Origin of the sequence: Streptomyces sparsogenes subsp. cuspidosporus (assembly GCF_039532705.1) — a bacterium.
Lineage (GTDB): Bacteria > Actinomycetota > Actinomycetes > Streptomycetales > Streptomycetaceae > Streptomyces > Streptomyces sparsogenes.
Window position 1 is genome coordinate 1 of the sequence record NZ_BAAASD010000060.1, and the last position, 42,224, is coordinate 42,224.

Annotated in this window: 41 protein-coding genes and 2 pseudogenes; 26 read left to right on the forward strand and 17 right to left on the reverse strand. The window is 71.6% G+C overall.

Going from position 1 to position 42,224, the window contains the following annotated elements:
• The coding region (locus ABFY07_RS38955; protein WP_346179008.1) for a putative T7SS-secreted protein at positions 1 to 265 on the reverse strand (265 nt) is incomplete at its 3' end.
• Between the two features lie 109 nt (positions 266 to 374).
• Positions 375 to 1,706, reverse strand: a complete 1,332-nt coding sequence (locus tag ABFY07_RS38960; RefSeq protein WP_346179009.1) for an APC family permease — start codon at positions 1,704 to 1,706, stop codon at positions 375 to 377.
• 72 nt (positions 1,707 to 1,778) lie between these two features.
• On the opposite strand from ABFY07_RS38960, the gene ABFY07_RS38965 reads away from it, so the two are divergent.
• The 5 genes and pseudogenes from ABFY07_RS38965 to ABFY07_RS43320 form a co-directional block, all read left to right on the forward strand.
• Positions 1,779 to 3,044 (forward strand): GlxA family transcriptional regulator, encoded by a 1,266-nt coding sequence (locus ABFY07_RS38965; protein ID WP_346179010.1) that lies wholly within the window; start codon positions 1,779 to 1,781, stop codon positions 3,042 to 3,044.
• A 37-nt stretch (positions 3,045 to 3,081) separates the two neighbouring features.
• On the forward strand, positions 3,082 to 3,483 hold the full coding sequence (locus ABFY07_RS38970) for a DnaJ family domain-containing protein (RefSeq protein WP_346179011.1): 402 nt from the start codon (positions 3,082 to 3,084) through the stop codon (positions 3,481 to 3,483).
• A 286-nt stretch (positions 3,484 to 3,769) separates the two neighbouring features.
• Complete coding sequence (asnB, locus tag ABFY07_RS38975; protein ID WP_346179012.1) at positions 3,770 to 5,620, forward strand: asparagine synthase (glutamine-hydrolyzing); 1,851 nt, start codon at positions 3,770 to 3,772, stop codon at positions 5,618 to 5,620.
• A 178-nt stretch (positions 5,621 to 5,798) separates the two neighbouring features.
• Complete coding sequence (locus tag ABFY07_RS38980; RefSeq protein ID WP_346179013.1) at positions 5,799 to 7,589, forward strand: cellulose binding domain-containing protein; 1,791 nt, start codon at positions 5,799 to 5,801, stop codon at positions 7,587 to 7,589.
• A gap of 184 nt (positions 7,590 to 7,773) precedes the next feature.
• Positions 7,774 to 7,952 (forward strand): annotated as a pseudogene (locus ABFY07_RS43320) (IS982 family transposase); the annotation flags it as partial.
• Between the two features lie 106 nt (positions 7,953 to 8,058).
• Here the strand turns inward: ABFY07_RS43320 and ABFY07_RS38985 are convergent.
• Together ABFY07_RS38985 and ABFY07_RS38990 are read right to left on the reverse strand one after the other, a co-directional pair.
• Positions 8,059 to 8,664 carry a GNAT family N-acetyltransferase gene (locus ABFY07_RS38985; RefSeq protein WP_346179014.1) on the reverse strand — a complete coding sequence of 202 codons (606 nt, stop codon included), beginning with the start codon at positions 8,662 to 8,664 and terminating at the stop codon, positions 8,059 to 8,061.
• Positions 8,665 to 9,094: 430 nt separating this feature from the next.
• On the reverse strand, positions 9,095 to 9,883 hold the full coding sequence (locus ABFY07_RS38990) for an MBL fold metallo-hydrolase (RefSeq protein WP_346179015.1): 789 nt from the start codon (positions 9,881 to 9,883) through the stop codon (positions 9,095 to 9,097).
• A 273-nt stretch (positions 9,884 to 10,156) separates the two neighbouring features.
• Between ABFY07_RS38990 and ABFY07_RS38995 the strand changes: the two genes are divergently transcribed.
• The 4 genes from ABFY07_RS38995 (at position 10,157) to ABFY07_RS39010 (ending at position 12,898) form a co-directional block, all read left to right on the forward strand.
• Positions 10,157 to 11,326 (forward strand): Ppx/GppA phosphatase family protein, encoded by a 1,170-nt coding sequence (locus tag ABFY07_RS38995; RefSeq protein ID WP_346179016.1) that lies wholly within the window; start codon positions 10,157 to 10,159, stop codon positions 11,324 to 11,326.
• 28 nt (positions 11,327 to 11,354) lie between these two features.
• Positions 11,355 to 12,053: an HAD family hydrolase gene (locus ABFY07_RS39000; RefSeq protein WP_346179017.1), complete on the forward strand. Its 699-nt coding sequence runs from the start codon at positions 11,355 to 11,357 to the stop codon at positions 12,051 to 12,053.
• Between the two features lie 83 nt (positions 12,054 to 12,136).
• A complete protein-coding gene (locus ABFY07_RS39005) occupies positions 12,137 to 12,673 on the forward strand; it encodes a cysteine hydrolase family protein (RefSeq protein ID WP_346179018.1) in 537 nt (178 codons plus the stop codon).
• Between the two features lie 42 nt (positions 12,674 to 12,715).
• Entirely contained in the window at positions 12,716 to 12,898 is a 183-nt protein-coding gene (locus tag ABFY07_RS39010; protein WP_346179019.1) for a hypothetical protein, read from the forward strand.
• 120 nt (positions 12,899 to 13,018) lie between these two features.
• On the opposite strand, the gene ABFY07_RS39015 is transcribed toward ABFY07_RS39010, so the two are convergent.
• The 3 genes from ABFY07_RS39015 to ABFY07_RS39025 form a co-directional block, all read right to left on the reverse strand.
• A complete protein-coding gene (locus tag ABFY07_RS39015; RefSeq protein ID WP_346179020.1) occupies positions 13,019 to 13,957 on the reverse strand; it encodes an RNA polymerase sigma-70 factor in 939 nt (312 codons plus the stop codon).
• Positions 13,954 to 15,168 carry an NAD(P)/FAD-dependent oxidoreductase gene (locus ABFY07_RS39020; protein WP_346179021.1) on the reverse strand — a complete coding sequence of 405 codons (1,215 nt, stop codon included), beginning with the start codon at positions 15,166 to 15,168 and terminating at the stop codon, positions 13,954 to 13,956. The genes ABFY07_RS39015 and ABFY07_RS39020 overlap by 4 nt, the downstream gene beginning before the upstream one ends.
• A gap of 107 nt (positions 15,169 to 15,275) precedes the next feature.
• Positions 15,276 to 16,331, reverse strand: a complete 1,056-nt coding sequence (locus tag ABFY07_RS39025) for a cation diffusion facilitator family transporter (protein ID WP_346179022.1) — start codon at positions 16,329 to 16,331, stop codon at positions 15,276 to 15,278.
• 66 nt (positions 16,332 to 16,397) lie between these two features.
• Here ABFY07_RS39025 and ABFY07_RS39030 point away from each other — a divergent pair, with 66 nt between their 5' ends.
• The 7 genes from ABFY07_RS39030 (at position 16,398) to ABFY07_RS39060 (ending at position 21,571) form a co-directional block, all read left to right on the forward strand.
• Entirely contained in the window at positions 16,398 to 16,757 is a 360-nt protein-coding gene (locus ABFY07_RS39030; RefSeq protein ID WP_346179023.1) for an ArsR/SmtB family transcription factor, read from the forward strand.
• An 18-nt stretch (positions 16,758 to 16,775) separates the two neighbouring features.
• A complete protein-coding gene (locus tag ABFY07_RS39035; RefSeq protein ID WP_428837086.1) occupies positions 16,776 to 17,222 on the forward strand; it encodes a DUF6153 family protein in 447 nt (148 codons plus the stop codon).
• Between the two features lie 77 nt (positions 17,223 to 17,299).
• A complete protein-coding gene (locus ABFY07_RS39040; protein ID WP_346179025.1) occupies positions 17,300 to 17,986 on the forward strand; it encodes a DUF305 domain-containing protein in 687 nt (228 codons plus the stop codon).
• A 94-nt stretch (positions 17,987 to 18,080) separates the two neighbouring features.
• Positions 18,081 to 18,608, forward strand: coding sequence for a hypothetical protein (locus ABFY07_RS39045; protein ID WP_346179026.1), 528 nt, complete (start codon positions 18,081 to 18,083; stop codon positions 18,606 to 18,608).
• Positions 18,609 to 18,668: 60 nt separating this feature from the next.
• Positions 18,669 to 19,337 carry a DUF3105 domain-containing protein gene (locus tag ABFY07_RS39050; protein ID WP_346179027.1) on the forward strand — a complete coding sequence of 223 codons (669 nt, stop codon included), beginning with the start codon at positions 18,669 to 18,671 and terminating at the stop codon, positions 19,335 to 19,337.
• Positions 19,334 to 20,077 carry a DUF305 domain-containing protein gene (locus ABFY07_RS39055; RefSeq protein WP_346179028.1) on the forward strand — a complete coding sequence of 248 codons (744 nt, stop codon included), beginning with the start codon at positions 19,334 to 19,336 and terminating at the stop codon, positions 20,075 to 20,077. The genes ABFY07_RS39050 and ABFY07_RS39055 overlap by 4 nt, the downstream gene beginning before the upstream one ends.
• A 189-nt stretch (positions 20,078 to 20,266) precedes the next feature.
• Positions 20,267 to 21,571: a hypothetical protein gene (locus tag ABFY07_RS39060; protein WP_346179029.1), complete on the forward strand. Its 1,305-nt coding sequence runs from the start codon at positions 20,267 to 20,269 to the stop codon at positions 21,569 to 21,571.
• Positions 21,572 to 21,666: 95 nt separating this feature from the next.
• Here ABFY07_RS39060 and ABFY07_RS39065 read toward each other — a convergent pair whose 3' ends face one another.
• The 4 genes from ABFY07_RS39065 to ABFY07_RS39080 form a co-directional block, all read right to left on the reverse strand.
• The gene (locus tag ABFY07_RS39065) at positions 21,667 to 23,907 is read right to left on the reverse strand and encodes a tetratricopeptide repeat protein (protein ID WP_346179030.1); all 2,241 of its coding nucleotides are present in this window, start codon (positions 23,905 to 23,907) and stop codon (positions 21,667 to 21,669) included.
• A gap of 164 nt (positions 23,908 to 24,071) precedes the next feature.
• The gene (locus tag ABFY07_RS39070; protein ID WP_346179031.1) at positions 24,072 to 24,878 is read right to left on the reverse strand and encodes a phosphotransferase; all 807 of its coding nucleotides are present in this window, start codon (positions 24,876 to 24,878) and stop codon (positions 24,072 to 24,074) included.
• Positions 24,879 to 24,930: 52 nt separating this feature from the next.
• Entirely contained in the window at positions 24,931 to 25,884 is a 954-nt protein-coding gene (locus tag ABFY07_RS39075; RefSeq protein ID WP_346179032.1) for an FAD-dependent oxidoreductase, read from the reverse strand.
• A gap of 10 nt (positions 25,885 to 25,894) precedes the next feature.
• Entirely contained in the window at positions 25,895 to 27,340 is a 1,446-nt protein-coding gene (locus ABFY07_RS39080; RefSeq protein ID WP_346179033.1) for an NsdA family TPR-like regulatory protein, read from the reverse strand.
• A 222-nt stretch (positions 27,341 to 27,562) separates the two neighbouring features.
• Here ABFY07_RS39080 and ABFY07_RS39085 point away from each other — a divergent pair, with 222 nt between their 5' ends.
• Genes ABFY07_RS39085 through ABFY07_RS39125 form a run of 9 tightly spaced genes read left to right on the forward strand, consistent with a single transcriptional unit; the run spans position 27,563 to position 36,856 of the window.
• Positions 27,563 to 28,120, forward strand: coding sequence for an ATP-binding protein (locus tag ABFY07_RS39085; protein ID WP_346179034.1), 558 nt, complete (start codon positions 27,563 to 27,565; stop codon positions 28,118 to 28,120).
• Positions 28,117 to 29,412, forward strand: a complete 1,296-nt coding sequence (locus ABFY07_RS39090; RefSeq protein WP_346179035.1) for a glycosyltransferase family 4 protein — start codon at positions 28,117 to 28,119, stop codon at positions 29,410 to 29,412. The genes ABFY07_RS39085 and ABFY07_RS39090 overlap by 4 nt, the downstream gene beginning before the upstream one ends.
• Complete coding sequence (locus tag ABFY07_RS39095) at positions 29,409 to 30,407, forward strand: D-2-hydroxyacid dehydrogenase (protein ID WP_346179036.1); 999 nt, start codon at positions 29,409 to 29,411, stop codon at positions 30,405 to 30,407. The genes ABFY07_RS39090 and ABFY07_RS39095 overlap by 4 nt, the downstream gene beginning before the upstream one ends.
• Positions 30,408 to 30,412: 5 nt before the next feature.
• Positions 30,413 to 31,528 (forward strand): radical SAM protein, encoded by a 1,116-nt coding sequence (locus ABFY07_RS39100; protein WP_346179037.1) that lies wholly within the window; start codon positions 30,413 to 30,415, stop codon positions 31,526 to 31,528.
• On the forward strand, positions 31,525 to 32,652 hold the full coding sequence (locus tag ABFY07_RS39105) for a hypothetical protein (protein ID WP_346179038.1): 1,128 nt from the start codon (positions 31,525 to 31,527) through the stop codon (positions 32,650 to 32,652). Before ABFY07_RS39100 ends, ABFY07_RS39105 begins: the two co-directional genes overlap by 4 nt.
• Before the next feature lie 30 nt (positions 32,653 to 32,682).
• A complete protein-coding gene (locus ABFY07_RS39110; protein WP_346179039.1) occupies positions 32,683 to 33,492 on the forward strand; it encodes a radical SAM protein in 810 nt (269 codons plus the stop codon).
• Positions 33,493 to 33,508: 16 nt separating this feature from the next.
• Positions 33,509 to 35,239, forward strand: coding sequence for a carbamoyltransferase C-terminal domain-containing protein (locus tag ABFY07_RS39115; protein WP_346179040.1), 1,731 nt, complete (start codon positions 33,509 to 33,511; stop codon positions 35,237 to 35,239).
• A 10-nt stretch (positions 35,240 to 35,249) separates the two neighbouring features.
• Positions 35,250 to 35,870 carry an HD domain-containing protein gene (locus ABFY07_RS39120; RefSeq protein WP_346179041.1) on the forward strand — a complete coding sequence of 207 codons (621 nt, stop codon included), beginning with the start codon at positions 35,250 to 35,252 and terminating at the stop codon, positions 35,868 to 35,870.
• Positions 35,867 to 36,856, forward strand: coding sequence for a glycosyltransferase (locus tag ABFY07_RS39125; protein WP_346179042.1), 990 nt, complete (start codon positions 35,867 to 35,869; stop codon positions 36,854 to 36,856). The genes ABFY07_RS39120 and ABFY07_RS39125 overlap by 4 nt, the downstream gene beginning before the upstream one ends.
• Before the next feature lie 7 nt (positions 36,857 to 36,863).
• On the opposite strand, the gene gltX is transcribed toward ABFY07_RS39125, so the two are convergent.
• Positions 36,864 to 38,228, reverse strand: coding sequence for a glutamate--tRNA ligase (gltX, locus tag ABFY07_RS39130; protein ID WP_346179043.1), 1,365 nt, complete (start codon positions 38,226 to 38,228; stop codon positions 36,864 to 36,866).
• A gap of 177 nt (positions 38,229 to 38,405) precedes the next feature.
• On the opposite strand from gltX, the gene ABFY07_RS39135 reads away from it, so the two are divergent.
• Complete coding sequence (locus tag ABFY07_RS39135) at positions 38,406 to 39,149, forward strand: SAM-dependent methyltransferase (protein ID WP_346179044.1); 744 nt, start codon at positions 38,406 to 38,408, stop codon at positions 39,147 to 39,149.
• Between the two features lie 110 nt (positions 39,150 to 39,259).
• Here the strand turns inward: ABFY07_RS39135 and ABFY07_RS39140 are convergent, their stop codons facing one another.
• The 5 genes and pseudogenes from ABFY07_RS39140 to ABFY07_RS39160 all read right to left on the reverse strand — a co-directional run.
• The gene (locus ABFY07_RS39140) at positions 39,260 to 40,519 is read right to left on the reverse strand and encodes a cytochrome P450 family protein (protein ID WP_346179045.1); all 1,260 of its coding nucleotides are present in this window, start codon (positions 40,517 to 40,519) and stop codon (positions 39,260 to 39,262) included.
• Complete coding sequence (locus ABFY07_RS39145; RefSeq protein ID WP_346179046.1) at positions 40,516 to 41,133, reverse strand: GTP-binding protein; 618 nt, start codon at positions 41,131 to 41,133, stop codon at positions 40,516 to 40,518. The genes ABFY07_RS39140 and ABFY07_RS39145 overlap by 4 nt, the downstream gene beginning before the upstream one ends.
• Positions 41,114 to 41,476, reverse strand: a complete 363-nt coding sequence (locus ABFY07_RS39150) for a DUF742 domain-containing protein (RefSeq protein WP_065962244.1) — start codon at positions 41,474 to 41,476, stop codon at positions 41,114 to 41,116. The genes ABFY07_RS39145 and ABFY07_RS39150 overlap by 20 nt, the downstream gene beginning before the upstream one ends.
• A complete protein-coding gene (locus tag ABFY07_RS39155) occupies positions 41,473 to 41,892 on the reverse strand; it encodes a roadblock/LC7 domain-containing protein (RefSeq protein WP_065962243.1) in 420 nt (139 codons plus the stop codon). The genes ABFY07_RS39150 and ABFY07_RS39155 overlap by 4 nt, the downstream gene beginning before the upstream one ends.
• 14 nt (positions 41,893 to 41,906) lie before the next feature.
• Positions 41,907 to 42,224, reverse strand: a pseudogene (locus tag ABFY07_RS39160) (ATP-binding protein); the annotation flags it as partial.

The window sequence follows — 42,224 nt, forward strand, 5'->3', positions numbered from 1 at the left end:
TCGACCGCAGCTTGGACGGACTGCCATGGATCAGCTTCTTTGGATCCTCACTCTCCCCCAGCTGCATCTCATCGACGGCCGCCCCCAGCGCGTTCGCCGCCGAGTCGGACTTGTCCCGGACCCAGTCAGCACCGCTCTCCCAGCCGACGTCATCCAGCCGGTCCGCCGTCCAGTCCCCCGCGTCGTCGATCGCCCCACCGACATCCTCGACCCGGTCCTCGACCCAGTCCTCGACACCATCCGGAACGAAGTCGCCTATACCCACGCGCAGTTACCCCCGTGCAACGGTCGCAGCGGCCTGTATCCGGCCGATGGTCGGCACCGTACCCGCCGCCGGAGCGGGTCCTTCCAGGGGGCCTGTGGGCTGGGCGCGTTCAGCCCGTTTCGGCCGCTTCGAGCGGGGTGGCCGCTGCCTCGGGGGCCGGTCGTGCCCGCTTTCGGCCCCGCAGCCGCTGGTAGAGCAGGGCGGCCGCGGCCACGCCGAGCGGCCACAGCAGATACCGGCCCGACATCAGCAGCAGCCCGGCCACGGCCACCAGCGCCACCAGGGCCGCGGCGCGGATCGCTCCGCGCCGCGGCAGCAGGCGCAGCGCGGCGGCCACGCCGATCGCGTAGACCGTGACGAAGGAGCCCGTGGCGAGCAGCACCAGGGGGCGCGCGTCCGTATGGGCCGCGGTGACCGTGAGCAGGCTGAGGAAGGCCAGCGCCGAGACGGCCGCGAGGCTGCGGCGCGGCACCTCGCCCACGCTGCCGCCGCGGCCGAGCCAGCCCGGCAGCGCGCCGTCCCGGCCGAGGGCGGCGCCGAGTTTGGCGGCGCCGGCGTAGTAGGCGTTCATCGTGCCGAAGGTCAGCAGGAGAGCGGCCGCGGCGGCGAGCAGCCGGGCGTTGCCGCCCATGCCGCGGGCCATCAGCTCGCCGAGGGGGGCGTCGGCGTGGGCCGCGCCCGCGCCGAGCACCGCGATGACGGCGAACGCCACGGACAGGTACAGCACTCCGACGATCACGACGGCGCCCGCGGCGGCCCGGGGCAGGTCCCGGGACGGGTCGCGGAACTCGGCCGCCAGATGGGTGATCGCCTCCCAGCCCGCGAAGCTCCACACCAGCAGCGCCGCCGCCGGGCCGATCGCGGCCCAGCCGTGCGGGGCGAACGGCTCCAGGTGTTCCGTACGCGCCTGCGGCAGGGACAGCGCCACGGCGGCCAGCAGCAGTACGAGCAGCAACCCCGACAGGGCGAGCTGCAGCCGCCCGGTCACCCGCAGCCCGGCGGCGTTGGCGGCCGTGACGGCGGCCATCAGCGCCGCGGCGGTGACCGTGCGGGTCACCGTGCCGCCGCCCACGGCGGCCTCCGTGTAGGAGCCGGCGAACAGCGCGGCGGCGGTCGCGCCCGGGGGCACCGCCAGGTAGAAGCACCAGCCCACCACCGCCGCGGTCCGCTCGCCGAAGGCGAGCCGGGCGTACGTGGACACGCCCCCGGCGTCGGGGTAGCGGGCGCCGAGCGCGGCGAACACGGCGGCCAGTGGCGCGGACACCACGACGAGGGCCAGCCAGGCCAGCAGCGAGGCGGGGCCGGCGGTGTCGGCGGCGAGCGCGGGCAGGGCGATGACGCCCGTGCCCAGCACCGCCCCGACGTACAGGGCGGTGCCCTGGAGCGCGGTGAGCCGGCCGCCGGGCGCGGGGCGGTGGCGGGGTGCGGATGGTTCGGTCATGCGCGGCAGCCTCGCCGATGGGGGCCACCCGGGACCATCGGCGGAAATGCCATGGTGCGCTAAATTCCCGCCATGCGCCGAACCGCCGCGACACCCCCACCCGACGCGACACCCTCGCCCGAAGCGACACCCGGGCCCGAGGCGACACCGGGGCCCGCCGAACGCGCCGCGCCGCCCGGCCGCGTCGCCCCGGTCCGACGCGGGGACGGGGCCGCAGCCGGTCACAGCGCCGCGAGCCGAAACGCCGCGTCACCCGGGCCCGACGCCGCGCCCGCCGAACGCGCCGCGCCGCCCGGCCGCGCCGCGCCGCCCGGCCGCGTCGCCCCCCGCCCGCACGTCGTGGCCGTCGCGGTGACCGACGCCACCCCCGCCTTCGAGCTCGCCGTGCCGTGCGAGGTCTTCGGCATCGACCGGTCGGACCTCGTCGATCCCTGGTACGAGCTGCGCCTGTGCGCCGCGGAGCCCGGCCCGCTGCGCACCGCCGCCGGGCTCGGCGTCCCCACCACGTACGGTCTCGACGACCTCGTCGAGGCGGACACCGTGATCGTGGCCGCCTGCGCCCGGCCCGCCCAGCTGGCCCCGCCGCCCGGTCTGCTGGCCGCGGTGCGCAAGGCCCACGAGTCGGGCCGGCGGATCGTGTCCATCTGCAGCGGCGTGTACATCCTGGCGGCCGCCGGGCTGCTGTCGGGCCGCCGGGCGACCACCCACTGGATGAGCGCCGCCGACTTCGCCCACCGCTTCCCGGACGTCGACCTCGACCCCACGGCCCTCTACGTCGAGGAGGGCTCCATCCTCACCTCGGCCGGCACCGGCTCCGCCATCGACCTGTGCCTGCACCTGGTGCGCCGGGACCATGGCGCGGCGGTGGCCAACGAGGTGGCCCGCCGGATGGTCGTACCGCCGCACCGGGAGGGCGGGCAGACGCAGTACGCCAGGCTTCCGGCGCGGCCCCGGGCGGGCGGGAGCGGCGGTCTGGCGCCGGTGCTGCAGTGGGCGCGCGAGCGGCTGCACGAGCCGCTGACGGTGGCCGGGCTGGCCGCGGCGGCCCACATGAGCGAGCGGACGTTCGCCCGCCGCTTCCGCGACGAACTGGGGATCACGCCGTTGCAGTGGGTCCTCCAGGAGCGGGTGCGGCTGGCGCAGGAGCTGCTGGAGACCACCGACGACCCGGTCGAGAGCGTGGCGCGCCGGACCGGCTTCGGCACCGCGCCCAATCTGCGCCACCACTTCCGGCGGCTGACCAGCGTCTCGCCGCAGACCTACCGCCAGGTGTTCCGCTCCCGCGCGGTATCCCGCTCGGTACCGCCCGGGGCGCTCCCCACGGCACCATGGGAATGACCGCAGCGCATCCCATAAGCGGAGGGAGCACAACGCCGTGACCGAACGCAAGCCGCCCGGCATCAGCTTCGAGACATGGGCCGACCGGCAGATCCGCGAGGCGGAGGCGCGGGGCGACTTCGACGACCTGCCCGGCCGGGGCAAGCCGCTCCGGGGCCTGGGCAAGCCGTACGACCCGATGTGGTGGGTCAAGGAGAAGATGGCCCGCGAGGGCCTGTCCTTCCTGCCGCCCGCGCTGGTGCTGCGCAAGGAGGCGGAGGACGCGCTGGCCGCGGCGCGGGCGGCCGGGTCGGAGGTCGAGGCGCGGCGGATCCTGGCGGACATCAACGACAAGATCCGCGAGGCGCTGCGGCGGCCACCCGAGGGCCCGCCGCTGGATCTGATGCCGTTCGACGTGGAGGGAGTTCTGCGGGAGCGGCGGGAGAGCCGGGCCGACTAGCCCCGGGCCCAGCCCCGGCCACGCCCTGCCCCCGGGCTCAGCCCTGGCCACGCCCTGCCCCCGGGCCCAGCCCTGGCCACGCCCTGGCCTTGGGCCCAGCCCTGGCCCCGGCCGCGGGGCCCCGGCCGCGCCCTGGCCCTGGCCGGAAATAGTCGTTGCCTCAGGCTACCGGTGGTCGATGCAACCAGTCCGGGCGTACGGTGATCAGGACGCGCGTCACGCACCCCACAGGGCACCACCACGCCCCGGCCGCCGGGGCGACCCGACCGGAGGGAGCGCCACCGCGATGTGCGGCATCACCGGATGGATCTCGTACGACCAGGACCTGACCGCCGAGCGCGACACGCTGGACGCCATGACCGCGACCATGGCCTGCCGCGGCCCCGACGCGGCGGGCCTGTGGACGGACACCCACGCCGCCCTCGGCCACCGCCGGCTGGCCGTGATCGACATCGAGGGCGGCAAGCAGCCCATGTCCGTCGAGCGCGACGGCCGCACGGCACTGGTGACCACCTACAGCGGCGAGATCTACAACTACCGCGAGCTGCGCGCCGAGCTGACCGCCCGCGGCCACGCCTTCCGCACCAGCAGCGACACCGAGGTCGCCCTCCACGCCTACCTGGAGTGGGGCGAGGACTTCACCCACCGCCTCAACGGCATGTACGCCTTCGCCCTCTGGGACCCGCGCGAACAGCGGCTCCTGCTGGTCCGCGACCGCATGGGCATCAAGCCGCTCTACTACTACCCGACCCCCGACGGCGTGCTCTTCGGCTCCGAGCCCAAGGCCATCCTCGCCCACCCCGCCGTACGCCCCGCCGTCGACGCCGAGGGCCTCGCCGAGCTGCTGGCCTTCACCAAGACCCCCGGCCACGCCGTCTACAAGGGGATGTACGAGGTGCGCCCGGGACACCTCGTCCGGGTCGGCCGCCAGGGCCTGGCCGAACACCGCTACTGGGGGCTGGAAGCTCGCGAGCACACCGACGACACCGACACCACCGTCCGCAGGGTGCGGGAGCTGCTGGACGACATCGTGGCCCGCCAGCTCATCGCCGACGTGCCCCTGTGCACCCTGCTGTCCGGCGGGCTCGACTCCTCCGCGATCACGGCGCTGGCCGCCCGGGGCCTGTCCGACGCCGAGCGGGGGCCCGTGCGCTCGTTCGCGGTGGACTTCGTCGGCCAGACCGAGCACTTCAAGGCCGACGCGCTGCGCGCCACCCCCGACGGCCCGTACGCCCACGCCCTCGCCGAACACGTCGGCGCCGACCACCAGGACATCGTCCTGGACACCGCCGCCCTGATGGACCCGGCCCACCGCTACGCCACGCTGGCCGCCCGCGACCTGCCGTTCGGCTCGGGCGAGAGCGACACCTCCCTCTACCTGCTCTTCAAGTCGATCCGCGACCGCTCCACGGTGGCCCTGTCCGGCGAGTCGGCCGACGAGGTCTTCGGCGGCTACTCCTGGTTCCACGACCCCCGGGCGACGGGCGCCGACACCTTCCCCTGGATCGCGGTGTTCCGCGAGGTCGGCTTCACCGGCATCCGCAGCGGCGGCCGCGAGGCGCTGCTGCACCCGGAGGTGCTCGCCAAGGTGGACCTCGAGGCCTACCAGGCCGCCCGCTACCGCGAGGCGCTGTCCGAGGTCCCGCACCGCGAGGGCGACTCGGCCACGGAGCGGCGGATGCGGGAGATCTGCTATCTGCACCTGACCCGCTTCGTGCAGTTCCTGCTGGACCGCAAGGACCGCGCGAGCATGGCCGTGGGCCTGGAGGTGCGGGTGCCGTTCTGCGACCACCGGCTGGTCGAGTACGTGTTCAACACCCCGTGGTCGATGAAGACCTTCGACGGCCGCGAGAAGTCCCTGCTGCGCGCCGCCACCCGCGACCTCCTCCCCGACGCCGTCGCCCAGCGCGTCAAGAGCCCCTACCCCAGCACCCAGGACCGCCGGTACAACGAGGCCATCCAGGCCGAGCTGCGCGGCCTGCTGGCCGACGGGGACGCTCCGGTCCGCCCGCTGCTCGACACGGCCGCCGCCCGGCGCGCGGCGGACGGGGCGGCCGGGGACGCGCGGCAGCCGATCGAGATGGCCCTCGGCCTCGACGCCTGGCTGCGCCGGTACGGGGTCGAACTGACGCTCTGACAGCAGGTGACGACGTCTCTTGCCACTTGTGTGGAAACCGTGAAAGGCTCGGGCGGCCCCACAGCGGAACATCCCTCAACTCCGGGCGAACACAGGGACCTTGGCCAGCCGCAGCCCGGCCTGATAAGAGTGTTGCCCGGCGGGGGCGCCGTTGTTCGTGAGTGAGGAAACCACCTCCATGCTCCACCAGTCATCCCCTGACGCCATATCCGAGACCGCCCTGCTCTCCGAGTACTGGGACGCGGTGCTCGACTACGCGAACCTGTGCACCACCACCCCGCAGGACGGCATGCGGCTGGCCACCGAGGCGTTCCGGCGCGGCATCCGGGAGACCCGCAACTCGCGGACACGGGCCTGGGGGCCGCGCCTGCCGTGGCTCCCGCTGCTGCTGAGCTCCGTACGCAAAACGGCGGCCGACTGGCAGGCGCGGCAGGCCGGCGACCGGCTCGACCCGGCGCTGCGCATCTGGCTGACCTCCGACCGGGCCAGGCGCTACACCACGCCCCGCCGCCAACAGCCGCTCGCGCTGCGCGGATTATGGGACCTTCCGGAGGCGGACGCGGAGCTGCTGTGGTCCGTCGAGGTCGAGTCGCGGTCCCTCACGGCGGTGGCCAGGCAGCTCGGCTGGGACCCCGCCTACGCCGACGAGGAGATCGCCCGGGTCCGCGCCCGCTTCCGCGAGCTGTGCCAGCGCAACCACGTCGACACGCTCACCGACGAGGAGTGCCGCAGCTACGCCGGGCTGCTGGACGCCGCGACCCGCTCACCGGACGCCGCCGCGCCCGACGACCTGTGGCAGCACCTCGCCCGCTGCGCCCCCTGCAAGGAGGCGGCCGCCTGCCTGTATCTGCACGGCAGCGGGCTGCCCGGCGCCCTGGCCGGGGGCGTCCTCGGCTGGGGCGGGCTGCCCTACCTGGAGCGGCGGCGCAGGGTCGCGGCCGAGAACACGGGCGGACGGCGCCTGGGCACGCTCGCGCGCAGCGTGGGGCCGCCGCTGTGGGACCGCGTCAAGGGGATGCGGGGCGGGGGCGGGAGGCCCCGTGGGGGGCGTACCGCGGAGGCGGCTCCGGCGGCCCGTACGGCGGAGGCGGATCCGGCGGCCCGTACGGCCGAGGTGCCCCGTACGGAGGCGGCTCCGGCGGCCCGTACGGCCGAGATGCCTACGGCGGGGGCCTTCGGCGCGACCGCCGCGAGCGGGGTGGTCCGCGCGCGTGGCGGGTCGCGTCGGGCGCTGGGGGCCGGCGGGGGCAGGCGCCGCAGGCCGCGGAAGGGCGGGCGGACGCGGACCGCGGGGATCCTGGCGGCGGCCGCGGCGGTCTCCGTGATCGCCGTCATCGCGTACACCAACACGGACGGGGAATCGGACGACGGGCTGCCGCCCGAGGGGAGTTCGGGCCCCGGCGCGCTTCCGACGGTCGGCCCCACCGACCTCCCGCCGGCGGGCGGCCCCAGCCGGTCCCATGTCCCGCCCAGCTCCGGCACCAGTGCGGTCGGCCACCGGACCGGCCCGTCGAAGTCCCCGGCCGGGCCGTCGGGGCCGTCCGGGAAGCCCTCGTCGGGCGACGCGTCCTCGGACTCGTCCGAGTCGTCGGAATCCCCGGAGCCCTCGGGCAAACCGCCCGGGGAGCGGCCGGAGCACCCCGAGCCCGCCGGAGTCACCTGCACCGCCCGCTACAGCCTGGACAACGAGTGGCCCGACGGCTTCCAGGCGAAGGTGACCCTCACCCCCCGCAGGACGGTGCGGGACTGGCGGCTGAGCTGGCGGTTCGAGAACGGGCAGCGGGTCACGGAGATGTGGAACGGCGAATTCGTCCAGCGCGGGTCCACGGTGACCGTCACCCCGGCCGACTACAACGAGACCGCCCGGGGCGGGGAGCCCCTGGAGGTGGGCTTCCTCGGCACCTGGGACGCCGGCAACGCCGCGCCCACCGGCCTCGCGCTCAACGGCCGCCCCTGCGAGACCCGCTGAAGCACACACCCGCTGGCGCTCACGGCCGCTGAAGCACGCACCCGTCGGCGCTCGCGGCCGTGGGGCTCGGGGCCGCTGGCGCTCGCGGCCGCCTCCGCGACACCCCCTAGATGAATGAGTCCAATGTCCGTGCTGGTCGCGACCATGGCGAAGGGCGCCCGTTGGTCAGTGTGTAAAGACAAACCTGGACGCCCTTCTGGCGGCACTGTACGTGTTCATCGACGACCACGTGGCGCCTTGTCGCCGGATCGGGCGAGCCCGAAACTGACGGACGCCGAACTGCCGTGCCTGGCCGTCGCCCAGGTCCCCTTTTCCTCAGCCCGGCACTGGATCCGCTTCGCCCACGCACGCCTTGGCCACCTCCTCGGCGCCCACCTCGGCCGACCGGCAGGGGCGAGGCGGGGACCCGAGCCGCTGGGAATCAGCCACACCACCGGCCCGTCCGGGTCCGAGCGGGTAGGACAGGGGGCTACCCGCGGACGTCTCCGCGTGCCTCTCGCCACATCGACCAGAGCGTCGGACCGCCGCCGGGTACGTGGATCTCGTCCCGCACGGTGAACCCGAAGCGCTCGTAGAAGCCGATGTTGTCCTGCTTCGACGATTCCAGGTGTGTGGGCAGTCCGGCCGCGTCGGCCTTGGCCAGGCCCGAGAGCAGCAGGGCGGCGCCGTGGCCGTTGCCTTGGGTCGCCGGGTCGGCGCCGAGCACCGCCAGGTACCAGTGGGGTTCTTGGGGGGCTGCCGCGCCGACCAACTCCAGCATTTCCCCCAGCCGGGCCATCTGCTCGCCCAGCAGATCGCCGATGCGGGCCAGTGTCTCCTCGTCCGGGTGCTGCTCGACCGTGCCGGGCGGGGTCCAGAAGGCCGCTGCTCCGGTGGTGCGTTCACAGTGGCCAAGGGGGCCGTACTTGTGCGTGAGCATGACGTCGAACCACTGGGCGAGGCGGCCTTCACGCCCGTCTTCGTCAGGGAAGAGCCAGAGCATCATCGGGTCGTCCCCGAAAGCGCGGGCCAGGATGCGGGTGACGTCGAGAGCGTCGTCGGTCTCGATCGGCTTGGGTGTGTTCAGTGACTGCATGCGGCCAACGTAGGGTCCACGATCTTGTCGGCACATCGGTCGTTCTGCCGATACCCGGACTCCCCGGGTACGGACTGCCGCACAGCGCGGTGGGCATCCGGGGCTGCCGCGTGACCACGACGCGTGTGCGGTGCCCGCCGGTGTACACCACCACGTGCACAAAGGCTGCTGATCCTGCACGTGGACGACGAGCAGACCGGAGACCGGCCCGGAGTCATCGGCGTGGCAGCCGGTTCGGCTCCGGTGTGAGGGTGGCGTTCGCGGAGAGGGCGGCACCGGTGCCGTCTCCCTTCTCAGCCGCAGCCGCCGGCGGCTGCGGCACGCCCGGTTCGGGCAGGGTGGAACAGCAGCCCCGGCTCAGCATGGGCATCAGGGCGAGAGGCGCCAAGGCGCCCCGCAGGGACGTGGCGTCGGCGAGAGACTCATTCATCTAGAGCTCGACGCGCTCGCCGGGCTTCAGCAGGTGCAGCCGCTCGCCGAGGCCCGCCGCCTCGAAGGCCTCCACCAGCGTGTCGGCGCCCTGCGTGAAGTGCCCCCAGTGCTCGAAGTGCAGCGGGACGACCCGGCGCGCGCCGAGGATCCGCGCCGCCTCGGCCGCCTGCTCGCTCGGCAGGGTCAGGAAGCCGCCGGGGACCAGCGGGGTCGAGGCGGCGCCCGCGAACAGCAGGGCCACGTCCACCGGCCCGAACCGCTCGGCGATCGCGCGCACCACGTCCAGCGAGGCGTTGTCCCCGCTGACGTAGACCGTCGGCAGCCCGCCCCCCGACACCACGAAGCCGGTCACCTCGCCGACCAGGTGCTCGGTGCCGTCCGGGCCGTGCTGGGCCGGGACGCCGGTGATCCGCAGCGTGCCGCCGCCCGAGCGCGGCAGTTCGACGGACTCCCAGTTCGGCAGCGCCGTCACGGTGGCGCCCAGCCGCTCGCGCGCGGACGCGGTCGACAGCACCAGCTCCGCGTGGTCGAGGTAGGCGCGGCCGGCCCGGTCCAGGTTGTCCGGGTGCTGGTCGTGCGAGAGCAGCACCGCGTCGACGGGGCCGAGGCCCGACGGGGCGAGAGCCGGGCCCGCGGTCTTCACGAGCTTGCGCTCGCCGATGGGGTAGTCGCCGGGCGGGTCGAAGGTGGGGTCGGTGAGCAGCCGTACGCCACCGATGTCGAGGGTCGCCGTGGGTCCTCCCACATAGCGCACGGCCAGGGCGCCCGGGGAAATCGACTCGCTCATCGCTGTGTCTCGCTGCCTCTCACTGTCACGGTCGTGGGCGCGGCGGAGTCCGGCCCGGTCCCCCCATTGGTTCCGGGCGCGATTCCGTTGTCAACCAGTGTTGTCACCGGCGGTGTGTTCGGGTGGTGGGGCCAGATGGTGTGTTCGGGCGGTGGAAATATTCTCTTTTCTTCCGACCCGCACCACCCCCGGATCGGCGGGCGCATGGCCGGTAAGTTTCCGAAGGCAAAGCAACGAGGAGTGAAACTCCAGGGAACGGACACTCAACCAGATATGCGCCTCGGAGTCCTTGACGTCGGTTCCCAGTCGGCCCACCTCTGCATCGCCGACCTCGCGCCGGGCTGTGCCCCGGAGCCGGTCACCTCGTTCAAGCGGCCGGTGCGGCTCGCGGAGGCCACCGACCGGCATGGGGTCGTCGGGCCGGAGGCGATCAAGCGGGTGGTCGCCGCGGTCACCGAGGCCGTCGCGGTCGCCGAGGCCCACGGCATCGACGCCATGGTCCCGTTCGCCACCTCGGCGATCCGGGACGCGGCCAACCGGCCGGCCGTGCTCGCCGAGGTCGAGGACGCGACCGGGGTGCGGCTGACCTTCATGACCGGCGAGGAGGAGGCGCGGCTCACCTATCTCGCGGCGCGCGGCTGGTACGGCTGGTCGGCCGGGGAGATGCTGCTGCTGGACATCGGCGGCGGCTCCATGGAGATCGCCTGTGGCAGCCGTGCCGAGCCCGCCGTCGCCCTGTCGGTCCCCCTGGGCGCGGGCCGGCTCACCCGCCACCACCTGCCCGACATCACGCCGGTGAGAAAGCGTGACGTCAAGGCGCTGCGCCAGTTCGTACGGACCGTCATCAGCGAGACCGTCGAGGAGCTGCGCGACCGGCCGGAGCCGCTGACCCGCGTCGGCACCTCCAGAACCTTCGCCCAGCTGGCCCGGCTGACCGGGGCGCCGAAGGCCAAGGCCGGCCCGTACGCCGAGCGGTTCCTGGACCGGGAGCGGCTGCGGGCCTGGGTGCCCCGGCTGGCCGCGAGGAGCGACGCGGAGCGCGCCCGGCTGCGCGGCATCTCCGTCGCCCGCGCCCACCAGGCCCTGGCCGGTGCCGTGGTCGCGGAGACCGCGATGGAGGTCCTGGGCATCGAGCGGCTGCGGGTGTGCCCCTGGGCGCTGCGCGAGGGGGTTTTGCTGGACCGGCTCCGGGCACTCGAAGCGGACCTGGCCCCGGGCCGGGTGGACCGGCGGGACCGGAGCGGTGCGGAGCGGGGTGGTGCGGACCCGGGTGTGACCACGGCCTCGGCGAACGTGTCCGCCGGCGCTCCCGCCGGCGCGTCCGCGGGCGCGGCGGCGAGCGCGGCGGCGAACGCGGCGGCGAGCGCGTCCGTACGGGCGCTCCCGGCGGGCCGCGGCCGTCACGGGCCCGGGCGGCTCCACACTGTTCCCTGGACCAGCTGACACGTCATCACATGTACGAAAGGCCCCGATGAACCCCAGGGAGAACGGACACGGAGACGGCTCCGGCGCGCGCCGCGCCGCGCTGTTCGATGTGGACGGCACGCTCGTGGACACCAACTACCTGCACGCCGTGACCTGGTGGGAGGCCTTCCGCCAGACGGGCCACACGGTGCCCATGTGGCGGATCCACCACACCATCGGCATGAGTTCCGACCGGCTCGTCGACCATCTGCTGGGCGAGGACCGGGACAGGTCCCAGGACGACCGGATCCGCTCGACCCACACGGCCCTGTACGCGACGTACTTCACCAGGCTCCAGGCCCTGGAGGGCGCCGCTGACCTGCTGCGCGCGGTGGCCGACCGGGGCCGGCACATCGTCCTGGCCAGCTCCGCGAGCAAGGACGAGCTCGCGGCGATGCGGGCCGCGATCGGCGCCGACGAGCTGACCGCCGACGCGCTCAGCTCCGACGACGTCGGCACCGGCAAGCCCGCCCCCGACCTGGTCGCGCGGGCGCTGGAACGGGCGGGCGTGCCGCCCGAGGACGCGGTCTTCGTCGGCGACACCGTCTGGGACGTGAAGGCGGCCCGGAAGGCCGGGGTGCCCTGCGTGGCGCTGCTGAGCGGAGGGGTGCCCCACGAGGTGCTGGCCGACGCCGGGGCGGCGGAGATCTACCAGAGCCCCGCCGACCTCCTGGCGAACCTGGACCGCAGCGCGCTGGCCCGCTGACCGCCCCACCGCCCGCCCCAGCCGGCCCACCCGAGCCGGCCCCCACCGGCGGCCCGCCCGCCGCCCCGACCCCCGGCCCCGGTATGCCAGACACCGCACTGATCGTGATCGACATGATCAACACCTATGAGCACCAGGACGCCGACCAACTGGTGCCCTCCGTCCGCCGTGCCCTCCCCGCCATCACCCGCCTAATCTCCCGGGCCCGTGAGGCCGGCGTCGAGGTCATCTACGTCAACGACAACTTCGGCCGCTGGCGCTCCCACCACGACGAACTCCTCGACACCGCCCTGAGCGGCCCGCACGCCGACCTGGTCGAACCGGTCCGCCCGGACGCCGACTCCCTGTTCGTCGTCAAGGCCCGCCATTCGATCTTCTTCCAGACCCCGCTGGAGTACCTGCTCAGCCAGCAGGGCATCGACCGCGTCGTGCTGTGCGGGCAGGTCACCGAGCAGTGCGTGCTGTACTCCGCCCTCGACGCCCACATCCGCCATCTGCGCACCTCCGTCCCGTACGACGCGGTCGCCCACATCCACCCCGACCTGGCCGACGCCGCGCTGCGGATGATGGAGCGGAACATGGGGGCCGAGATCGGCGCCGCGGACGAGGTGCGGTTCTGAAGCCGGTCCCCAGGGCCGGGCCGGGGCTCAGGCGGGCTCCCGGTGGTCGGCGGTGGCGAGGGCGGTGGCGAGGGCGAGGGCCTCGGTCACCGCGGCGGGGATGTCGGTGACCGGGAAGAGCGTGTGCCGTACGGTGCGGTCGGGGCCGATGACGAGGATGAGCCGCTTGATGCGGTCGGCGCCAAGGGCTACGACGGCTTCACCCTCGCCCTCGTCACCGGCTGAGTGCTCGCGACCGGCTGAGTTCTCGTCACCGGATGAGTGCTCGTCACCGGCTGAGCCCTCGTCACCGGCTGAGCCACCGCCCGAGCCATCGACTGCTCCGCCGGCCCGGCGGCACGGGGCTCACGCCGTCCCGATGTCGTGAGCGGTGCCGCCGGCGACGGCCCGGAGCTTGTCCGGGTTGGCCACGTTGTGGATGGCGGTGATGCGGCCCTCGCCGTCGAAGTCGAAGGTGACCGTGGCGATCACCCGGCCCGCCCCGCTGAACACCACGCCCGGCCCGCCGTTGATCCGGGCGAGTTCGGCGTTCATGTCGGCGGGCTCGATGCCCTGGTAGGAGACGGTGCCGATGGCCGCGAACCAGGCGGCCACCGTGGCCGCGCCCACGACCGGCTTCAGGGCCTGGCGTACCTTGCCGCCGCCGTCGGTCCACAAGGTGACGTCCGGGGACAGCAGCTCCATCAGGGCGTTGACATCACCCCCGGTCGCGGCGGCGAAGAACCGCTCGGTGACCTCCCGCTGCCGCGACCGGTCCGCGGTGAACCTCGGCCGCCGGGCCCGTACATGCTCCCGCGCCCGGTGCGCGGCCTGCCGTACCGCGGCCTCCGAACGCTCCACCGCCTCCGCGATCTCGGCGTGGCTGAAGGCGAACACCTCCTTCAGCACGAACACCGCGCGCTCCAGCGGACTCAGCGTCTCCAGCACCACCAGCATGGCCATCGACACCGACTCGGCGCCCACCACGGTCTCGGCGGTGTCGGCGGTGTCGGCGGTGTCGGCAGTGGTGAGAATGGGCTCCGGCAGCCACGGCCCCACATACGTCTCCCGCTTGTGCCGGGTCGAACGCAGCCGCTCCAGCGCCAGATTCGACACGATCCGGGTCAGATACGCCTTGGGGTCGGCCACCTGCGCGCGGTCGGCGGCCGACCATTTGATCCAGGCGTCCTGGACCGCGTCCTCGGCGTCGGCCGCCGTGCCGAGGACCCGGTACGCCACCGAGAACAGCAGCGTGCGGTACTCGTTGAAGACCTGCTGGTCGCGGTCGGTGGAGGGGATGGTCACCGCGCCCCCCGGACCCGGGTGAAGCGACCGCCGCGCGGCCAGAACGCGCCCGAGGCGGGCATCTTCTTCATACGGCCGTACGTCGGCCAGGGCGAAGCGGTCACCGTCTCCTTATACCGGGCCGCCAGGCGGCCGGTCAGACACATCCGCCGGGGGCTGTCGTCGGGGTGGGTGAACTGCACCACCGCGTCGTCCCGGCCCAGGCTCACCGGCGTGTGGTAGTAACCGAAGCGGAACGGCTTGGGCCGCCTGCCCCGCAGCTCACGGAGGATCGACAGCGCCGCGTGCACCCCGGTCGGCATGCCGCCCTGGCAGGTGCCGTGCATCACGCCGTAGCCCTGCCGGATCGCCGCCGCGTCGCCCACCGCGTACACCTGAGGATGCGACACCGACCGCAGCGCGGCATCGGTGACGATCCGGCCGCGCCCGTCCACCTCCAGCCCGGCGGCGGCCGCCAGCGGCGACACCCGGGTGGCGCCGACCCACACCACCACATCGGCCGCGACGCTCTCCCCGCCCGCCAGCTCCACCGCGTCCGGCAGTACCTTGACCACCTCCACCCCGCCGCGCACCGCGACCCCCAGACGCCCGAGCGCGGCCCGCAGATACGCCCCGGCCTTCGCGTTCATGGCCGCGCCCGGCTCCTCGCGGCCCAGCAGCACCACGTCCAGCTCCGGATGGCGCTCGGCGATCTCCGCCGCCGCCTCCACGCCGGTCAGCCCGCTGCCGCCGACCACCACCGTGCCGCCGCCGAGCCGCGCCAGCCGGTCGGCCAGCACCTCCGCGTCCTGTGCGCTGTCCAGCGTGTACGCGTGGTCCGGCGCCCCCGGCACCGCCGCCGTGTCGGCCACGCTGCCCAGCCCGTACACCAGCGTGTCGTAGCGCAGCACCCGGTCGTCGTCGATCCGCACGGTCCGCGCCTCCGCGTCCACCGCCGTCACCCAGCCGCGCACAAACCGCGCCCCCGTGCCTTCCAGCAGCTCGGGGACGCTCAGCTCGGCGAGCCGCTGTCCCGTCGCCGTCATGTGCAGCCGCATACGCTCGGTGAACCGCTCCCGCGCGTTCACCACCGTCACCTCCACGCCGCCGCGCCGCTCGGCGCGCGCCGCGAGCTGGACGGCCGCCGACATGCCCGCGTACCCCGCTCCCAGGATCACCACGTGGTGCGCGCCCGCCGTGCCGGTTCCCCGCGTCCCCTGCTGTGCGCTCATCGTTCCGCCCTTCCGTGCCGGTCCACTTGCCGTTGACGACCAGCAGATGGAAGCTGCCCGGCCATCTGTGACACGGGGCGGATGTGACGTGGGACACACCCCGCCGGTCAGGCCGTGGCGTGGTGGGCCAGCCGGGCGTGGGGGTCGGCGGTGCCCGGGAGCGGGGGCGGGTCGGCGTGGATGAGGGCGGCGGTGAGCCGGGGCACCGCGTGCAGCAGGGCGTGTTCGGCGTCCACCGCCACCTGGTGGGCCTCCCGTACGGTCAGCTCCCCGCCGACCAGCACCGCCACCTCCGCCCGCAGCCGGTGGCCGATCCAGCGCAGCCGCAGCTCCCCGACGCCCCGCACGCCCGGGACGGCCAGCAGGGCCTGTTCGGCGGCGTCCACGAGGGACGGGTCGACGGCGTCCATGACCCGACGGAAGACCTCGCGGGCCGCGTCGCGCAGGACGAGCAGGATCGCGGCCGTGATGGCGAGGCCCACCAGCGGGTCGGCGAGCCGCCAGCCGAGCGCCGAGCCGCCCGCGCTCAGGAGGACGGCGAGCGAGGTGAGGGCGTCGGTACGGGCGTGCAGGCCGTCCGCGACGAGGGCGGCCGAGCCGATGTCGCGGCCGACGCGGATGCGGTAGCGGGCCACCCATTCGTTGCCGAGGAAGCCGACCACGGCGGCGGCGACGACGGCGGGCAGGTGGTCGACAGCCCGGGGGTCCAGCAGCCGGTCGACCGCCGTCCAGGCGGCGAAGGCGGCGGAGGCGGTGATGGTGAGCACGATCGCGAGCCCGGCCAGGTCCTCGGCCCGGCCGTAGCCGTAGGTGAAGCGGCGGGTGGCGGCGCGGCGGCCGAGCACGAAGGCGATGCCCAGCGGCACGGCGGTCAGCGCGTCGGCGGCGTTGTGGACGGTGTCGCCCAGCAGCGCGACCGACCCGGAGGCCACCACGACGACGGCCTGCGCCAGGGCCGTGGCCCCGAGCACGGCGAACGAGGTCCACAGCGCGCGCATGCCCCGCGCGGAGGACTCCAGGGCGCGGTCGGTGCGGTCGGCGGTCTCGTGCGAGTGGGGGCGGAGCACATGCGCCGCCTTGTGGCGCACGTGCGCCCAGGCGCTCGTACGGCCGTGGGGGTGGTCGTGGCCCTGGTGAGGGTGTTGGTGGTGCTGTGCGGTCACTGCGGGGTCCTTCCGGGAAGGGCATCTGCCTGGACTCGGGTACCGCCCACCCCTCATTATGTGCGTATGAGCGCACGCATGCACCTATCAACTGCACACGCTTCGCACCCGCGAGAGCCCAGCAGCGCGCAGCTGGCCCGCGCCGCCGAGGTGCTGGGGCTGCTCGCCGACCGCACCCGGCTGGCCCTGCTGCACACCCTGAGCGGGGGCGAGGCCGATGTGACCACCCTGACCGCCGCCTGCGGCGCCGCCCGGCCGGCCGTCAGCCAGCACCTCGCCAAGCTGCGCCTGGCCGGGCTGGTCACCTCCCGCAAGGACGGCCGCCGCGTCGTCTACACGCTGCAGGACGGGCACCTCGCCCGCCTCGTCGCCGAGGCCCTGGACCACGCGGACCACGAGCTGTCCGGCATCCCCCACCACGGCTGACCCGCCCGCCCTCGTAGCATGGGGCCCGTGCCGACCCCCGAGCAGAACCGCCCGTCGCCGCCCGCGCGGCGGTGGCGCGCGCTGCTCGTGCTCGGGCTCCTGGCCGGGCTGCTGGGCATGCACGCCCTCGGCCCCTCCGGCGCCCTGACGCCCCGGGCGCACGAGCGCCCCGCCGCGATGGAGACGATGACCCCGGCGGCCACGGCGACCCCGGCGGCCACGGCGGCCGTCGCCCACGGCGGCTGCCACGGGGACGGCGCGTGCGGCGGCTCGCATCTGCACCACGCCGATCCGTCCTGCGCCTCCCCCGCCCTGGGCGGGGGACCCTCGCTGTCCGCGCCCCCGGCGGCCCCCGTGGCCGTATGCGACCACGCCCTGGCGGAGACCCGGTCCGGCCCGCCCCCGTCCCCGGCCGACGGGCGCGCGCCGCCCACCCTGGCCGAACTCCAACTCCTGCGGATATAGGACACCGCCCACACCTCTGGCTGCGGTATGTCCCGAATCAATCCGATCAATCCGGAAAGTTCCTCAGGAGTTTCCTCATGCGTTTCCTCAACCGCCGTACGGCGCTGCTCGCGGCGGCCGCCACGGCAGCGCTGTCCCTGACCCTCACCGCCTGCGGCGGCGACGATGGCGACAGCGGCCGCTCCGGCCGCGCCTCCGACAAGGCCACCACCGGCGCGACCGCCTCGCCCGGCAAGCACAACGACGCCGACGTGGACTTCGCGCAGGGCATGATCCCCCACCACCGCCAGGCCGTGGAGATGGCCGACCTGGCCGCCACCCGGGCCTCCTCCGCCCAGGTCAAGAAACTCGCGGCCGGCATCAAGAAGGCCCAGGACCCCGAGATCCGCACGATGTCCGGGTGGCTCAGGGCCTGGGGCGAGGACGTCCCGGAGCCGATGCCCGGCATGGACCACTCCGAGCACGACACCATGCCCGGGATGATGGGTTCCAAGGAGATGGACCGGCTCGAGAAGGCGTCCGGCGCGGACTTCGACACCGCGTTCCTGAAGATGATGGTCGAGCACCACAAGGGCGCGGTGGAGATGGCCCGCGCCGAGAAGAAGAGCGGCGCGTACGGCCCGGCCAAGACGATGGCCGATGCCATCATCAAGACCCAGAACGAGGAGATCACCCAGATGAACAAGCTCCTCGGCAAGGAGGCCGGCGACGAGACCGGTCACGAGTCCGGCCACGGGTCCGGCAAGGGGAGCGACCAGGGCTGACCGGCGGTTCGTGAGCGAGGGGCAAGGGCCTCGGCACCCCGCCGGGCCCTTGCCCATTCAGCCACGGCAGGCCCAGTGGTTACGATCTGGCGCGATGAGTAGACAGCGCGACGCGGACCGCCCGGCGGGCCGCACAGCGGACCGAATACCGGGCGGCACGGTGCGAGCCACCGTGCTCTCGGTGCTCCGGTACGCCGTCCCGCTGCTCGCCGTCGCGCTCTGGCTGACGCCCGCGTTCCTCCACCCGGCCACGGGGCACATCTCCGCCGCGGCGCGCTGGCGGGCCGGCCCCGAAGAGGCCACACCGGCCGCGGCGCCCCCGACGGCGGCCGAGCGGGCCGCCGAGGCGGCCCGCGCCGCCGCGCTCGCCGGGCCGAGGTGCCCCGACCCCGCCCCCGTCCGGTATGTGACCGGGGCGAACGACACCGGCAACGCGGGCGACAACTGCGTGGCCGGCCCCCAGGGGGCGGCCCAGGCCCTGGTGCCCGCCCCCGTCGCACCCCCCGCGCTCACCGGGCTGCCGCCGCGCGACCGCCCGTACGACACGGACGCCACCCGGGCCCCGCCCGACCACGCCGTCCGGGCCCTCGACCTCCATCAGCTCCAAGTGCTTCGCAACTAGGCCCTCGGTATCCGCACTCCGCACAACCTCATTCCTCCAGTGCAAGGACAAGGACAAGCCATGGCTTCCAAGGGATCGAAGACGAAGAACGCGGCCGCCGCGCGCCGCGAGAAAATCGAGGAGTTGCGCCGCGCCGAGCGGGCCCGCGACCGCCGCTACCGCATCATCACGGTCGTCTCCTGCGTGGTGATCGTCGTCGGGCTGGTCGTCGGCGGCTACTTCATCGTCGACGCCACCAAGGACAAGGACGACAAGGCCAAGGCGGTGACGATGGCCACCGTCAAGACCGGGGAATTCAAGGGCATGAAGACCTGGAAGAACCTCGGCCGGACCCACGTCAACGGCACGGTGGACTACCCGATGTCGCCGCCGGTCGGCGGAAACCACAACCAGGTCTGGCAGAACTGCAACGGCGATGTGTACAAGAAGCCGATAACCAAGGAGAACGCGGTGCACTCCCTGGAGCACGGCGCCGTGTGGGTCACCTACACCGACAAGGCGTCCGCCAAGGACATAACCGCGCTCGAGAAGCGCGTGCAGCAGACCCCGTACTCCATGATCAGCCCCTACCAGGACCAGGACGCCCCGATCCTGCTCAACGCCTGGGGCCTCCAGCTGAAGGTCGACTCGGCGGACGACCCGCGCGTGGCGGACTTCTTCAAGGAGTACGTGCAGGGCAAGCAGACCCAGGAGCCGGGCGCCGCGTGCACCGGGGGTAAGGCGGCATGACGGACACCGGCCAACCGGCGGACACCCTCGGCCCGGGACGCCAGCCGCTGATAGCGGGCGTCGCCGCCGCGCTCGCCCTGCTGACCCTGGTGGCGGTGGGCGTGCTGTGGTTCACGGCGGACCGCTCCGACGGCACGACCGGGCCGTCGAAGCCGAACGACACCTCCGCGGAAGCCGGTTTCGCCCGGGACATGTCCATCCACCACCAGCAGGCGGTGGAGATGTCGTTCATCGTGCGCGAGGACACGAAGGACGAGGACGTGGACCGCCTCGCGTACGACATCATCAACACCCAGGCCAATCAGCGCGGGATGATGCTCGGCTGGCTGGACTTGTGGGGGCTCCCCAAGACCTCGGAGGACCCCCCGATGACCTGGATGAAGGACCTCGCCTCGGGGCAGTCGGGCGACTCCATGGACCACGACTCGATGGACTCGATGGACTCGATGGGGCACGACGGCACCTACAAGCCGCACGACGGGTCCCTGATGCCCGGCATGGCCACCAACACCCAGCTCGACGCGTTGCGCAAGGCCAGGGGCCGGGCCGCCGAGGTGATGTTCCTGCGGCTGATGATCGCCCACCACAAGGGCGGGATCGACATGGCCGAGGGAGCGGTCAAGCTGGCCAAGGACCCGACGGTCAAGCGTCTGGCGCAGGGCATGGTCGCCGGCCAGCAGTCGGAAATCCAGCTCATGAACGACATGCTCAAGGAGCGCGGCGCCAAGCCCGTGTCGTAACCCGCCCCGCGGGTCTCCTCCGGCGTTCCCCCACGGCGCCCCTCCTCCCGGAGGGGCGCCTTGTGCTTGCCCGCAAGGTTTCGGCAAGGGCGGAACAAGCCCTTCGCCTTCGCCGCCGGGCATCCCGCCGTCAGAAGCAGTTCACGCGGACTGCTCACGCGGACTGTTCACGCGGACAGGGGGAGTCTCATGTCAGTGATATCGGCGGTATCGGCGATCGGCGCGTCCCGGGAGGACGGAGGGGCGGCTCGCGGGCGCGAGTGGCTGACGCTGCCGGGGCGCAAGCGTGTCCTGGTCGTCGCGCACACCGTGACCTTCGCCAGGCGGCTGCGCGAGGCGTTCTCGCTCCTGGAGTCGGACTTCCGGGTCCAGGTCGTCTTCACGGCGCCGCCGCACGAGTTCGGCGACGGCGTCGCCCGCTACCTCAGGCGGCTGGGGAGCGCGGTCCTGCCGTGGGAGGAGGCGGTGCGGATGTCCTTCGACCTGGCGCTGGCGGCGGGGTCGCGGCATGTGGAGCGGGTCCGTGCCCCGCTGATCACGATGGCGCACGGGGCGAGCTACCTGAAGCTGGTCCCGGCGCCGCCCAGGCCGAGCGCCGGGCCGGACACCGGGCCTGACACCGACCCGGCCGCCGGCCCGACGACGCTGGTCGCGGGGCTCAGCAGGGAGTACTTCGTCGCGGACGGCAGGGTCGTGCCCGCCGCCGTGGCCGTACCGCACCGGGACGACCTGGACGCGCTGGCGCGCTCGTGCCCGGAGGTGCTGCCGGTGGCCCATGTGGTCGGCGACCCGGTCCACGACCGCATACGGGCAAGCCTGCCACTGCGCGACGCCTACCGCCGCGCGCTCGGCCTGCGGGAGGGGCAGAAGCTGATCGCGGTCGCCTCCACCTGGGGCCCGCGGTCGTCCTTCGGCGGCTTCGAGGCGCTGCTGCCGCGCCTGCTGGGCGAGTTGCGGCCGCCGGAGCACCGGGTGGCCGTCCTCGTCCACCCCAATGTGTGGTCGGGGCACGGGCCGTGGCAGGTACGGGCGTGGCTGGCACGCTGCGGGCCGTCGGGCATCGGGCTGGTGCCGCCGGAGGCGGACTGGCGCTCCGTGCTGATCGCGGCGGACTGGATCATCGGGGACCACGGCTCGGTCACCCTGTACGGGACGCTCACCGGCGCGCCGATCCTGCTGGCCGCGTCCCCGCAGCAGGAGATCAACCCCGCCTCCCCGGCCGCGGCCCTCGCGGCGACCGCCCCCGCGCTCTCACCCGCCCACCCGCTGGTGAGCCAGCTCGAATACGCGCGCGCCGAGTTCCGCCGCCAGGACTACGAGGCGATCGCCGCGCGCATCACCTCCGAGCCGGGCGGATTCAACCGGAACATGCGGGCGCTGATGTACCGGCTGCTCGGCCTGGGCCAGCCGGCCCACGCCCCCACGACCCGACCGCTGCCCGAGCCGCCGCCGCTGGACACCTGGACGGGGACCGACGCGGAGGCGACGGCGTGACGCGACGGCCCGGCCGGGGCCTGCTCGGCGGGGCCCTGCCTGACCGGGACCTGCCCAACCGGGACCTGCCCGGCGGGGGCCTGCCCGGCGGGGGCCTAGTCGCCCGCCTGCCCCAGCCCGTCGAGCCGCTGCCGTAACCGGTCGGCGTCGCGCGAGCCCGCCGCCGTGTAGAGGGCCAGCGAGGCCTCGTAGCGGCGGCGGGCGGTCTCGGGGTCGGCATGGGCCTGCGCGGCCCGCCCGGACAGCTCCAGGGCCCGGGCCTGCCAGTGCACGGCGCCCGCCGCGGCGAACGTGCGCTCCGCGCGGTCGAGTTCGGCCTGCCCCGTCTCGTACGCCCCCGCGAGGGCATGCGCGTACCCCAGGAACGCCTGGGCCCGGGCCGCGTCGTACGGATCCCTTACGGCCAGAAGCCCGGCGTGCGCCCGCTCGAAGTACCGGACGGCACGCGCGGCGCCCCGCGCCCCGCGCCCCGGCTGGGGGGCACCGTCCGGGCCGGTGTCCGGGACCGGCCCGGCACCCGGCGCCGGGTCCGAACCAGCACCCGAAAGCGAATCGGCACCGGCATCCAGGGCCGCATCCAGGGCGATCTCGCCGAGGATGATCCGGGCCAGGGCCGCGCCGCGCGGATAGCCGCAGCGTTCCCACACCTCGATGGCGGCCTCCAGGTGCCGTACGGCCTCCCGCGGCCGCCCGGCGTCGCGCCAGCATCCGCCGAGGCCGTGCAGCGCCTGCCCCTCCTCGCGCGCGTCGCAGGCCGCGCGAGCCGCCGCCAGGGAGCGCTCGTACCAGCTGATCGCGTCGGCCGTGCGGCCGGCGCCGCGCAGGCCGATGGCGCCGCAGTTGAGCATCTGGCGCTCGGCGGCCGGGTGCCCGGCCCGCCGGGCGGCGGCCAGGCCCAGCTCGTGGGCCTCGATCCACAGGTCGTACGGGCGCAGCCGCAGGAAGAGCGGCCACATCGCGTCCACCAGCTGCCAGGCCCTGCCGTCCCAGCCGTGGTCGGCCGCGCAGCGGGCGGCGGCCATGAGTCCGGTGCGGTGGGCGTCCAGCCAGGCCAGCGCCCCCGCGTCGTCGTCGAAGGGGACGGGGAGGCCGGGCGGTAGGTGGTCGCGCTCCAGCACCGCCTGGGCCGGTGTCAGCCGCCGCTGCGCCTCCGTCGCGGTGGCCAGGTGCCAGTCGACCACCCGGCGCAGGGTCTCCTCGCGGGTCCGCTCGCTCTCGTCCGCGGTGGCCCGCCCCCGGGCGTGCAGCCGCACCAGGTCGTGGAAGCGGAAGGTGTCCGGGCCGATGTCCTCCAGCAGGTTGGCCTCGACCAGCGCGTCGAGCGCCCGGTCGGCCTCCTCCGGGGACACCGCGCAGGCCGCGGCGGCGACACAGGTGTCGAAGACGGGCATCGGCAGCAGCCCGAGCCGCCGGTAGAGCCGCGCAGCCTCCTCGTCCAGCACCGCGTACGACCCGTCCAGAGCGCTCTGCACCGCCGTCTCCCCTTCGATCGTCAGCACCGCCAGTCGTGTCTGGTCCCGCGCGAGCGCGTCCGCCATGGCGCGCACCGGCTGCCGGGGCCGCGAGGCCAGGCGCGCGGACGCCAGGCACACGGCGAGCGGCAGGCCGCCGCACAGCTCCGCCACCTTCCCGGCGGCGGCCTCGTCGCGCTCGAACCGCTCCCGGCCGATCCCCCGGGTCAGCAGCTCGACGGCGGCCTCCCGGTCGAGCAGGCCCAGTTGGTGGAAGACCGCCCCGTCGGTACGCAGCCCGGTCAGCCGCGCCCGGCTGGTCACCACGGCCAGGCTGCCCTCGCCGCCGGGCAGCAGCGGCCTGGCCTGGGCGGCGGTGTAGGCGTTGTCCAGCATCACGGCGAGCCGCAGCCCGGCGGTCACCGAGCGCCACAGTGCCGTCTGTTCAGCCAGCTCCGCGGGCACCTGCCCGACACCCAGGGCGCGCAGGAACTGGCCGAGCACCTCGGTGGGCGGCGCCGGGCCGTCGGGCGAGTGGCCCCGCAGGTCGGCGTACAGATGACCGTCCGGAAACCGATCCGCGCCGCCCTCGCCCCCGGCCGGCCCGCGCAGCCAGCGCGACACCAGCGCCGTCTTCCCCACCCCCGCCGGCCCGCTGACCACGATCAGCGGCGCCGCCGCCGCGAGCTCGTCCAGCGCCGCGAGGTCCCTCTTGCGGTCGGTGAAGTGCGCCGATACGGGCAACAGTTGGCGCGGCACGGGAGGCCGGGCGGGCGGCGGGGCGGGGCTGGTGTGGAGGTGGATGCCCCCGTGAACGTCGCGCGCCTGCACGCTGGGCCCGTCAATCCGCGCCCCGCCCCCGATCGCGTTCCCCTGCGGGTCCATCAGCCGCCCCCCGTTCCCGCACCGCAGCCCCCGGCGCGGCGCTCATCGGCTCCCCTAGGCCAACTGCCCCGTACACAGAGCATGATCCGGCGCGACGACGCCTAACCCATCCCCGCGGACGACGGCCGGATCGCATGCCTGTTCCGGTGTTCCGGCCGAGGCGGTTAATCGCTGCTGACAGCGACGCCACGGTGTGCCGCCCATGCCCGTGCCGCTTCGGCCATATCGGCGAGCCATGGTGCGTCGAGGTGCCGCGCGGCGAACGACGCGGTCATGCGAGCGTTGGCTGCGGCAAACGCGTCGATGGCTCGCGGGTCTGCGTCGGTCCATGCCTTGCACACCGACACCCACCCCTCGGCGCCGGCGGCGGTGTGTCCGGCCGCGATGAGCTGCACAACGAGGCACGCCGGATCGATGAACGCAGCGCCACGAGTCGGCCATGACCAGTCCACAGCCCACGCCCGGTCATCCCCGATCACCACGTTATCGGGGTTGATATCGGTGAAAAGCAGCGTCGCGCCGTCGAAAAGCTCGGCATCGTCACCGGCAAACCGATCCCACCGGGATTCGCGCCAGTTCGCGGCCTCGGCCGGCAGGGCAAGCTCCCTGAAACGGTCGACGACAGCGACGACCGCCCCGAGATCGGGTGAGTCCGGCTCGAAGCGGGAGGGACGCGCCTCGATGACGTCGAACCCGAGCGCGAGCCACTCGTCGCCCTCGGCGTGCCATCGCAACGCGGGCGAAACCACACCGCGCACAGACGGATTGACCAGCCTTTCCCGCACGAGGGACGCGCGCCGACCGCCGGGCCGGTTGCGGCATGCCTTGACGAACACGGGCCCGGTCTCGCACGTGACCAGAGCGGTGACGTCCGAGCTGTTGCCACGAGTGGTCGGCCGCACCTCGTACTGCTCGCCGGTGAAGAGGCGGACGAGCGCCCACAGGCTGTCGCTATCGGGATTGTTCGCCATCAGTTCCGCCCATATCTGGGGCATCACGAGACCGCCAGGGGCGCCGGAGCACTCAGAATTCACCAATAAGCCCCTTCACCTCAGCTGCGCACCCCCAGGACAGGGTCACGCCGGCTCCACCATGACCATAGTTGTGCACTAACGGCGTTCCGTCCGGCAGCCGGTCTACCTCCACCCGCACGGTGTCACGAGTCGGACGGGCGCCAACACGATGCTCCAGTATCTCAGCGCTGATGAGTCGTGGTTCGACCTCCGCGCACCGGGTGAGAATGCCAGCCGCCGCATTCTCGTCCGCCTCCAAGTCTCCAATACCCTCGATCGCAGTGCCGCCCAGCACGACGGTCTCGCCGTGTGGATAGATACACAGCAGATCAGGAGACAGGCCGGTGTCTTCCGAAAAGAACTCGGTCAGGCCCGGGTTACCGACAATGACATGTTGTCCGCGGATCGGCCGCAATTCCGCGTCAGACGTCAACGCGCTTGCACCCAGGCCCGTGCAGTTCACCACCACTGAAGTCTGCCCGGCATCGGCAAATGAAGAAAGCCGGCGCTGCTCGGTCGTCCCACCTGCTTCCCTCAGACGACGCTGCAAATAATCCAGGTACACCGGCATGTCGATCAGCGGCACGGTGAACCTGTAGCCGCAGGTGAAACCGGCCGGAAGCTCAGTTGGCTCCACTGGGCGGAAACCAGGCAAAGCTCTGGCCCAGTCCGGAGGGCTCTCTGCATCTCGGGAAGCCTCGATCCCACTGGTGAGCCGCACCCCAGCACCGGGGGCATCGGCCAGGTCGCGGAAGACCTCAAGGGAGTGCTGACTCCACTGGGCGACCTTGTCCTTCGGCTCAACCAGATACGGCCCCCACATCGCCCCGGCGGCCAGCGACGTCACGCCGGGCAGCTCGTCAGCAATCACATGCACCCTCGCCCCCGCTTCGGCTAGGACGACGGCGGTGGTGAGACCCGATACGCCAGCCCCCAGGACGACGACACGCTCGCTTCCCCTCATAGTCTCGACTCTAATGGGGACGCTGATGACCGGCACGGTGCTGAGCGAGGATCTGTTCCAGGCCGGGCAGAAAGCCGCTGACATGGGCGTTGCGCTGACGGCGCCGGAGGTCGGCGGCAAGCTGTCGTAACAAGGCGGTGCTGCGCGGAGAGTGGACGGTTTCCAGCCGTACGGCGGCAGTCTGGCCGACCTGACAAGCCAGTTCCAGTTCTCCCCGAGCGCTATGCGCAAGAGCGAGCCAGGTGCCCTCGAAAAGAGCCCGGCGTTGGCGGCCGGAGTCACTGCGGCTTGCGTTATATGCACCGGTTTCCAGCAAGGCAGCCCCCTGTGCGATATTCCCTCTGGCGAGTTTGGTGCCACCGTCACGCTGTTGCGTCCGCCCGAGTTGAATCAGCGCGTATCCAGCCTGGCAGTCGAGGTGGTTGTCGGTGAGGAAATACATCCACCGAGGCTCCTCCCCACTGCCGCGCCGCTCAATCAGTTCCCGGGCTGCCCCGCGCGTGCGGTGGAAGTCGGTGGTGCGGCCGGCGGTCGCGTAGGCGTAGGCCAAACGAGACAGGACCGAGGCCCGTACGGCGATAGGGGCCGCGTCGCTGGCCCGGCGGGCGGCTTCACCGAGGACGATGGCGTCAGCGGGGTGGCCTCGGCTGGCAGCCTGGAAGGACAAGTCAGCCAGGATGTGTGCGCACAGCGGCAGGTCGTTGACCTGGTGGGCGGCTCGCAGGGCGGTGACGAAGTACCGCTGAGCCATACCGTGGTCAGTGGCGTCGAAGGCCATCCATCCGGCGAGCTGGCCGATCTCAGCGAGCGCCCGGACCAGGCGGGTGGCGACGTCGGACGAATGGCCGCCCTCATGAATGAGCAGGCCCACGGCCCGGAACTGCGCTCCCACGTAGGGCAGGTGACGGGCACCACCGTGTTCGTCGTCGAGCAGTTGAAGTAGAGGCAGGTTCTGTTCCACCTGCTCCACGAGCGGATCCGCTCCCAGCCCTGTCGTGATGCGCAGTGTGTACGCCCCACGCCCAGCCGTACCATCGAGGTACTGGGATACGACGGCGGTCAGGCCGGAGCCCGAGATCGCCAGGAAGCGTCGCCGGTCGACGAGTCCGCCCAGCACCCAGTCCTCCACGATCTGTCCCAGGCCTTGAACCGTCCAGGGACGTGCGAGATCGGTGTCGGCCGGTACAAGCATCAGGGAGTCCCCCGCCCGACCCTGCCAAAGCTCGGCCACCGATATGGCCCGGCCCAGTTCCTGGGATAGCACATAGGCGACCATGGCGGGCAGTGGCGAACGAGGCAGTGCACCCGCGTCTCGCCAGTGGTACGGGGCCGTCTCGGCCACCGTACCCAGGCCGAACACCCGGTTCAGTTTGCGGGCCAGCGCCTTCGGGCTCCAGCCAAGCTCGTCCAGGCACGCAGTGAGCACGGCGTTCGGCTCCCCCGAGCGCACCCCCATGGCTAATCACCTCACGGTCCCCCCACGGATCCCGGACCTGGGATCCATCTCATAGTGATGCCTCGGTCACCGTTAGCAAGTACGACTCTCATCAAGTTGACCCGGTTGACCGATCGATCGGCTGCTGCCGCCCCGCCCCCGTCGGCTGTCCTGGGAGCAGCAGCAGGAGGGCATCGCCCTCACTGCTCACGGATCAGGACTGATCAAGAAGGGGCCCGGGTCTTGGACATCAGCACCCGCATCTCCGGAGCCCGCTCGTGCCCGGCGTTCCTCAGGGGACAAACGCCGACGGTTGAGCGGCGCTCAACCGGCCAGGAGGCAGCAGGCTGCCTGGTCATGGACCTGCCGTTCAGCCCGCTGGCGGCCGACGCCGCTCGCATAGCGGTAGCCGCCGCGCTGGTCGGATACGAACCGGGCGACCTGATCGATGAGGCTCGGCTGATCTGCTCGGAGCTGGCCACCAACGCATTGCAGTCAGGCAGTCCGCCTGTGGTGCTCACGGTCGACTGGGCAGCTCCGCCACAGGGCGGACTTGATGTCGAGATCACCGTCACCGACGGCGGCCATGGCCATGCGCGCCCGCCGGAACATCGCACTCACGCCACTCTGCCCGCGGACAACGCGGAGGAAGGGCGCGGGCTGTTCCTCGTCCAGACCCTTGCTACGGCCTGGTCCCTGGACCTCGGTGCCGAAGCTTCACGGGCCTGGTGTCTGCTGCGCATCGCCTGTGGCAGCGACCAAGCTCACGCACCTGCGATCAATGGAAGGACCTCGCAGTGACCGCAGACAGCTCCCGCCAGGTTGATGAGGTACGGATCGACACTCGGCCCACCGCCTCAGACGCAGCCATCCCTCCGCGCGTGATCGTCGCGTTGCACGAAGGCTTCTACGGTGCGAGCTCCGGTACGGGCTTCAGCAACCGCGCTTTTCTCCTAGCACTCACGCGATTGCTGCCCTCCGGTCGCCTTGTGGTGATGCCGGCCCATGTCTCAGCCGACCAACCCGGTCACGACAGGCAGTGGGCCGCTCATCTATGGCCGTTGCTGAGGTCGGCTGAGGCGGAAGTCGTTCCGATTGGTCAGGGCGAGACGTTCGTGGACTCCGTACGCGGACGCGACAAGCTCTGCAGTCTCGTCGGTGCCAAAGCAGCCCGCGTCGCCGCCCTCTCGGGCCGCTCTCTTCTCATCGGCCTCGACGTTCCCTTGCTGGGGCTCGGCTCATACGTACCCCAGGATGTGGACCTGCTGCTCGTTCCTCGCTCCAGCGCAGCCCTGACGCATGCCCACGATCGTGCCCGGGTCCGCTGGGAACGTGCGGGGTTGCGTTCAGCGGTGGCGCACGGTGGTCTCATTGCGGCGATCTCTCAGCACATGCGCCAGCACCTGACGGCCGAGTACGGCATCCCCGGGCGAGCCCTGCTCGACCTGCCCAACGGACTGGTGTCACATGACGTGGCTACCGGGCCAGGGCTTCCCTTACCGGCTCGGGCCCGGGCCGGATTCCTGCTGGCGATGGGCCGGGCCGTCCCGGAGAAAGGTTTCGAGGATCTCCTGCACGCTCTGTCCTTGCTACGGCAGCGGTCTGTCCGGCTCCCGCATCTGGTCCTGATCGCGGGGAGTACCACACCGGGCCAAGACCGCTACCTGAGCCTCCTGGACAGGCTCATTCGTGAGTATCGGCTGAATACGACGCTGATCACGCGTTTCCGCACGGCCGCTCGTAGCTGGTTGCGTAGCCCGGCGCTGCGTGCGGTGATTGTTCCGTCCCGTATCGAGCCGTTCGGCCGGATCCCGCTGGAAGCCTTCGCCGCTCAGGCCGGACCGGTAGTCGCCACCAGCGCCGGGGGCTTGGCACAGACCGTCCTCGACGGCGTCACCGGCTTCACTGCCGCCCCCGGTGACTCCGAGTCCCTGGCGGCCGCGATTCAACGCGCACTGACCCTAACGCCACGCGAGCGCGAACAGCTCGCCAGCGCCGGGGCCGCGCTCGTAGCCAGTCGGCACGACTACGTCACCACCATCCACGCCGCTCTTGCCCGGTGTGCGCCCTGGTCGATGGCGGAGGCCCAGTGAACAACCTTGTGGTGCTTGTGTGCCTGGAATCTCCGCATGCTTTCTGGAACCTGTCCGGCGAGCACGAGGAATCTCTGCGGGCTGCCTTCCCCTCCGTCCGCTTCCGTACTGCCTCTGAAGAGACGATCACCGAGTATCTGCCCGAGGCGCAGGTGTACTTGGGCTGGCGCTTTCAACCCGAGTGGTTCGGTCTGGCGCCGCGTCTGGGCTGGATCGCCTCTCCGGCAGCAGGTACCGACCACCTCCCCATTACAGAGGCGCAGACCGCAGGCGTCACCGTGACCCGCGCTTATGGGTTTCACGGTCGTCCGATGGCCGAGCATGCGATGGGCATGCTCCTCGGCTTCTCTCGTGGTCTGTTCACCAGCAGCCGTCTTCAGCGGACTCAAGGATGGTGGAAGGACGAGCTCGCCGAGGAGTTCTTCGACCTGGCGGACGCCACTATGGCCATCGTCGGGTGCGGCAGCATCGGCGCACATCTCGCCCGGACTGCCAGGGCCTTCGGCATGCACGTACTCGGCGTACGGCGGAACCCGCCTACCTCCGACCCCGACGGCATGGTCTGGATGGGTACGGACTGCATTCTGCAAGCGGTCGGCACTGCGGATGTGGTCGTTGACCTCCTTCCCGCCACCGACGCAACGCGTTACTTCTTCGACTGCGATGTCTTCGCTGCTTTCAAGCCCAGGTCGCTCTTCATCAACCTCGGCCGGGCCTCCACCGTCGACCAGACCGCGCTGCTTGAGGCACTGAACACCGGACGGCTCCGGGGCGCCGCACTGGACGTGACCGACCCCCGCCCACTGCCCATGGATCATCCACTGAGGCGGCACCCACGTGTCGTGCTCAGTCCGAAGAGCGCCACCTTCTCGCGCACCTACATGGACGACGCCGTGGCGTTCTTCGCCGACAACCTTCGCCGCTACCTCGCCGGAGCGCCGCTCAACGGCGTGGTCACGGCGCCGCCAGCGCCCACATCCACCACAGGAGGTTGAAATCGATGCTCACCGTCGGCCATAACGACGTGCTCGCAGCCTTCGCTGCCACCGGCCGCCACCATCCCTACCTCGCCTTCACCCTGAACTCGCTGTGCAATCTGGACTGCGTCTTCTGCAAGCCACGCTGCATGCCGGACTACGGCCACAAGGACCGGCCGCTCAGCATCGCCGATTACGCCGCCATCGCCCGGGAGGCCGGTACGTGGCAGGTCAAAAAGGCCCACTGCTCCGGCGGAGAGCCGTCCCTGCGTGCCGACATCCTCGACGTCATCGGAGTCCTCGCCGACGGCCTCGGCCCGGATGCCTCAATCGGCATGACCAGCCACGGCAATCTCCGCAAGGGACTCAGCGTCGAGCAGTTCCAGCAGGCCGGCCTGACATACCTGAACGTCAGCCTGCACAGTCTCGACCCGGCCCGCTCGTCCACGATCATGGGCGGTGGCGATCCCCGTCAGGCCCGAACCACCATTGACACAGCCCTTGCGCTCGGCCTGAGCGTGAAGATCAACTGCGTACTCCAGCGCACCTACCTGAACGACGCCTTCGAAGTCGCCGAACTCGCCAAGTCCCTCCCCATCGCGGTCCGGCTCATCGAGCTCCAGAACATCGGCCCCGCGCAGGCACTGTTCGACGCGGAATTCGTCTCCGAGGCCGAGGCCCGCGGACAACTCACCAAATGGTTCGCCGATGCCGGAGAGGTCTCCCGGGGTGACCTCGGCGTCCGCAGCCCGGGACGGTACCTCCAACCCATGGGCTGGGCCGGATCCATCGGCTTCATCTCCAATTCCAGCTGCGCGACCTGCTCTGACGCCAACCGCATCAAGATCACGCCTACCGGCGTGGCCCGCCCCTGCATCCTGCACAACCGCGACCTCTCTCTGAAGCCCCACCTCGCCAACGACACCCTCTCCGACGCCTTTGGCCACCTGTTCCGAGCAATGCTGGAACGCAACAGCAACGAGGCGTGGCAGGGGTACCACTACGTCGACTACGACCTGCGCTGGGATCGCATGGAGCGTCCCGAGGGGGCTCCTGTCCTGCCCTTGCTGCCCGTTGCCGGGGCCGATACGGGCAGGTTGTGCGCCGCCCGTCTTCCTCAGCCTGGGGAGGAGCAGTGACGGCCGCGCCCACCGCGGCTTCGCCGATGTACGAGGACCTCGGCGCTCTGTACGCGCGTGAGCTGACCCGCCACGGCATCCAGACGGCGATGCTCACCCACAAGTGGCAGCGATCCGACTTGCTCGCCCCACACTCCGACCTCGATGTAAGAGTCCTGCTGGACAAGCCGCCTGCCGACTGGCTGGAGTGGAACCGACGTCTGGCTGCGGCCCACAGTGCTGCCATCGGCCACTCGCCCAGCAACCGACGGTTGCTGGAACATCCACCCGGCTTCGCCTTCACCGTCTCCGAGGTCCATCGGCGCCGCGTTTCCCCGCCGGAACTGGCAACCTGGACGTTGATTGACGGCCACGCACCGACTCTTCAGCGCTGGAAGTCCCACGCCCAGATGGTTCCGTGGAGCCGCACGGACGAGCGCTTCTACCGTGCGATCCTCGACGCTCGGCTCGACGGGCGCTACCAGCTGACTGCCGACAGCACCGACAACGTCACCTCGGACTTGCCCGGCTACCACCGGCATTGCATCGCCTGGCACTACCTCGCTCCCTGCTGGTTCGCCGCGGCAGCACTGGCCACCCGTACCCGCTGCCCGGGGAAGTCCGCCGCTCTGCGACAGTGGCGCCCCTCCGGTCTGGAGCGGTACGCGGAGAGGTTCCTCCATTACGCGCACGTCGACCAGGCCGGGGCGGCGGGCCGAGCACCAGCCATACGGGACATGCTGCGAGCAGCCGACCGCGCGGTGAACGCGGCCATGCGCCACATTCCCACGCCTGAGTCGAGCGAGGAACTCGCTGATGCCGAGGACTCACGGACTGTGACCCGGACGATGACCGCCGCCATGCTCCGCGTCCGCGTCGCCCGGTGGCTGTACTACTTGAACCCGCCTCCCGGCGTCGCGACCGACTACCTCATCGCCCGCGAGGCCAAAGAGCTCCGGGCCGCAGCCGAGGTCCTGCGCTCGATGGCCACCAAAGAGGCTGCCCCCGAACAGCACCTGGCCACCCGCATGGTCAGCCTGCTGCCCACCGGCCCTACTACTCCCGCCGTCCTGCGCGACGCCCTCACCGCCTGGGACCGCGAACGCACCCTGGTCGAGGACTTCCTCACCCTGCACAGCACGTAAGTGGCCCTCGTATCTCAAGGAGCCGATCCCATGCCGAACGCGCCTGTTCGCGAACGGATCCTGAAGACCGCCAAAATCAAGATCACGACGAAGTGCAACCGCTCATGCGACTTCTGCATATTCGCCAACGGCGCGCAAGGCGAGAATATGCCGCCGGAGACGTTCTCCACCATCCTGGACCGACTACAGACCATCCCCTTCCGGCAGCTCCACATCAACGGCGGCGAGCCGACCGTCCACCGCGACTTCCCGGACCTCAGCAGCCTCGCCCGCAAACGCCTCCCGGACAAGGTCATGGTGCTCGGCACCAACGCCATCACCTTGGCGCGCAACAAGCCCCTGATGGAGGCCACACTGGCTTCCTACGACCAAGTCCTGATCGGCTGCGACGACGAGCACGGCAACTACGCAGAGGTGCACACCGTCGTACCGGCCCTCCGGGCCGCCGGCAAGACCGTCGTAGTAAACAGCGTCCTCGAAGGGATCAGCCAGGACCGCCTCACGCGGCTCGCCGAGCTGTGCACCGCCTACGGGGCGATCCACGTCACCAACCACGTCCACCACATTGATGTCGGCCAGCCGGCCAACACTCTTGGTGGCCTGTGCGCCCGCTACCTCGACCAGCACCTCATGATCGAAGTCGACGGGTCCTGCTACCGCTGCTTCAACGCCATGGCCAAGGACGACAGCGAGTTCACGGTCTGGGACCACGACTTCGCGGTCAAGGTCTTCGCACCGCGCCGTCACCACTACCGCTTCTGCGGCAAATGCCATGAGTACAGCGACTCTGGCGCGTCCGTCATACCGGTCCCGCTGCCCCTGCCCATCACCACGACCTGACCGGAGGCACCAGACCATGCCCACAGTCCTCGGCCTGAACTTCCACCATGACACCTCCGTCGCCCTCATCGTCGACGGTCGCCTGTACGCCGCTGAAGAAGAACGCTGGAGCGGCATCAAGCATCACCGCCAGCCACACCACCGCAAGGCCACTCTCACGGCACCCACCCATTCCCTCGCCTGGTGCCTGGACGCCGCAGGCATCGATCCGGAGGACATCGAGGCCGTATGGACCCCCTCCATGCGCCCCACTCCCGCTGCCGGATGGTGGCTGGCCGAGGAACGCGACGAGCTCGCGGCCTTGCTGCCCTCCTCGCTTGGCGAACACCTGCGCCTGATCTCCCACCACACCGCACACGCCATGGCCGGGTACCTGCTCTCCGGCATCGATCACGCAGCAGGGCTGGTCATCGACGCCGGGGGATCCTCCCTCGGGGCCGACTTCGGACCCGGCCGGGAACGCATCACCGGCTACGACCTGCACCCCGACCGCGTCGACCGGATCCACCAAGCCATGCCGATCCTCGTCCCCGGCCCTGCGGGACCCCGCCGTGTCCACTCATCCCTCGGCCACTTCTACCGCAATCTCGCGCTACGCCTGATCCCACCCGGCGACGAGCCCGAAGGCAGCATGATGGCACTTGCCGCCCTCGGCCACCCCGACCGCTACCGCGATGCATTACGCTCTCTGATCCGCCTCGGCACGGACGGTGACGTCCGCATCGCTCATCCCTGGGGCTCTGCGGACACCGAAACCCCGCTGGTCATCGGGCGACGTGCATGGACCATCAACGCCGCAGCCGCCGCCTCCCTGACCGATCGCGCCGACCTGGCCGCCGCCGTTCAGGAAACCTTCGCCCAAGCCGTCACCCACATCGCTCGTCACCTGCAACGACTCACGGGCGCGAGCACCCTGGTCTTTTCCGGTGGATGCGCCCTGAACTCCCACCTCAACGGCCGCCTCGCTGCCGACGCGGGCTTCGACAACCTCTTCGTCGCCCCCGCACCCCACGACGCCGGCACGGCCCTCGGCGCAGCACTCTACGCCTGGCATTACCAGCTCGGCCAGCCCCGCCTCCCGGTCCCCACCGGCGCTGCCTGGGGGCCGGAACCCGAGCCAGGCCCAGCCCTCACCACACCCACCGGGTACCGAGCCCTGTCCAGACTCGGCGATCAGCTCGTGCCCGTCGTGGCGGCCCTGCTCGCCGACCACCGCATCGTCGGGTGGGTCCGGGGCCCCATGGAATTCGGCCCTCGCGCCCTCGGCCACCGCTCGATCCTCGCCCATCCCGGCCGCGCGGACACCCGCGACCGTCTCAACGCGATCAAGCAACGAGCCGCATACCGGCCCTTCGCCCCGGCCGTCCTCGCCGAGTACGTGTCCGACTGGTTCATGACTACGGGCGACCCGTTCATGAACCGCGTCGCCCAGGTCCGCCGCTGCCGCGCCGATCGCATCGCAGCGGTCGTCCACCGTGATGGCACCGCTCGCCTGCAAACCGTCACCAACGATCACAGTGGTCTCCGCCCCCTCTTGGAGGAGTTCCACCGCCGCACCGGCCTCCCCCTCTTGCTGAACACCTCGCTCAACCGCAAGGGCACTCCGATCCTTAGAACCGCGGAACAGGCAGCCCAGGCCACAGCGGAGCTCGGTCTGGACGCCGTTGCCGTCAACGACACGCTTCTGCTCGCCGACCGCGTCCCCCTCCCCGACGATGCCCGGCTGGGTGCTGTAGCCGAGAGGTGAACCCAACCCCATGACCCCCGAAACCACTGCCATCCTGAACGCCCTCGGGGCTTCGACATGGCCTGAAGCTGACCGCGTCCGTGCCGAAAAGGCCGCTGCTCTGGCGATCACCGCCTACGCCGACTACACCCGCGACCAGGGCACGCCTTACGTCGACCACCCGCTCGCCGTGGTCGCCGTTCTCCGGGCAGAGCTCAAGGTCACCGCGCCAAGTACCCTCCTTCTCGGCCTGCTCCACGATGCGCTGGAGGTCTCCCCGTCAGTTGCCCCATTGCTTACGACCTGCCTGGGGGAAGACTTCGTCAGCGTTCTCCAGGCCATGACCCCGGATCACCGCCTGCAGCAGCGCAACAAGCAACTTGGCGATGAGACAGCTTGGCGAGCGAAGACGTCCAGGCTCGGCCCCGAGCCCTTGCTCATACGCCTCGCAGACCGGATCCACAACCTTCGCGACCTGCGGAACTCCCCCGACAGCGGCCGCCGTGAGCGGTTCATCACCGCACTGATCGAGTTTTACTTGCCGCTCGCCAAATCCGCCCGCCTCGCCAGCACCCAACTGAACGCGGCCTGCTCACTGCTACAGGCGGAATTCGAGCATTACGAACACCGTGTTCCGGAGGCCGGACCATGAAGATAGTCGCCCACTCCCTGAACCCGGTCGGGCGAACGGGCGGCCGGGCCTACCTGCGCATGCTCCACGACGTCACGGCCGATCAAGTCGAGTGGCACACCGCCCCCGATTACAAGCGCATCTACCGAACCCGCCGCTGGCGCAAGCTCCGGCACCTCGCCCGCCTCGCGCCCACCATCCACGCCCTGAGGCACAGGCCCGGCCTTTTCGTCTGGGACGACCTCAGCCTCCTGCTCTTCACCCCACACATGCGCGCACGCACCATCTTCGTCTTCCATCACTACGAACCACTCCAGCACGACTCGGCCCCGGTCGAAGCGATGCTGTGGCAGCGCCTGTTCGTAGTTCTCCCGCAATGCGCGGCGGTGGTCTGCGTCTCCCCGTACTGGGCACAGTTCCTGCGCGACCGCGGCGTACCCGATGTCCAGGTCATCTACAACGCTTTCGACCTGGCAGAGATCGACCACGCCCGTGCCCTCGACCGTCAGGCCTGCCGAAACGGGTTCGGCCTCGCCCCCGAGACCATCGCTGTTTACGCCGGCAAGGCCGTGCACTGGAAGGGCACCGAAAGCGTCACCGCTGCCCTCCGAGCCGATCCCAGACTCATAGTGATCACCACCGGCAGCAACACCATCGACTCCGCCACCGCCCACTACGACCTGCCCCGCGCTCCCTATCTGCGTCTGCTCAGAGCCTGTGATGTCGGCGTGTTCGCTCCGCAGATGCAGGAGGGGTGGAGCCGCTGCGCGGCCGAAGCGCTGCTCCTGGGGTTGCCCAGTCTCATCCGCCCCATCGCCGGCCTCGGCGACCTGGCCCATCTCACCAAGCAGCCCGCGCCCGACTTCGGCTGCCTTCGTGAGCAGATCTACGAGCGGGCCACCACGCCTGAAGCGGAGGCGAAGGCCTCCTACGAGGCCCTCGCCCGCTTCGATCAACACTATTTCGCCGCAGCCTGGAACCGCGTCCTGCGCCAGGCCGCAGCCTGATCCACCGCTACGCCGCCAAGCGCTCCTGAGCCGCGTTCAGTCGGCCCAGCACTCGATCCCGGCCGAGCACCTCCAGCGACTCGAACAGCGGCAGCCCCACCGTGCGGCCCATCACCGCGACACGGACCGGAGCCTGGGCCTTGCCCAGCTTCAGTCCGTGACGCGCGGCCACAGCCTCCAGCGCGGCCTTCAACGGTTCGGCCTTCCAGTCCGTCGCGGCCAGCTCGGTCCGAGCATCCCGCAGCAGCTCCGCAGCACCCGGCTTCATCGCCTTGTTCCACGACGCCTCGTCGTCCACCGGCTCGTCCAGGAACAGGAAGTCGACGTACTTGGTGATCTCCGAGAGCACCGAGAGCCGCGTCTGAGCCAAGGGCGCCACCGCCTCGAACACCGCCTGGTCGTATCGCTCCTCCGCCCACGGCGCGTACGGGGCCCTGAGCCACGGCGCGCACGCGGCGACGAAAGCCTCCGAAGCCAGCCCGCGGATGTACTCACCGTTGAACGCGGACAGCTTCTTCACATCGAAGAACGCTGGAGAAGTACCCACGTCCTCGACGCGGAACAGTCGCTCCAGCTCCTCATACGGCCGGATCTCGCGGTCCTCGCCAGGCCCCCAGCCCAGCAACATCAAGTAGTTCGTCATCGCCTCCGGCAGATAGCCTTCGGCCAGGTAGTCCTCCAGCGCCACCTTGTCCCGGCGCTTGGAGAGCTTCTGCCGCTTTTCGTTCACGATCACCGGCAGATGCGCCCACACCGGAGCCTTCGCCCCCAGCGCCTCCCACAGCAACTGCTGCTTCGGCGTATTCGACAGGTGCTCCTCACCTCGGATGACCTGCGTGATCCCCTCATCCAGGTCATCAACCACATTGGCGATCAGGAACACCGGCGAACCGTCCCCACGCGCGATCACGAAGTCCTCGATCGCACTGTTCGGGAACGCCGGCTTCCCCCGGACGAGGTCGACCACCACGGTCTCCCCCTCATCGGGCGTCCGGAACCGCAAGGCCCGCCCCGCCTCGTACACCAGCCCCCGGTCTCGGCAGAACCCGTCGTACCCCAGGTGCTCCGACCCCGTGCGCTCCTTCAGCTGCTCCCGCGTGCAGTCGCAGTAGTAGGCCTTCCCCGCCGCGTACAGCTGCTCAGCGGCCTCTCGATGCCGGCCGGCGTTCTGCGACTGGAAGTACGGCCCTTCGAACGCCGGATCCGACTCGTTGATCCCAATGGCCGCCAGCGCGCTGATGATCCCCTCGACCCACTCAGGCTGGTTCCGCGCCGCATCCGTGTCCTCGATCCGCAGCACGAACCGCCCGCCGGACTGTCGCGCCACCGCCCAGTTGTAGAGCGCGGACCGGGCACCACCCACGTGGAACATACCGGTAGGAGATGGGGCGAAACGAACACGAACTGGGGCATCAGACATGCCACAGAGCCTACCGAGACGGTCGCCCCTTCAAGGAGCATCGCGCATTACCCCCCGTACTCTCCTCCGCTCGGGCACGGGAGCGAAAACAAGGTGCGCACGACCCCGGCCGGTTGGCACGCTGCGCTGATGAATCGTGAAGAGATGTCCCGCATCGCTCATACCCAGCACCCGATCAAGTCCCCGCTCGACGACGACTCGGTCGCCCGGCTGCTGGAGCGCGGACTCCCGAAAGACGGCGGCCGGGTGCTGGACCTCGGGTGTGGGGGAGGGGAATGGCTGCTGCGGGCGCTGGCCGTGCGGCCGGGGCTGCGGGCCGAGGGGGTGGACACCTCGGAGGTCGCCCTGGCGCAGGCCGATGCCGCGGCGAGGGAGCGCGGGGTGCGGGAGCGGCTTGTGCTTCACCATCAGAAGGCCGAGGAGTTCGTGTCCGCGGAGCCGTTCGACGTGGTGCTCAGCTTCGGGGCCGCGCATGCCTTCGGTGGTCTGCTCCCCACCCTCGCCGCGGCCCGTCGGCACCTGGCTCCCGGCGGCCGGGTCATGATCGGGGACGGGTTCTGGGAGCGTCCCCCGTCGCAGGAGGCCATCGAGATGCTCGGGGACTTCGCCGACCTGGCGACCACCGTGGATCGTGTGGTCGCCGAGGGGTGGACTCCCATCGACGGGCACGTCAGCACGCGTCATGAGTTGGACGCCTATGAGTGGGCCTGCTGGGGTTCGCTGGCGGAGTGGGCGCTGGACCACCCTGCCGATCCGGACAGCTCGTACGCGCTCGAGATGGCCGGGACCCGGCGCCGGGAATGGCTGCATGTCTACCGGGAGGCCTTTGGTTTCGTCTCCCTGGTGCTGCGGCGGACGCCCGACGGCGCCTGAGGCCGTCCATCCGCCCCCCGCCGGTCCGCCGAGCGACCCGCCCGCGCCGGTCCGCCGGCCCGCCGAGCCGCCCGCGGCCCGTTCCGGGCGCGGGCCGCTCGGTCGGACGGTCAGCTGAAGGCGGGGGTGAACTGGACGGGGATGGCGGACAGGCCGCGCATCATCAGGGTGGAGCGCCACTCCAGTTCCTCGGGGGCGACGGCGAGCGTCACGTCCGGGAGGCGGTCGATCAGGACCTCGATGGCGGCCATGGCGATGGCCTCGGCCAGGTCGCGGGCGGCCGGGGGGCAGCCGTGGGTGCCGTGGCTGAAGGCCATGTGGGCCTGGTTGCCGGCCGCGCCGGCCCGGAAGTCGGGGCGTACGTCGGGGTCGGCGTTGGCCGCGGCGAGGCTCAGCATCAGGCAGTCGCCCTTCCTGATGTGGCGTCCGCCGAGCATGGTGTCCTCGGCGGCCCAGCGGCCGATCCAGTTGGGCACCGGGGTGGCCTCCCACAGCACCTCGTTGAGCGCCTGGCCGACGCTGCGCCGCCCGCCGGACATGGTGACGGCGAACCGCTCGTCGGTGAGCATCAGCCGCAGCGCGTTGCCGATCAGGTCGACGGTGGGCTGGTGGGCGGCGTAGACGTTGCCCAGGAGGTCGTTGATGATCTCGTCGTCGGTGAGGCCCGCCGGGTGGTGGGTGAGGACCGTGGAGATGTTTTTGCGGTCCGGGTTGGCCCGGGCCTGCTCCATCAGCGCGACCATCTTGTCGACCATCTTCTGGTGCGCCTCCGGCCCTCCCTTCCCGCTGACCAGGTCCACTGTGACCTGCTGGAGCTCGGCGGACTCGGCCTCGTCGAGACCGTACATGCGGTTGAGCACCCGCAGCGGGATCTGGACGGCGTAATCGGCCATCAGATCGGCGCTGCCGCTGCCCGCGAAGGCGTCGATCAGCTGGTCGGCGACGCGCTCGCACATCGCGCGCAGCTCGAACGGGTCCACGACCTCCATGCTGTCGATGACCGCCTCGGCCCGCCGCTCGTGTTCGGCGCCCTCGGTGAACAGCATGGTCGGCCGGTAGCCGACGAACGTCATCAGCTCCCAGTCGGGCGGGACCCGGTCCCAGGAGTGCCAGCGGCGCGAGTCCCGGGCGAACACGTTGGGGTCGCCCGTGACCCGCACCATCTCCCGGTAGCCGAGCACCATCCAGACGGGGATCCCGCCCTCGAGCAGCACGGGGACGACCGGGCCGTGGTCGCGGCGGAGCTGCCGGTAGAGCCCGTCCGGGTCCCGGCGGAGCCGCTCGGGGTCCAGCGGCACGGCGTCCGGCTGCTCGGGCCAGCCGGTGGCGGACGGGTCCTCGTGTGGTGGCGTGGGGTCCGGGGTGGTCACGCGGTGCTCTCCAGGGCGGCGGAGGAGGTGGACAGGGAGTACAGGTGCTTGACGAGTTCGACCAGCACGGCCTTGCTGGAGTCGCGCTCGCGGGCGTCGCAGTCGACGATCGGGACGTCGGGCGGCAGGTCGAGGGCCGCGCGCACCTCCTCCAGGGTGTGCTGCGGTTCGCCGAAGTTGTTGCGGGCGACGATGAACGGGGTGCCGTGGTGCTCCAGCCGGTCGATGGCGTACCAGGAGTCGGACAGCCGGTTGGTGTCCACCAGCACGACCGCGCCCAGGGTGCCCATGAACAGCCGGTCCCACAGGAACCAGAACCGCTCCTGGCCGGGGGCGCCGAACAGATAGAGCACCATCTGCTCGTCCAGGCTGATGCGGCCGAAGTCGAAGGCGACGGTCGTCGTGGTCTTGTCCTGCACCAGCGACGCGTCGTCGATCCCGACGCCCGCCTGGGTCATGGTCTCCTCGGTGCTCAGCGGGCGGATCTCGCTGACGGACCGGACCATGGTCGTCTTTCCGACCCCGAAGCCCCCGACAATCACGATCTTGAGGCCGTCGCGCGCGGTGCGGCTCAGCGGCGCGTGCTCGCGGGCATCAGAGGTTTTGGAGTGCAACGAGCACCTTCTTCAGCATCTCGGGTTCGGGCAGCCGCGTGTCGGCGCGGACCACCTGGGGATGGCGAGCGGTGATCTTTCCCATGTCGAGCAGGTCGCACAGCAGGATCTTCACGACGCTGACCGGCAGCCCCAGGTAGGAGGCGATCTCCACGACGGCCAGCGGACGGTGGCACATCCGCAGGATCTTGGCGTGCTCGGACTGCATGCCCGGGCTGGGCTCGCTCTCGCTGACGATGAGCGTGACCATGTCGAACACGTTCTCGTCCACGACCCGGCTGCGACCGCCGGTGACGGTGTACAGCCGGTCCGGATCCTCGCTGTCGACGGCGCCACGGATCATGCGGTGGCCCCGCCGCCCGCGGCCACGCGGGGCGCGGCGCGCAGATGGTCACCGATCTGCTCGACCAGCTCGTTCATGTTGTGGCCGATGATGCCGACGTCGGCCTCGTCCTCCGCGATGACCGCGAGGTGGGCGCCCTCGCCGGCCTCCACGATGAACAGGATCCCGCCGTGGAACTCCGTCATCGACTGCCGGACGCCGCCGCTGCCGTCGCCGAACTCGATGGACGCGCCGTGGGACAGGCTCTGGATACCCGAGGCGATGGCCGCCAGCTGGTCGGCCTGGTCGAGGGAGAGGCCGGAGGTGAGGCACAGTTTCAGACCGTCCCTGGAGAGGACCAGGGCGTGCCGGGCGCCGGGGGTCTTCTTCAGCAGGTTCTCCAGCAACCAGTCCAAGCTGCGATCTGTGGTGTTCATCGGGGTTCCTTCTGTCACGGCTTGTCGTTCTCGGGGGACGGGGAGGCTTCGGCCGGGTCGGCCGCGGTCCCGGCACCGGCACCGGGGGTGGTGGTGCCACGGGAGCCGCCGCGGGTGGCCTGGCGGAAGGCGCCGAGGCGGGCGGCGTCGGGGCGCGGCCGGGGGGAGGCGGCGGACGGCGGCTTGAGCGGCTCGCCGGGGAGCGAGCGGGAGGCGGCGGCCAGCGTCTCGCCGCGGCGGCGCTTGGGCAGTCCGCTGGGCGCCTCGCCGCGCGGGCTCGGCACGGCGGCGGACGGGGCGGCCGGGGTGGCGGGGGCGGCCGGGGTGGCGGT

Coding starts and splice junctions, on each gene's coding strand:
- ABFY07_RS39070 (WP_346179031.1), bottom strand. CDS start 24,878: ATGGCGAACAATCCCGATAGCGACAGCCTGTGGGCGCTCGTCCGCCTC.
- ABFY07_RS39080 (WP_346179033.1), bottom strand. CDS start 27,340: ATGGGGGTGCGCTCGGGGGAGCCGAACGCCGTGCTCACTGCGTGCCTG.
- ABFY07_RS39125 (WP_346179042.1), top strand. CDS start 35,867: ATGAAGATAGTCGCCCACTCCCTGAACCCGGTCGGGCGAACGGGCGGC.
- ABFY07_RS39020 (WP_346179021.1), bottom strand. CDS start 15,168: ATGAGCGCACAGCAGGGGACGCGGGGAACCGGCACGGCGGGCGCGCAC.
- ABFY07_RS39055 (WP_346179028.1), top strand. CDS start 19,334: ATGACGGACACCGGCCAACCGGCGGACACCCTCGGCCCGGGACGCCAG.
- ABFY07_RS38980 (WP_346179013.1), top strand. CDS start 5,799: ATGCTCCACCAGTCATCCCCTGACGCCATATCCGAGACCGCCCTGCTC.
- ABFY07_RS39035 (WP_428837086.1), top strand. CDS start 16,776: ATGGGGCCCGTGCCGACCCCCGAGCAGAACCGCCCGTCGCCGCCCGCG.
- ABFY07_RS39135 (WP_346179044.1), top strand. CDS start 38,406: ATGAATCGTGAAGAGATGTCCCGCATCGCTCATACCCAGCACCCGATC.
- ABFY07_RS38995 (WP_346179016.1), top strand. CDS start 10,157: ATGCGCCTCGGAGTCCTTGACGTCGGTTCCCAGTCGGCCCACCTCTGC.
- ABFY07_RS39000 (WP_346179017.1), top strand. CDS start 11,355: ATGAACCCCAGGGAGAACGGACACGGAGACGGCTCCGGCGCGCGCCGC.
- ABFY07_RS38965 (WP_346179010.1), top strand. CDS start 1,779: ATGCGCCGAACCGCCGCGACACCCCCACCCGACGCGACACCCTCGCCC.
- ABFY07_RS39060 (WP_346179029.1), top strand. CDS start 20,267: ATGTCAGTGATATCGGCGGTATCGGCGATCGGCGCGTCCCGGGAGGAC.
- ABFY07_RS39155 (WP_065962243.1), bottom strand. CDS start 41,892: ATGAACACCACAGATCGCAGCTTGGACTGGTTGCTGGAGAACCTGCTG.
- ABFY07_RS39050 (WP_346179027.1), top strand. CDS start 18,669: ATGGCTTCCAAGGGATCGAAGACGAAGAACGCGGCCGCCGCGCGCCGC.
- gltX (WP_346179043.1), bottom strand. CDS start 38,228: ATGTTCCACGTGGGTGGTGCCCGGTCCGCGCTCTACAACTGGGCGGTG.
- ABFY07_RS38990 (WP_346179015.1), bottom strand. CDS start 9,883: ATGAGCGAGTCGATTTCCCCGGGCGCCCTGGCCGTGCGCTATGTGGGA.
- ABFY07_RS39110 (WP_346179039.1), top strand. CDS start 32,683: ATGCCGAACGCGCCTGTTCGCGAACGGATCCTGAAGACCGCCAAAATC.
- ABFY07_RS39120 (WP_346179041.1), top strand. CDS start 35,250: ATGACCCCCGAAACCACTGCCATCCTGAACGCCCTCGGGGCTTCGACA.
- ABFY07_RS39065 (WP_346179030.1), bottom strand. CDS start 23,907: ATGGACCCGCAGGGGAACGCGATCGGGGGCGGGGCGCGGATTGACGGG.
- ABFY07_RS39005 (WP_346179018.1), top strand. CDS start 12,137: ATGCCAGACACCGCACTGATCGTGATCGACATGATCAACACCTATGAG.
- ABFY07_RS39075 (WP_346179032.1), bottom strand. CDS start 25,884: ATGAGGGGAAGCGAGCGTGTCGTCGTCCTGGGGGCTGGCGTATCGGGT.
- ABFY07_RS39100 (WP_346179037.1), top strand. CDS start 30,413: ATGCTCACCGTCGGCCATAACGACGTGCTCGCAGCCTTCGCTGCCACC.
- ABFY07_RS38985 (WP_346179014.1), bottom strand. CDS start 8,664: ATGCAGTCACTGAACACACCCAAGCCGATCGAGACCGACGACGCTCTC.
- ABFY07_RS39150 (WP_065962244.1), bottom strand. CDS start 41,476: ATGATCCGTGGCGCCGTCGACAGCGAGGATCCGGACCGGCTGTACACC.
- ABFY07_RS39115 (WP_346179040.1), top strand. CDS start 33,509: ATGCCCACAGTCCTCGGCCTGAACTTCCACCATGACACCTCCGTCGCC.
- ABFY07_RS38960 (WP_346179009.1), bottom strand. CDS start 1,706: ATGACCGAACCATCCGCACCCCGCCACCGCCCCGCGCCCGGCGGCCGG.
- ABFY07_RS39045 (WP_346179026.1), top strand. CDS start 18,081: ATGAGTAGACAGCGCGACGCGGACCGCCCGGCGGGCCGCACAGCGGAC.
- ABFY07_RS39040 (WP_346179025.1), top strand. CDS start 17,300: ATGCGTTTCCTCAACCGCCGTACGGCGCTGCTCGCGGCGGCCGCCACG.
- ABFY07_RS39030 (WP_346179023.1), top strand. CDS start 16,398: ATGAGCGCACGCATGCACCTATCAACTGCACACGCTTCGCACCCGCGA.
- asnB (WP_346179012.1), top strand. CDS start 3,770: ATGTGCGGCATCACCGGATGGATCTCGTACGACCAGGACCTGACCGCC.